At 67.5% G+C, this 54,157-nt stretch carries 58 protein-coding genes and 1 tRNA gene (1 of these 59 running past the window's edge); 17 read left to right on the forward strand and 42 right to left on the reverse strand.

Annotated features, from left to right (window positions below):
• Positions 1-102 precede the first annotated feature (102 nt).
• The 6 genes from recJ to AC07NI_RS07950 all read right to left on the reverse strand — a co-directional run bounded on the left by recJ (position 103) and on the right by AC07NI_RS07950 (position 7,149).
• Positions 103-1,920, reverse strand: a complete 1,818-nt coding sequence (gene recJ, locus AC07NI_RS07925; protein ID WP_494618312.1) for a single-stranded-DNA-specific exonuclease RecJ — start codon at positions 1,918-1,920, stop codon at positions 103-105.
• Between the two features lie 67 nt (positions 1,921-1,987).
• Positions 1,988-2,965, reverse strand: a complete 978-nt coding sequence (locus AC07NI_RS07930; RefSeq protein WP_494617663.1) for a class 1 fructose-bisphosphatase — start codon at positions 2,963-2,965, stop codon at positions 1,988-1,990.
• 63 nt (positions 2,966-3,028) lie between these two features.
• Positions 3,029-3,982 carry a class II fructose-bisphosphatase gene (glpX, locus tag AC07NI_RS07935; protein WP_494617664.1) on the reverse strand — a complete coding sequence of 318 codons (954 nt, stop codon included), beginning with the start codon at positions 3,980-3,982 and terminating at the stop codon, positions 3,029-3,031.
• Positions 3,983-4,058: 76 nt separating this feature from the next.
• Positions 4,059-5,348, reverse strand: coding sequence for a homoserine dehydrogenase (locus tag AC07NI_RS07940; RefSeq protein ID WP_494617665.1), 1,290 nt, complete (start codon positions 5,346-5,348; stop codon positions 4,059-4,061).
• Between the two features lie 27 nt (positions 5,349-5,375).
• Positions 5,376-6,599 carry an LL-diaminopimelate aminotransferase gene (locus tag AC07NI_RS07945; RefSeq protein ID WP_494617666.1) on the reverse strand — a complete coding sequence of 408 codons (1,224 nt, stop codon included), beginning with the start codon at positions 6,597-6,599 and terminating at the stop codon, positions 5,376-5,378.
• A gap of 109 nt (positions 6,600-6,708) precedes the next feature.
• Entirely contained in the window at positions 6,709-7,149 is a 441-nt protein-coding gene (locus AC07NI_RS07950) for a hypothetical protein (protein ID WP_494617667.1), read from the reverse strand.
• Positions 7,150-7,231: 82 nt separating this feature from the next.
• Between AC07NI_RS07950 and AC07NI_RS07955 the strand changes: the two genes are divergently transcribed.
• A complete protein-coding gene (locus AC07NI_RS07955; protein WP_494617668.1) occupies positions 7,232-9,211 on the forward strand; it encodes a class I poly(R)-hydroxyalkanoic acid synthase in 1,980 nt (659 codons plus the stop codon).
• Here AC07NI_RS07955 and AC07NI_RS07960 read toward each other — a convergent pair.
• Complete coding sequence (locus AC07NI_RS07960; RefSeq protein WP_494617669.1) at positions 9,208-9,558, reverse strand: hypothetical protein; 351 nt, start codon at positions 9,556-9,558, stop codon at positions 9,208-9,210. The genes AC07NI_RS07955 and AC07NI_RS07960 overlap by 4 nt on opposite strands.
• A gap of 47 nt (positions 9,559-9,605) precedes the next feature.
• On the opposite strand from AC07NI_RS07960, the gene soxR reads away from it, so the two are divergent.
• Positions 9,606-10,076 (forward strand): redox-sensitive transcriptional activator SoxR, encoded by a 471-nt coding sequence (soxR, locus tag AC07NI_RS07965; RefSeq protein WP_494617670.1) that lies wholly within the window; start codon positions 9,606-9,608, stop codon positions 10,074-10,076.
• Positions 10,077-10,134: 58 nt separating this feature from the next.
• Positions 10,135-10,767 (forward strand): DUF1287 domain-containing protein, encoded by a 633-nt coding sequence (locus AC07NI_RS07970; protein ID WP_494617671.1) that lies wholly within the window; start codon positions 10,135-10,137, stop codon positions 10,765-10,767.
• Between the two features lie 7 nt (positions 10,768-10,774).
• Here the strand turns inward: AC07NI_RS07970 and argC are convergent, their stop codons facing one another.
• The 5 genes from argC to AC07NI_RS07995 all read right to left on the reverse strand — a co-directional run bounded on the left by argC (position 10,775) and on the right by AC07NI_RS07995 (position 16,346).
• A complete protein-coding gene (argC, locus tag AC07NI_RS07975; RefSeq protein ID WP_494617672.1) occupies positions 10,775-11,728 on the reverse strand; it encodes an N-acetyl-gamma-glutamyl-phosphate reductase in 954 nt (317 codons plus the stop codon).
• Positions 11,729-11,846: 118 nt separating this feature from the next.
• Complete coding sequence (rpsI, locus tag AC07NI_RS07980; protein WP_494617673.1) at positions 11,847-12,320, reverse strand: 30S ribosomal protein S9; 474 nt, start codon at positions 12,318-12,320, stop codon at positions 11,847-11,849.
• A 3-nt stretch (positions 12,321-12,323) separates the two neighbouring features.
• Positions 12,324-12,797 carry a 50S ribosomal protein L13 gene (gene rplM, locus AC07NI_RS07985; RefSeq protein ID WP_494617674.1) on the reverse strand — a complete coding sequence of 158 codons (474 nt, stop codon included), beginning with the start codon at positions 12,795-12,797 and terminating at the stop codon, positions 12,324-12,326.
• A gap of 954 nt (positions 12,798-13,751) precedes the next feature.
• Entirely contained in the window at positions 13,752-15,233 is a 1,482-nt protein-coding gene (locus tag AC07NI_RS07990) for an alkaline phosphatase (RefSeq protein ID WP_494617675.1), read from the reverse strand.
• A gap of 81 nt (positions 15,234-15,314) precedes the next feature.
• Positions 15,315-16,346, reverse strand: a complete 1,032-nt coding sequence (locus AC07NI_RS07995; RefSeq protein ID WP_494617676.1) for a COX15/CtaA family protein — start codon at positions 16,344-16,346, stop codon at positions 15,315-15,317.
• Positions 16,347-16,589: 243 nt separating this feature from the next.
• Between AC07NI_RS07995 and AC07NI_RS08000 the strand changes: the two genes are divergently transcribed.
• The gene (locus tag AC07NI_RS08000) at positions 16,590-16,841 is read left to right on the forward strand and encodes a GlsB/YeaQ/YmgE family stress response membrane protein (protein ID WP_494617677.1); all 252 of its coding nucleotides are present in this window, start codon (positions 16,590-16,592) and stop codon (positions 16,839-16,841) included.
• 23 nt (positions 16,842-16,864) lie between these two features.
• Complete coding sequence (locus tag AC07NI_RS08005) at positions 16,865-17,089, forward strand: DUF2842 domain-containing protein (RefSeq protein ID WP_494618313.1); 225 nt, start codon at positions 16,865-16,867, stop codon at positions 17,087-17,089.
• Positions 17,090-17,158: 69 nt separating this feature from the next.
• Here AC07NI_RS08005 and AC07NI_RS08010 read toward each other — a convergent pair.
• The 7 genes from AC07NI_RS08010 to AC07NI_RS08040 form a co-directional block, all read right to left on the reverse strand.
• A tRNA-Pro gene (locus AC07NI_RS08010) sits at positions 17,159-17,235 on the reverse strand.
• Between the two features lie 62 nt (positions 17,236-17,297).
• Positions 17,298-17,726 (reverse strand): MerR family transcriptional regulator, encoded by a 429-nt coding sequence (locus AC07NI_RS08015; RefSeq protein WP_494617678.1) that lies wholly within the window; start codon positions 17,724-17,726, stop codon positions 17,298-17,300.
• A gap of 11 nt (positions 17,727-17,737) precedes the next feature.
• Positions 17,738-18,040 carry an integration host factor subunit alpha gene (locus AC07NI_RS08020; RefSeq protein ID WP_099578878.1) on the reverse strand — a complete coding sequence of 101 codons (303 nt, stop codon included), beginning with the start codon at positions 18,038-18,040 and terminating at the stop codon, positions 17,738-17,740.
• 200 nt (positions 18,041-18,240) lie between these two features.
• Entirely contained in the window at positions 18,241-19,218 is a 978-nt protein-coding gene (locus tag AC07NI_RS08025; RefSeq protein ID WP_494617679.1) for a beta-ketoacyl-ACP synthase III, read from the reverse strand.
• On the reverse strand, positions 19,215-20,279 hold the full coding sequence (plsX, locus tag AC07NI_RS08030; RefSeq protein WP_494617680.1) for a phosphate acyltransferase PlsX: 1,065 nt from the start codon (positions 20,277-20,279) through the stop codon (positions 19,215-19,217). Before plsX ends, AC07NI_RS08025 begins: the two co-directional genes overlap by 4 nt.
• Before the next feature lie 95 nt (positions 20,280-20,374).
• Entirely contained in the window at positions 20,375-20,917 is a 543-nt protein-coding gene (locus tag AC07NI_RS08035; RefSeq protein ID WP_494617681.1) for a YceD family protein, read from the reverse strand.
• Positions 20,902-21,432, reverse strand: coding sequence for a ubiquinol-cytochrome C chaperone family protein (locus tag AC07NI_RS08040; RefSeq protein ID WP_494617682.1), 531 nt, complete (start codon positions 21,430-21,432; stop codon positions 20,902-20,904). Before AC07NI_RS08040 ends, AC07NI_RS08035 begins: the two co-directional genes overlap by 16 nt.
• A gap of 120 nt (positions 21,433-21,552) precedes the next feature.
• Here AC07NI_RS08040 and AC07NI_RS08045 point away from each other — a divergent pair, with 120 nt between their 5' ends.
• Positions 21,553-22,035 carry an outer membrane protein assembly factor BamE gene (locus tag AC07NI_RS08045; RefSeq protein ID WP_494617683.1) on the forward strand — a complete coding sequence of 161 codons (483 nt, stop codon included), beginning with the start codon at positions 21,553-21,555 and terminating at the stop codon, positions 22,033-22,035.
• Between the two features lie 282 nt (positions 22,036-22,317).
• The gene (locus tag AC07NI_RS08050) at positions 22,318-22,860 is read left to right on the forward strand and encodes a response regulator (protein WP_494617684.1); all 543 of its coding nucleotides are present in this window, start codon (positions 22,318-22,320) and stop codon (positions 22,858-22,860) included.
• 92 nt (positions 22,861-22,952) lie between these two features.
• On the opposite strand, the gene AC07NI_RS08055 is transcribed toward AC07NI_RS08050, so the two are convergent.
• From AC07NI_RS08055 to glyA, 8 genes are all read right to left on the reverse strand, one after another.
• Positions 22,953-25,103, reverse strand: a complete 2,151-nt coding sequence (locus AC07NI_RS08055) for a sodium-translocating pyrophosphatase (protein ID WP_494617685.1) — start codon at positions 25,101-25,103, stop codon at positions 22,953-22,955.
• Positions 25,104-25,362: 259 nt separating this feature from the next.
• Positions 25,363-25,851: a flagellar basal body-associated FliL family protein gene (locus AC07NI_RS08060; RefSeq protein WP_494617686.1), complete on the reverse strand. Its 489-nt coding sequence runs from the start codon at positions 25,849-25,851 to the stop codon at positions 25,363-25,365.
• 40 nt (positions 25,852-25,891) lie between these two features.
• Positions 25,892-26,956, reverse strand: a complete 1,065-nt coding sequence (thiL, locus tag AC07NI_RS08065; RefSeq protein WP_494617687.1) for a thiamine-phosphate kinase — start codon at positions 26,954-26,956, stop codon at positions 25,892-25,894.
• Complete coding sequence (gene nusB, locus AC07NI_RS08070) at positions 26,916-27,365, reverse strand: transcription antitermination factor NusB (protein ID WP_494617688.1); 450 nt, start codon at positions 27,363-27,365, stop codon at positions 26,916-26,918. The genes thiL and nusB overlap by 41 nt, the downstream gene beginning before the upstream one ends.
• The gene (locus tag AC07NI_RS08075) at positions 27,362-27,826 is read right to left on the reverse strand and encodes a 6,7-dimethyl-8-ribityllumazine synthase (RefSeq protein WP_494617689.1); all 465 of its coding nucleotides are present in this window, start codon (positions 27,824-27,826) and stop codon (positions 27,362-27,364) included. Before AC07NI_RS08075 ends, nusB begins: the two co-directional genes overlap by 4 nt.
• A gap of 65 nt (positions 27,827-27,891) precedes the next feature.
• Positions 27,892-28,365: a transcriptional regulator NrdR gene (gene nrdR / locus AC07NI_RS08080; RefSeq protein ID WP_494617690.1), complete on the reverse strand. Its 474-nt coding sequence runs from the start codon at positions 28,363-28,365 to the stop codon at positions 27,892-27,894.
• Positions 28,366-28,419: 54 nt separating this feature from the next.
• Entirely contained in the window at positions 28,420-28,581 is a 162-nt protein-coding gene (locus AC07NI_RS08085; protein ID WP_494617691.1) for a hypothetical protein, read from the reverse strand.
• 71 nt (positions 28,582-28,652) lie between these two features.
• The gene (gene glyA, locus AC07NI_RS08090) at positions 28,653-29,939 is read right to left on the reverse strand and encodes a serine hydroxymethyltransferase (protein WP_494617692.1); all 1,287 of its coding nucleotides are present in this window, start codon (positions 29,937-29,939) and stop codon (positions 28,653-28,655) included.
• 164 nt (positions 29,940-30,103) lie between these two features.
• On the opposite strand from glyA, the gene AC07NI_RS08095 reads away from it, so the two are divergent.
• The gene (locus AC07NI_RS08095) at positions 30,104-30,547 is read left to right on the forward strand and encodes a Ros/MucR family transcriptional regulator (protein WP_494617693.1); all 444 of its coding nucleotides are present in this window, start codon (positions 30,104-30,106) and stop codon (positions 30,545-30,547) included.
• 101 nt (positions 30,548-30,648) lie between these two features.
• On the opposite strand, the gene hemA is transcribed toward AC07NI_RS08095, so the two are convergent.
• The 6 genes from hemA to AC07NI_RS08125 all read right to left on the reverse strand — a co-directional run bounded on the left by hemA (position 30,649) and on the right by AC07NI_RS08125 (position 36,778).
• The gene (gene hemA / locus AC07NI_RS08100; RefSeq protein WP_494617694.1) at positions 30,649-31,875 is read right to left on the reverse strand and encodes a 5-aminolevulinate synthase; all 1,227 of its coding nucleotides are present in this window, start codon (positions 31,873-31,875) and stop codon (positions 30,649-30,651) included.
• Positions 31,876-32,052: 177 nt separating this feature from the next.
• Positions 32,053-32,949: a 3-hydroxyisobutyrate dehydrogenase gene (gene mmsB, locus AC07NI_RS08105; RefSeq protein ID WP_494617695.1), complete on the reverse strand. Its 897-nt coding sequence runs from the start codon at positions 32,947-32,949 to the stop codon at positions 32,053-32,055.
• Between the two features lie 76 nt (positions 32,950-33,025).
• Positions 33,026-33,829, reverse strand: coding sequence for a class I SAM-dependent methyltransferase (locus tag AC07NI_RS08110; protein ID WP_494617696.1), 804 nt, complete (start codon positions 33,827-33,829; stop codon positions 33,026-33,028).
• A 145-nt stretch (positions 33,830-33,974) separates the two neighbouring features.
• The gene (locus tag AC07NI_RS08115; RefSeq protein WP_494617697.1) at positions 33,975-35,027 is read right to left on the reverse strand and encodes an enoyl-CoA hydratase/isomerase family protein; all 1,053 of its coding nucleotides are present in this window, start codon (positions 35,025-35,027) and stop codon (positions 33,975-33,977) included.
• Between the two features lie 9 nt (positions 35,028-35,036).
• Entirely contained in the window at positions 35,037-35,636 is a 600-nt protein-coding gene (locus tag AC07NI_RS08120; protein ID WP_494617698.1) for a histidine phosphatase family protein, read from the reverse strand.
• Positions 35,633-36,778, reverse strand: a complete 1,146-nt coding sequence (locus AC07NI_RS08125; RefSeq protein ID WP_494617699.1) for an isobutyryl-CoA dehydrogenase — start codon at positions 36,776-36,778, stop codon at positions 35,633-35,635. Before AC07NI_RS08125 ends, AC07NI_RS08120 begins: the two co-directional genes overlap by 4 nt.
• Positions 36,779-37,007: 229 nt before the next feature.
• On the opposite strand from AC07NI_RS08125, the gene AC07NI_RS08130 reads away from it, so the two are divergent.
• From AC07NI_RS08130 to AC07NI_RS08150, 5 genes are read left to right on the forward strand one after another with little or no spacing between them, the layout of a single operon-like run.
• Positions 37,008-37,469, forward strand: a complete 462-nt coding sequence (locus tag AC07NI_RS08130) for a DUF2147 domain-containing protein (RefSeq protein ID WP_494617700.1) — start codon at positions 37,008-37,010, stop codon at positions 37,467-37,469.
• Positions 37,470-37,529: 60 nt separating this feature from the next.
• Positions 37,530-38,531 (forward strand): porphobilinogen synthase, encoded by a 1,002-nt coding sequence (hemB, locus tag AC07NI_RS08135; protein ID WP_494617701.1) that lies wholly within the window; start codon positions 37,530-37,532, stop codon positions 38,529-38,531.
• Position 38,532: 1 nt separating this feature from the next.
• Positions 38,533-39,396: a helix-turn-helix transcriptional regulator gene (locus tag AC07NI_RS08140; protein ID WP_494617702.1), complete on the forward strand. Its 864-nt coding sequence runs from the start codon at positions 38,533-38,535 to the stop codon at positions 39,394-39,396.
• Between the two features lie 30 nt (positions 39,397-39,426).
• The gene (locus AC07NI_RS08145) at positions 39,427-40,500 is read left to right on the forward strand and encodes a serine hydrolase domain-containing protein (RefSeq protein ID WP_494617703.1); all 1,074 of its coding nucleotides are present in this window, start codon (positions 39,427-39,429) and stop codon (positions 40,498-40,500) included.
• A 21-nt stretch (positions 40,501-40,521) separates the two neighbouring features.
• Complete coding sequence (locus AC07NI_RS08150; RefSeq protein ID WP_494617704.1) at positions 40,522-40,917, forward strand: NUDIX hydrolase; 396 nt, start codon at positions 40,522-40,524, stop codon at positions 40,915-40,917.
• Here AC07NI_RS08150 and AC07NI_RS08155 read toward each other — a convergent pair.
• Positions 40,914-41,516 carry a TetR/AcrR family transcriptional regulator gene (locus tag AC07NI_RS08155; RefSeq protein WP_494617705.1) on the reverse strand — a complete coding sequence of 201 codons (603 nt, stop codon included), beginning with the start codon at positions 41,514-41,516 and terminating at the stop codon, positions 40,914-40,916. The two genes, AC07NI_RS08150 and AC07NI_RS08155, sit on opposite strands and share 4 nt — an antisense overlap.
• A 73-nt stretch (positions 41,517-41,589) precedes the next feature.
• Here AC07NI_RS08155 and AC07NI_RS08160 point away from each other — a divergent pair, with 73 nt between their 5' ends.
• Positions 41,590-42,432, forward strand: coding sequence for a metal-dependent hydrolase (locus tag AC07NI_RS08160; RefSeq protein ID WP_494617706.1), 843 nt, complete (start codon positions 41,590-41,592; stop codon positions 42,430-42,432).
• A gap of 144 nt (positions 42,433-42,576) precedes the next feature.
• On the opposite strand, the gene glyS is transcribed toward AC07NI_RS08160, so the two are convergent.
• The 4 genes from glyS to AC07NI_RS08180 form a co-directional block, all read right to left on the reverse strand.
• A complete protein-coding gene (gene glyS / locus AC07NI_RS08165) occupies positions 42,577-44,571 on the reverse strand; it encodes a glycine--tRNA ligase subunit beta (protein ID WP_494617707.1) in 1,995 nt (664 codons plus the stop codon).
• A 5-nt stretch (positions 44,572-44,576) separates the two neighbouring features.
• Positions 44,577-45,476, reverse strand: coding sequence for a glycine--tRNA ligase subunit alpha (locus AC07NI_RS08170; protein ID WP_494617708.1), 900 nt, complete (start codon positions 45,474-45,476; stop codon positions 44,577-44,579).
• A gap of 85 nt (positions 45,477-45,561) precedes the next feature.
• A complete protein-coding gene (locus tag AC07NI_RS08175) occupies positions 45,562-46,470 on the reverse strand; it encodes a fasciclin domain-containing protein (protein WP_494617709.1) in 909 nt (302 codons plus the stop codon).
• An 85-nt stretch (positions 46,471-46,555) separates the two neighbouring features.
• Positions 46,556-46,906, reverse strand: coding sequence for a DMT family protein (locus AC07NI_RS08180; RefSeq protein WP_494617710.1), 351 nt, complete (start codon positions 46,904-46,906; stop codon positions 46,556-46,558).
• A gap of 322 nt (positions 46,907-47,228) precedes the next feature.
• On the opposite strand from AC07NI_RS08180, the gene AC07NI_RS08185 reads away from it, so the two are divergent.
• From AC07NI_RS08185 to AC07NI_RS08195, 3 genes are all read left to right on the forward strand, one after another.
• Positions 47,229-47,567, forward strand: coding sequence for a P-II family nitrogen regulator (locus tag AC07NI_RS08185; protein WP_004623580.1), 339 nt, complete (start codon positions 47,229-47,231; stop codon positions 47,565-47,567).
• Positions 47,568-47,593: 26 nt separating this feature from the next.
• Positions 47,594-49,123 carry an ammonium transporter gene (locus tag AC07NI_RS08190; RefSeq protein ID WP_494617711.1) on the forward strand — a complete coding sequence of 510 codons (1,530 nt, stop codon included), beginning with the start codon at positions 47,594-47,596 and terminating at the stop codon, positions 49,121-49,123.
• A 100-nt stretch (positions 49,124-49,223) separates the two neighbouring features.
• Positions 49,224-49,688, forward strand: a complete 465-nt coding sequence (locus AC07NI_RS08195) for an NUDIX domain-containing protein (protein ID WP_494617712.1) — start codon at positions 49,224-49,226, stop codon at positions 49,686-49,688.
• Here the strand turns inward: AC07NI_RS08195 and AC07NI_RS08200 are convergent.
• From AC07NI_RS08200 to AC07NI_RS08215, 4 genes are all read right to left on the reverse strand, one after another.
• Positions 49,669-50,304, reverse strand: coding sequence for a peptidylprolyl isomerase (locus AC07NI_RS08200; protein ID WP_494617713.1), 636 nt, complete (start codon positions 50,302-50,304; stop codon positions 49,669-49,671). The genes AC07NI_RS08195 and AC07NI_RS08200 overlap by 20 nt on opposite strands.
• 24 nt (positions 50,305-50,328) lie before the next feature.
• Complete coding sequence (locus AC07NI_RS08205) at positions 50,329-51,201, reverse strand: 4-(cytidine 5'-diphospho)-2-C-methyl-D-erythritol kinase (RefSeq protein WP_494617714.1); 873 nt, start codon at positions 51,199-51,201, stop codon at positions 50,329-50,331.
• Positions 51,202-51,241: 40 nt separating this feature from the next.
• Positions 51,242-52,972 (reverse strand): tetratricopeptide repeat protein, encoded by a 1,731-nt coding sequence (locus AC07NI_RS08210; RefSeq protein ID WP_494617715.1) that lies wholly within the window; start codon positions 52,970-52,972, stop codon positions 51,242-51,244.
• Between the two features lie 74 nt (positions 52,973-53,046).
• Positions 53,047-54,157 carry the 3' portion of an electron transfer flavoprotein-ubiquinone oxidoreductase gene (locus AC07NI_RS08215; protein WP_494617716.1) on the reverse strand. 563 nt of this gene lie beyond the right edge of the window, so 1,111 of the gene's 1,674 nt are visible here — the last part of the coding sequence; the start codon falls outside the window, past its right edge; its stop codon occupies positions 53,047-53,049.

The following is a 54,157-nucleotide window of genomic DNA, read 5'->3' on the forward strand; positions in this document are numbered from 1 at the left end:
CACGGCCCCGCGAGGAAGCGGGTGTATAGCCGCGACCTTTGGGGTGCGCAAGCGGGCGAAAGTCATTTTTTCAGTCCGCCCACATCCCCTGCGACAAAGGGCTTAGTCGGCGTAGCGGGCCCGGGGATCGTGAGCGTCCTCGATCTCCAGCTGGACGCCGTTGCGGCCCATGTAATCGTCCGGCTTCAGCTTGCCCACGACGTCCAGCGCGCCGCCGCCGGCCAGCAGGCGCTGGCCCAGCGGCGTTTCGGCGCTGCGCCAGCTGATGGCCTTGATACGGTCGCCCGTGGGGCCGACCAGGTCCATGCGCACGTGGCCGCCCTTCAGGGCCGAGACACGGTCGGGCCGCACGCCGGCCAGGGCGAACATCGGCTCGGGATTGCCCGGACCGAAAGGAGCCAGCCGCTGGAAGTCGTCGAGCAACGCCCGATTCGCCGCGCGCGGCTGCACCAGGGCATCGATCTCGACCGACTCGATTCCCACCGCCTCCATCTCCCCGGCCAACTGGTCTTCCAGGAAGGCGCGAAACTCGGGAATCATCTCGGGGCGGATGGAGAGGCCCGCCGCCATGGCGTGACCGCCGCCGGCCATCAGCAGGCCCGCCTCGAAGGCGGCCTGGATGGCCCGGCCCAGGTTGACGCCGGGCTGCGAGCGGCCCGAGCCCTTGCCGACATTGGCCGCGCGGTCGACGCCGATCACCACCACCGGCTTGCGATAGCGCTCGCGCAGGCGGCCCGCGACGATGCCGATCACGCCGGGGTGCCAGTCCTCGCCGGAGACCACGATGACCGGGGCGTCGGTGTTGAAGTTGCCGCGCTCCAGCACGGCGGCGGCTTCTTCGACCACGGCGGCCTCGACGGCCTTGCGCTCGGTGTTGAGGCCGTCCAGCTCCTCGGCCAGGGCGGCGGCCTCCAGCGGATCGTCGGTCGACAGCAACATGGCGCCGAGGTCGGAGCGGCCGATGCGGCCGCCGGCGTTGATGCGTGGGCCGAGAATAAAGCCGGCGTGGAAGACGGACGGCTCGCCCGAGCCCTTGCCGACTTCGAACAGGGCCTTCAGCCCCGGATTGGCCCAGGCGCCCATGGTCTTGAGGCCCAGCGCCGTCAGGGCGCGGTTGAAGCCGACCAGCTGGGTGACGTCGCAGACCTCGCCCAGGGCCACCAGGTCCAGCCACTGGCGCAGGTCCGGCTGCGGGCGTTCCTCGGTGAACAGGCCGCGCTGGCGGGCCTCGCGGTTCAGGGCGGCCAGCAGCACGAAGGTGACGCCGGCGGCGGCCAGGACCCCCTGCCCGCTCTGGCAACCCGGACGGTTGGGATTGACCACGGCGGCGGCGGCCGGCGGGTCCTCGCGCATCAGGTGGTGGTCGATGACCACGACTTCGAGGCCGATCTCGCCGGCGCTGGCGATGGCGTCGTAGGCGGCCGCCCCGCAGTCGAGGGTCACGACCAGCTCGGCCCCGCCGTCGCGGATGGTCTTGAAGGCCGCGGGACTGGGGCCATAGCCCTCGGTCAGACGGTCGGGAATGTAGATGGGCAACTCGACGCCCATATAGCGGAACCAGCGGACCAACTGGGCGGCGCTGGTGGCCCCGTCGACGTCGTAGTCGGCGAAAACCATGGTCGGCCGGCCGCTGACCAGGGCGTCGATCAGGATCTCGGCGGCCCGGTCCATGTCGGTGAAGCTGGACGGATCGGGGAACAGCGCCTTCAGGGTCGGGCGCAGATAGTGCTCGGCCTGTTCCAGCGAGACGCCGCGCGAGGCCAGAGCCCGGGCCAAGGGCTCCGTCAGGCCGTGGCGCTGCTGAATGTCGCGCACCACGGCCATGTCGGCCGGACGCTCGCGCCAGGCGCGGCCGCTCAGCGAGCGTTCGACGCCGAGAAAGGCGCTGGCGGGAATTTCGGTGACACCATCGGCAGGCATCGCTGGAGAGTAGCTGGTCACGTGGATTCGGACCATGCGGCGCCGAAACGACAGTCCCGGACGTGGGTTAGCCGGCCTGCATCTCGGCCCGAACGGCTTCGACCTCGTTGGCCGAGCCCAGCACCACCGGCACACGCTGGTGCAGCTTGGTCGGCTGGATGTCGAGGATGTCGGCCAGCCCCTCGGTCGACTTGCCCCCGGCCCGCTCGACCAGCAGGCTCATCGGGTTGGCTTCGTACATCAGGCGCAGCTTGCCCGGCTTGGTCGGCTCGCGGGCGTCCCACGGGTACATGAAGACGCCGCCACGCATCAGGATGCGGTGGACGTCGGCGACCATCGAGGCCACCCAGCGCATGTTGAAGTTCTTGCCCCGAGGGCCGTCCTTGCCGGCCAAGCAGCCGTCGATATAGCGGCGCACGGGCGGCGCCCAATGGCGCTGGTTGGACATGTTGATCGCGAACTCGGCCGTGTCGGCCTTGATCGAGAGGTTCGGGTGGGTCAGCAGCCACTGGCCGTCGGCGCTCAAGGTAAAGCCGTCGACGCCGCCCGACAGGGTCAGGACCAGCATGGTCTGCGGGCCGTAGACCGCATAGCCAGCGGCGACTTGGCTGCGGCCCGACTGCATGAAGTCGGCTTCGCTCGGCGCATGGTCGGCCGGCGCGGGCAGCACCGAGAAGATCGTCCCGACCGAGACGTTGACGTCGATGTTGCTGGAGCCGTCCAGCGGATCGAAGGTCACCAGGTAACCGCCGACGCGGCCGGTGGGCTCGACCTCTTCCAGCTCTTCAGAGGCCAGGCCGGCGACGGCGGCGCAGCCCTTCAGGGCGTCGCTCAGCATGTCGTTGGTGATGACGTCGAGCTTCTTCTGCTCCTCGTCTTGCACATTCGTACTGCCGGCCGCGCCCAGGCTGCCCGACAGGGCGCCGCTGGCGACGACGCGACTGATCCGCGCGCACGTGGCGGCGATCGTCTGGACGACGTCCTTGAGGGCGGCGTCAGCCGGCTCGGCCGCGAGCCGGGCGGCCAGGTCGACAAAGGCAGTCATCTAGAATCCTCGAAACCGAAAGCAGAACGGCCGCCTTTACAGGGCGGCCGTGACAGGAAGGTCTCAGACCTTCCGCTTCATGCGGACCTCGCGGACCGTGCCCGTCGAGGAGTTCATCACCAGGGTGTGGGTGTGCACGCAGCCATCGCGGAAGATGACGCCGTCCAGCAGCCCGCCGCGCGTCACGCCGGTGGCGGCGAAGATCGCCTCGTCCCGGACGATCTCGTGCAGGTCGTACTTCTTGTCGAGCTCGGTGATGCCCCACTTGGAGGCGCGCGCCCGCTCGTCGTTGTTGCGGAATAAGAGGCGGCCCTGGAACTGGCCGCCGACGCACTTCAGCGCCGCGCAGGCCAGGACGCCTTCCGGCGCGCCGCCCGAGCCGAGATACAGGTCGATGCCGGTCGAAGGATCGGTGGTGTTGATCACCCCGGCCACATCGCCATCCGTGATCAGATGGATGCGGGCGCCGGCGGCGCGGACCTTGGCGATGATGTCGGCGTGACGCGGACGATCCAGCACGCAGACCGTGATTTCGGTGGCCGCCACGCCCTTGGCGTCGGCGATGGCCTGGATGTTCTCGGCCGGCGACTTGTCCAGGTCGATCACCCCGGCGGGCAGGCCCGGACCGCAGGCGATCTTGTCCATGTAGGTGTCGGGCGCGTTCAGCAGCGTGCCCTTGGGAGCCCAGGCCATCACCGTCAGGGCGTTGGGCTGGGACTTGGCCGCCAGGGTCGTGCCCTCCAGCGGATCCAGGGCGATGTCGATCTTGGGGCCCTTCCCCGTGCCGACCTTCTCGCCGATGTAGAGCATCGGCGCTTCGTCGCGCTCGCCTTCGCCGATGACGATCTCGCCCTCGATATCCAGCTCGTTCAGGGCATTGCGCATCGCGTCGACGGCGGCCTGGTCGGCGGCCATCTCGTCGCCCCGCCCCAGCATCGTCCACGACGCGATGGCGGCGGCTTCGGTTACGCGAACGGCGTCCAGGACCAGCGAGCGGTCCAGGGTGTTCGAACTCATCCGTCTCTCCCGACCGCCCTTGAGCCAGGCGGCCTAGTTCCCAATGTCGCCTTCGACGCCGAGTTTTCTCGGTCGTTTAGATACGCGCGACGCGCAGAAGGCGGGGACGCTCTAGCACGGTCTGCAATTTTTCGATGCGGCTAATCGCGTCCAGCAGATTCGATTCCGGCGTCGCATGGGTAACGAGCACGATGGGCACGCCACCTGCGCCTTCGACAGGCTTTTGCAGGAAACTGTCGATCGAGACGCCACATTCGGCCAGCGTTTCGGAGATGGCGGCGATGACGCCCGGCTGGTCCTGGACCATCACCCGCAGATAGGCCTTGCCCACCGCGCGGGCCGGATCGATGGCGATGAACTGGGCCAGATCGCCGGCCGGAGCCTGGAACACCGGACGCACGGCCTTGGTCATGACGTCGGCGATGTCGGCGGCCACGGCGGCGGCGGTCGGACCCGCGCCCGCGCCCGGCCCCTGGATGAAGATCCGGCCGATGCGCTTGCCCTCGATGAAGAGCGCGTTCAGCGCGCCGCCCGCCTGGGCCAGCGGATGGTCCAGCGGAGCCAGCGACGGATGCACCTTCACGGCGACGCCGTCGTCGGTCTTGGCCGCGCTGGCGACCAGCTTGATGCGATAGCCCAGGTCCTTGGCCAGCTTGATGTCGAGCAGCTCGACATCGCTGATGCCCTCGATCTCGGCGGCCTCGAAGTTCGGGGCGCAACCGAAGGCCAGGGCGGCCAGGATGCTGATCTTGTGGCCGGCGTCGAAGCCGCCGACGTCGGTGGTCGGATCGGCCTCGGCATAGCCCAGGCCCTGGGCCTCACGCAGCACGTCGGCGAACGAGCGGCCGGTCTTCTCCATCTCGGTGAGGATGAAGTTGCAGGTGCCGTTGAGGATGCCGGCCACCGAGACCACGTCGTCGCCGACCATGGCTTCGCGCAGCATCTTCACCGCCGGGGTGCCGCCCATGACGGCGGCTTCGAACAGCAGCGGCGCGCCTTGGGCTTCGGCCAGAGCGGCCAGCTCGGCGCCATGCACGGCGATCAGGGCCTTGTTGGCCGTGACCACCGGCTTGCCGGCCTTCAGCGCGGTCTCGACGGCGGCCTTGGCCGGGCCGTCGCTGCCGCCGATCAGCTCGACGAACAGGTCGATGTCCGGCGAGGCGGCCAGAGCCACCGGATCGTCGAACCAGGCAAGGCTGGAGATGTCGACCGGACGCGCGCGCGTCTTGTTGCGGGCCGAGACAGCGGTGATCACGGCGCGATCGCCAGCCGGCGCGAAATCCGGGCGCTCGGCCAGGAACTGCAACAGACCGCCGCCGACGGTGCCCAGGCCCGCGACGCCGATGCGCCAGGTCTTCTTCGTCATCTTCGAATCCTTGGAAAGAACGGAGCCTTACGAGGCCTGTTCCATCTTGTTGTGGGCCTTGGCCAGGATGGAGTCGGCGTTGGCGATGAATTTCTTCACGTTGCGCGCGGCCTGGCGGATGCGGTGCTCGTTCTCGACGAGACCGATGCGGACATAGCCCTCGCCGTACTCGCCAAAGCCGATGCCGGGGGCGACGGCGACGCCGGCCTCCTCGATCAGCAGGCGCGAGAACAGCATCGAGCCGGCTTCGCGATAGGCCTCGGGGATCTTGGCCCAGGCGAACATCGAGGCCGGCGGGTTGGGGATGTCCCAGCCCGCGCCCTTCATCGACTTGATCAGGGTGTCGCGACGGCTCTTGTAGATGCCGCGGATCTCATCGACGCAGTCCTGCGGGCCGTTCAGCGCCGTGGCCGCGGCCACCTGCACCGGGGTGTAGGCGCCGTAGTCCAGATAGGACTTCACGCGGGCCAGGGCCGCGCAGATGCGGGCGTTGCCGACCACCATGCCCACGCGCCAGCCGGCCATGGCGTAGGTCTTCGACAGCGAGTTGACCTCGACGGCGATGTCCTTGGCGCCGTCCACCTGCAGGATCGACGGCGGCGGGTTGTTGTCGAAATAGATCTCGCCATAGGCCACGTCGCTGATCACCAGCAGGTCGTGCTTCTTCGCGAGGGCAACCGCGTCCTTGTAGAAGTCCAGGTCCACCCACTGGGCGGTCGGGTTCGACGGATAGGACAGGATCAGCACGCTGGGCGGCGGCACCGAGTGCTTCACCGCGCGGCTGATGTTGGACAGGTATTCCTCCGGCGACAGGGCCGGCACGTGGCGGATGATGCCGCCGGCCATGATGAAGCCGAAGGCGTGGATCGGATAGGCCGGGTTCGGGCAGATGATGACGTCGCCGGGGCCGGTCAGGGCCTGGGCCAGGTTGGCGAAGCCTTCCTTGGACCCGAGCGTGGCGATCACCTCGGTGTCGGGGTTCAGCTTCACGCCGAAGCGGCGGCCGTAATAGTTGGCCATGGCCTTGCGCAGGCCGGGCACGCCCTTGGAGGCGGAATAGCGGCCCGCCTTGGGGTCGCGCGCCGTCTCGATCAGCTTGTCGACGATGTGCTGGGGCGTGGGCATGTCCGGATTGCCCATGCCGAAGTCGATGATGTCGGTCCCCTCGGCGCGGAGGCGCGCCTTGATCTTGTTGACCTCTTCGAAGACGTACGGCGGCAGGCGGCGGATACGGTGGAAATCGGTGCTCATGAGGGCTCTGTGCGCCGCTTCGGCGCTCTGGGAGCGGAAAGTCGGGCATGGATAGACCCCGCGCGGGGCCAAGCCAAGCCAGTTCAAGGAAGATTATGCCTCCGTCGCCCTATTGGGGCTGGGACGGAGGCGCGCTAGCTCGGCCGCGTGCTGCGCGGGCGAAGGCTTCGGTGTTAGCGCGATCGGCGTCGGTCGGCGCTTCGAAGGCCGGCGGCTTGACGTCCTTGCGGGCCTTGGCGGCGTAGCTTTCGCTGTCCTTCAGTTCCCAGGTGGCGGGCGCGGTGGCTGCGGTCAGGGCGTCGCCGGCGCGCTGCTGCTGGACGACGGCGGCGCGGACCTGGTCGGCGGTCGGTACGTCCGTCGGCATCGCCGGGATGTCCGAGAACTTGCGGCGCACGCCCTTGGCCTTGGCCGCCGCGTCGACGCGGGCGGCGATCGGCGAGCTGGGATCGACCTTGGTGGTCGAGAACGGCGTCGTGCACGCAGCCACGCCAGCCGTCAGGCCGACGATCAGAGCAACGCGTACGATTTTGCGGGTTTCGCCGTTCATTGGTTCTGGTCTTATGCGATGATCGCGGCGAGCGAAAGGCGTTCGACGCCGCTTTTCGCGAACACAATAGGCGGAGGAACTCATGGCCACGGCAAAGGCGGCTCCCAAGGCCCGGAAGAAAGCTTCCCCCAAGGACGAGACCGCCGAACCCAAGGCCAAGGCCGCGCCGAAGACCACCAAACCGAAAGCCGATCCCGAGCCGCCGCCGAAGACCGAATCGGCTGGCGGTCCGCAAGGTGGTCCGAAGCCTCCGCCCTTCCCGCCATTCGAGAGCGTGCTGTCGGCCGACCAGCTGAAGATGGTCGAAACCCTGTCGGCCAATCTCGCCCGCGCCGCCGTCACCGCCCAGGGCGCCATCGCCGAGGCCGCCCTGCGCCAGGCCGACCGCCCGGCCGCCCTCACCCCGGACCCGTTCCACGTCGCCCCGGCCCTGAACGAGGTGATGACGCGTCTCGCCGCCCAGCCGGATCGGCTGATGCGGGCCCAGGCCGATCTCTTCAGCCAATATATGGACCTGTGGCAGTCGACCGCCCGCCGCGCCGCCGGCGAGGAGGTCGCGCCCGTGGTCGCCCCGGCCGCCGGCGACAAGCGCTTCAACGACCCGGACTGGGCGTCGAACCCGATGTTCGACCTGATGAAGCAGTCCTACCTGCTGTCGTCGAACTGGCTGAACGGCCTGATCGCCGAGGTCGAGGGCGTCGATCCGGGCGCCAAGCGCCGGGTCGAGTTCTTCACCAAGATGCTGACCGACGCCTTCTCGCCGTCGAACTTCCTGATCTCCAACCCCGCCGCGCTGCGCGAGGTGGTGCAGACCCAAGGCCAGAGCCTGGTGCGCGGCATGGAGAACTTCGCCGCCGACCTGGAGCGCGGCGGCGGCCAGCTGGCGATCAGCCAGACGGACCTGGCCAAGTTCAAGGTCGGCGAGAACGTCGCCACGGCGCCGGGCAAGGTCGTCTACCAGAACGATATCCTGCAGCTGCTGCAGTTCGATCCGTCCACGGAAACGGTCTGCGAGATCCCGCTGCTGATCTTCCCGCCGTGGATCAACAAGTTCTACATCATGGACCTGCGGGCCGAGAACTCGATGATCCGCTGGCTGACGGGCCAGGGCTTCACGGTGTTCGTCGCCTCGTGGGTCAATCCGGACCAGACGCTCGCGGCCAAGACCTTCGAAGACTACATGTTCGAAGGCATCTACGACGCCACCCAGCAGGTCATGACCCAGTGCGGCGTCGATCGGGTCAACACCGTCGGCTACTGCATCGGCGGCACCTTGCTGTCGGTCGCCCTGGCCCACATGGCCGCGCGCGGCGACAAGCGGATCAATTCCACGACCTTCTTCGCGGCCCAGCAGGACTTCGCCGAGGCCGGCGACCTCCTCCTGTTCACCAACGAGGAATGGCTGCAGTCGATCGAGCAGCAGATGGACCAGGCTGGCGGCTTCCTGCCCAGCCAGTCGATGGCCGACACCTTCAACGCCCTGCGCGGCAACGACCTGATCTGGTCGTTCTTCGTCAGCAACTACCTGATGGGCAAGGAGCCGCGGCCGTTCGACCTGCTGTTCTGGAACGCCGACCAGACGCGGATGCCCAAGTCCCTGCACCTGTTCTATCTGCGCAACTTCTACAAGGATAACGCCCTGACCACGGGCCAACTGACCCTGGGCGGCGAGCACCTGGACCTCTCCAAGGTCAAGACGCCGATTTATGTCCAGTCGTCCAAGGACGATCACATCGCGCCGTTCCGCAGCGTCTATCGCGGGGCCAAGGCGTTCGGCGGACCGGTGACCTTCACCATGGCCGGCTCGGGCCACATCGCCGGGGTGATCAATCACCCGGACGCCAAGAAGTACCAGCACTGGACCAATGACAGCCTGCCCGGCGACGTCGGCGAATGGATCGCCGGGGCGCAGGAGCATCCGGGCTCGTGGTGGCCGCACTGGGCCGCCTGGCTGAAGTCCCGCTCGGGCGACCAGGTCCCGGCCCGCGACCCGATCAAGGGCCCGCTGAAGCCGCTGGAGAACGCGCCGGGCTCGTTCGTGCTGGTCCGGTCGGACGACTAGAGCACGCCGCTGGCGTAGACCTCCTCGAAGACATCGGTCTCGACCCGCTCGACCAGCGGCCGGATGCGCTCCAGGTGGGCCAGCCGGCGCGGGTCGCGGGCGAACTCCAGCACGTCCAGCGGATCGTCGAAGGTGGCGATCACCACGACCACTTCGCCGGCCCGCAGGCAGCGGACGCCGCGCAGACCGGCTACGCGGCCTTCCAGACGACGGTGCTGGACCTCCTGCGCCGTCAGCAGCGCCTGGAGCTTGCCGGGCCGGGGATGGATCACGCTGATCGAGACGGCCGGCGCGGCCGGTCCCAGCACTTCGAGGTCTTGCAGGCGGATGGCGGCGGCTGCGGTCATGCGGGGGCTCCTTGGCGTTCGGGAGCTCATCTCGTAAAACCTCAAGCATGGTTGAGGTCAAGACCCCCAAGGCAAAGCCCCTGCCCCCGACGCTCAGCGTCGGCGAGGTCGCCCAACGCAGCGGCGTGGCGATCTCGACCCTGCATTTCTACGAGACCAAAGGCCTGATCCGCAGCCTGCGGACCGAGGGCAACCAGCGACGCTATCCGCGGGCGGTGCTGCGGCGGGTGGCGCTGATCAAGATCGCCCAGCGCACCGGCATCGGCCTCACCGAAATCCGCCACGCCCTGGACCACCTGCCCCAGGATCGCGCCCCCAGCGCCGAGGACTGGGCCGCCCTGTCGGCGGCCTGGCGCGCCGAGCTTGATTCGCGAATCCGCCACCTGACGGGCCTGCGCGACCAGATCGACAGCTGCATCGGCTGTGGTTGCCTGTCCTTGCAGGCGTGCCCCTTGCGCAATCCCGGTGACGTCATGGGCGAGCGCGGCGCGGGTCCTCGCGTCTTGATCGACGACTAAGATTACAAGACCCACGTTCGCCCAAATGCCGCCGTGATCGTGGCAGAGCTTCCGCGCCATGCTCACGTTGGACCGCCGCACCGTTCTGGGAATGGCCGTCGCCGCGCCTTTCGCGGCGGCCGGCGAGGCCAGTCATGCGCTGATCCCCGACGCCGGACGCAAGCTGGCCGTCGCCGCCCGACAGCAGGTCGGGGTCACGGTCGATTACGATCCCAGCTACCGCAACATCGGCTATCCGAACGGCGACGTGCTGCGCACCAGCGGCGTCTGCTCCGACGTCCTGATCCGCGCCGCCCGCGACGCCTGGGACATCGACCTGCAGAAGCAGGTGCACGAGGACATGCTCAAGGCGTTCGCGGCCTATCCGTCACGCCGCGAGTGGGGGCTGACCAAGCCGGACGCCAATATCGACCACCGGCGGGTGCTGAACCTGGAGACCTTCCTGGCGCGGCAACGCGCCAGTCTCCCCCTGCCCGCCCACCGGCCGTTCGGCGGCGACGGGTTCGAGGCTCCGCAGCCCGGCGACGTGCTGACCTGGCGACTGACCGGCGGCCGGCCGCACCTGGGCGTGGTGGTCGATGGCCCGCAGCACGTGCGGGTGGCGCACAACATCGGCGAGGGTGTCCGCGAGGAGCCCTTGTGGATGTTCAAGCTGCACAAGCCCGCCGGCCACTACCGCTGGCGGGTGTGACGCGAGCTTAGAGGCCCGCGTCTTCCTTGAGGCCCAGGGCGATATTCATGTTCTGGACGGCCGCGCCCGAGGCGCCCTTGCCCAGGTTGTCGAGCAGCGCCACCAGACGCGCCTGGCCGCTGGTGTCCGAGCCGAACACGTAGAGCTTCAGGCGATTGGTGCCGTTCAGGCCTTCCGGGTCCAGGGTCGTCAGGCCCTTGGCTTCGTCCAGCGAGGCGACCTCGATGAATTTCTCGCCCTTGTAGTGCTTGCACAGCGCGGCGTGGATATCGCCCAGCGACGGCGCGCCGTTCAGGGTCGAGAAGTGCAGCGGCATCTCGACGATCATGCCCTGCAGGTAGCGGCCCACGGCCGGCATGAAGATCGGACGGCTCAGCAGGCCGCCGTGCATCTGCATTTCCGGCACGTGCTTGTGGCCCATCGACAGGCCGTAGATCCGGTACGGGACCTTGGTGAAGTTGGCGGCGCTCTCGTCCTCGAACTCGGCGATCATCGCCTTGCCGCCGCCGCTGTAGCCCGAGACGGCGTTGTACGAGACCGGCAGTTCCGGTGGCAGGATGCCGGCGCTGACCAACGGCCGGGTCAGGGCGATGGCGCCGGTCGGATAGCAGCCCGGATTGGAGATGCGCTTGGACTTGGCGATCTTGCCGCGCTGTTCCTTGTCCAGCTCGGCGAAGCCATAGGCCCAGCCCTCGGCGGTGCGATAGGCGGTCGAGGCGTCGATGATCACCGTGTTCGGATTGCTCACCAACGCTACCGCTTCCTTGGCCGCGTCGTCGGGCAGGCACAGGATCACGGCGTCGGCGCCGTTCAGCATCTCGGCGCGGGCGTCGGCGTCCTTGCGCTTGTCGGGATCGATCGAGACCAGCTGCAGGTCGGTGCGGCCGACCAGGCGCTCGCGGATCTGCAGGCCGGTGGTGCCGGCTTCGCCGTCGATGAAGACCTTGGGGGCGCTGGTCATGAGGACTCCGATCCTGGCTCGAGCCAGATCCAGAAGAAGCAGAAAACAGAGACAGAAATGAAAAGGGGCGCTTCGGCCTGACCGAAGCGCCCCTTCCCGTAAAACGTAATCGTCGCGATTAGCGCTTCGAGAACTGGAAGCTGCGGCGGGCCTTGGCCTTGCCGTACTTCTTACGCTCGACGACGCGGCTGTCGCGGGTCAGGAAGCCGTGCGGCTTCAGGACCGGGCGCAGGCGGGGTTCGTAATAGGTCAGGGCCTTGGACAGGCCGTGACGGATGGCGCCGGCTTGACCCGACAGACCCGAACCTTCGACGGTCACGATGACGTCGAATTGGCCCAGACGGTCGGTCACTTCCAGCGGCTGAGCGATCATCATGCGCAGCACCGGACGCGCGAAGTAAACTTCCTGGTCGCGGCCGTTGATGGTGATGGAGCCCTTGCCCGGCTTGATCCAGACGCGAGCGATCGCGTTCTTGCGCTTGCCGGTCGCGTACGAGCGGCCTTGGGCGTCGATCTTGGGCTCGGCCGGAGCGGCCGTTTCCGGGTTGCTGGACAGCGAGGCCAGCGCTTCAAAGCCTTGTGCGTCGGTCATGACTTAGAGGCTCCGGGTGTTCTTGGTGTTGCGCGAAGCGAAGTCGATGACTTCCGGGCTTTGCGCTTGGTGCGGATGCTCACCGTTGTTGTAGATGAGCAGGTGGGTCAGCTGCTTGCGAGCCAGCGGGCTCTCCTTGGGCAGCATGCGCTCGACGGCCTTCTCCAGGACGCGTTCCGGGAACTTGCCGCCCAGCACCTTGCGCGGGGTGGTTTCCTTGACGCCGCCCGGGTGACCGGTGTGACGGTAGTAGACCTTGTCGTCGAGCTTCTTGCCGGTGAACTTCACCTTGTCGGCGTTGATGACGACGACGAAGTCGCCGCAATCGACGTGCGGGGTGTAGTCAGGACGATGCTTGCCGCGAAGACGCATGGCGATGAACGTCGCCAGACGACCGACAACGGCGTTCTCGGCGTCGACCACGATCCACTTCTTCTCGACCTCGGCTGGCTTCAAGGAAGCCGTGATCTTCTGCATGGGATTGATCCGTAATTTCTGGGCGTTCGAACCCGAGAAACCCGGTTTCGTCCGTATGAGGCGCGGCATGTACGGGAGGGTTCGGGGGCTGTCAACAACAGTGAGCGTAGAAACTTACAAAATCCATACAATACAATGGGATAGATATTACGGTACCATAATACCGCATCCTATCGGGATCGTGCGCCGTCGCCTTCACGCGGCCAGCCGCTGAAGATGTTGGGGAGGCGACGGAGCGGCCGGGCGAACCCGGAGACCGTGAGGGTTTGTTGTGTTTCGGCTCGCTTTACCGCTCCGCCAGGCTGTTCTTGCCCGTGAGGATGGGAGGCGTGAGCGTATTTCAGCTCGGGTCCCCACTAGCCCCCGGACGGGCGCGGACCAAGTCGATCGGCTACATCCGTCTCGACCCCGACGATCCACGATAGGCGGCTTATACGATCACCGCCCTGTCGCTCCGCTGAAGGCTTTGGTCCCGGACGACCCGTCATTCGCGTGCGCTCCTAAAGAGTAAGCGACGCGACCTGCCAGAACCGCCGGGAACCGCCAGCGGCCCCGCTCAACCTACCCCCGCCGCCGTTTTGGGCCGGATCCAAACGCCCTCCCCCGCGACGGGGATGGCTATGATTGTGCAGTGGGATTCAACGCGGATCATTCGGCAAGGCGTAAAATCGACAAGCGGTTGATTTCGCTGCGTTCGATCTCGCCAACGCCGAGGATAGAAGCCGTCTAATCCCCATAGAAGCTCCCTCTCCCATAGGGAGAGGGTTGGGGTGAGGGGTTACGAGGTTCGACGGCGTGCCGGCACTGACTCCGCAACGGCGCCAAGATCGTCCACGGGCTTCGCCTAACCTCTCACCCTCCCACGCCTGCGGCGCGGGCCCCTCCCTCTCTCAAAGAGAGAGGGGTTCTTGTGGGCGACTTCGCTCGGCGCAGCGCGCCTTAGAACGGTCAGCGCTACTTCTTCGCGTCAAACCCAAACGCATGCCGCATGACCTGGAAGATGTAGCTCTCTTCCACCACGCCGCGCAGCAGGAAGGCTTGCGGGCCGTCGGCGAACACGCCCACGTCCTCGCCAGCGTGGGCGGCGCTGGCTAGGTTCACCGTGGCTTCCTGGTGGTAGTCGACGTCGTCGGTGTCTTCCTTGGCCGGGTCCTTGCGCAGGTCGTTGCCTTCCGGACCGCCCGGCCCCGTGGCGAACATCAGGGTCGTATAGGCCTTGCCGTCGCCGGCCAGGATCGGCTCGCCCTCGTTGCCGGCCAGGCCCAGGATCGGCGAATTGCGGGCGGCGTAGCCCGAGATCACCAGACCGTGGCTGTGGTCGGCGGTGACGACGACCAGGGTGTCCTTCAGGTCGACCTTGGCCAGCACGGCGGCGATGGCCTTGGAGAACTCGACCGTCTCGCTGAGCGTGCGCTTGGCGTTGCCCAGGTGGCTGCCCATGTCGATCTTGCCGCCCTCGACCAGCAGGAAGTAGCCGTTCGGGTTCTTGGACAGCACGTCGACGGCCGAGGTGGCCATCTCGGCCAGGGTCGGGACGCCCTGCCCCAGCACCGGACGCTCGACCTCGTACGGCAGGTGCTCGGCGGCGAACAGGCCCAGCACGTGCTTGGTGTCGGCCGGAATGGCCTTCAGCTGATCGACGGTGGTGACGTAGGTCGCCCCCTGCCCTTCGGCCTTCACCCACTCGGCGGTCAGGTCGCGGCCGTCGGCGCGCTTGCCCACGTCCTTGCCGTCGGGAAGGAAGCGCGAGCGGCCGCCGCCCATGACCACGTCCAGACGCAGCTTGTCGGGGGCTTCGATCAGCTGGCGGGCGATGTCCTTGCAGCCGGCGGCCAGGGCCTCGGCCGGCATGTCGGCGTCGCCTTCCCAGTCGCGATAGGCGGTGTGGGCGTAGGCGCCGGCCGGGGTGGCGTGGGTGACGCGGGTGGTGGTGACGACGCCGGCGGCGCGACCGTTGGCCTTGGCCAGTTCGGCCAGGGTGTCGACGGCGTTGCCCTTCTCGGTCTCGCACTTCTCGCCCAGCGCAGCCCCGGTCAGGCCGATGATCTTGTTGCGGGTTTTGACGCCGGTCATGATCGCCGTGATGCCGGCGGCGCTGTCGGTGACCTGGGTGTCGTGGCTGTAGGTCTTGGAGAGCGCCGAATAGGACAGCTTCTCGAACGACAGCGAGTTCGACTCGCCGTCGACGCCCTTCTGCTGGCCGTCATAGATACGGCCGGCCGTGACCGTCGAGATGCCCATGCCGTCGCCCAGGAACAGGATGACGTTCTTGGCCTTGCCGGTGTTCGGGACCACGGCCATCTGCCTGGCCAGGGCGGCCTGGCCGGCCTTGTAGTAGGCGTCGGCGGCGCTCACGGCGGCGTTGGGCGTCTGGGCGAAGGCGATAGCCGGGACGGCGGCAGACGCCACGAGGGCGAGAACAAACGAGCGGATCAAGGCCAAGCTCCATGAGGAATCGGCCCGATTTGCGCTCGGCGTGTGACAGTAGTTCCGGGGCTTTGTTGCAGCCCCGGAAATTCAGGGCCGGCGAACGCGCCAGGCGAAGACCGTCGCCGTCGCCAGCAGCAAAGCCGCTCCGGCCTGGTGCAGCACGCCCAGTGCGATCGGCACGCTGGCCATCAGCGTCCAGATGCCCAGGCCCGCCTGCAGCGTCACGACGCCGGCCACCGCCAGGGCCATGGCCTTGCTCCCCGCCGACAACGGACGATCGCGCTGCGCCAGGAAAGCGATCGCCAGGCCCGCCGCGAACAGGGCGTAGGCCGTCAGCCGGTGGTGCAGCTGCACCGCGCCCTGGCTGTGGGCCAACGTGCCCCAGAGGGTCTTGCCGGCGTACTCGGCCGGGAAGAAGCCGCCGTTCATCAGCGGCCAGTCGTTATAGACCAGACCCGCGTCGTTGCCGGCGACCAGCGCGCCCAGCAGGCTCTGGAAGAACACCGCGCCCAGGAAGGCCAGGGCCCAGCCACGCCAGGCCGAGCGTTCCTCGACTCGCGGCGAGCCGCTCCAGGCGTCCAGCGCCGTCCAGATCAGGACGACGAACAGCGCCAGCGCCAGGCCCAGGTGGATCATCAGGCGCTCAGGGGCGACCGAGACGCGTTCCGAGAGACCGCTCGACACCATCCACCAGCCGACCAGGCCCTGCAGGCCGCCCAGGCCCAGCATGATGGCGCAGCGGGCGATCAGGCGGCGCGGGATGTCGCGGCGGATCAGGAAGACGGCGAACGGGATGGCGAACGCCACGCCGACGGTGCGGCCCAGCAGGCGGTGCGCCCACTCCCACCAGAAGATGCCCTTGTATCCCTCGACGGTCATGTCGGGGTTCACCAGCTGGAACTGGGGGATCTTCTTGTAGAGCTCGAAGCTCTCGCGCCAGGCCTGCTCGGACATCGGCGGCAGCGCGCCCATGATCGGCTTCCACTGGGTGATCGAGAGGCCCGAGTCGGTCAGGCGGGTCGCGCCGCCGACGACGACCATGCCGAACACCATGGCGGCGACGATGAAAAGCCAGATCGCGACAGGGCGCGAACGGTCGGAACGCAGGAAAGACGTCATAGGACCTGAAAAGCGTCACTACTGGGCCGAAATGCGGCGAGACTTCCCTACGCCCGACGCTTGCGCGCAGCAACGGTTCTGTGGCTCAGCATGACGCCGCCGCGACTTCGTGCGAGAAACAAGGCTCGCGGAGCCTGTCCGGTTCGTTCGAACCGGACAAACAGGCTCCGTCTTTTTTGAAGCGCGTTCCGACCGCCGAACCGCATACACTTCGGCGGAACGCGCTTTGGGGCGGAGAAGACGATGAGCGGCATGGGCGTATTCGCGGCGGCGGTGATCGGCATCCTGGCCGGCTGGATCGCCGACATCGTGCTGGCCCGCCGCCACTCGCTATTCATCAAGCTCTTGATCGGCGTGATCGGCTCGTTCATCGGAGCGTTCATCGCCTCGCGCATCGACCTGCACCTGGCCGGCTTCGTCGGCGAGCTGGTCGTCTCCAGCGTCGGCGCGATCCTGTTCCTGGCCGTGCTCGGCCTTTTCCGGAGAACCGCGTGAGCGCTCCCCAGATTCCTGCCCGCATGATCCCGGCCCGCCTGCGCAAGCTGATCGGCTCGTTCGCCGTGATGGCGGTCCTCATCGCCTGGATCTGGGCCTTCACCAGCCTCTACGACCACCTGCCGCAGAACCGGTTCATCCACCTGATCTACTTCGTGGCCCTGGGCATGGGCTGGGTGCTGCCGGTGATTCCGCTGATCAGCTGGATGGGCAAGGCGGACAAGCCGCTGGACGTCGGCCAGCGCTAACCAGTTCGGAAATGAAAAAGGCCGCCCCGAAGGGCGGCCTTTCGTCTTCCGTTTATTCCCCGAAGGAAATGGTCGGAGCGACAGGATTCGAACCTGCGACCCCTTGACCCCCAGTCAAGTGCGCTACCAGGCTGCGCCACGCTCCGACGGAAGAGGCGCTCTTATAGGCGCCGCTCCCCCGTTGGGCAACAGCGATTTCGGACGAAATTCAGCCTCTCACCAACAGACCGTCGAGACGCGATTTGATGGCCGTCAGGTCGTCCAGCGCAAAGGCCAGCCGATCGCGCGCGCCGGTGTCCAGGCGCTTGGCCGGGACCTCGGGGACGTCGTAGTCGAAATTGGGATCCAGGCTGGCCGAACCATTCGAGCCAATGCCCGCGGCGACCACCTGGGCCAGGCCATGGTCGCGGTGCAGCTTCTGCACGCCCTTGATGGTCAGGCCTTCGCTATGCAGCAGGGTGCGGACGCCGTTCAGCACCGCCACGTCCTGCGGGCGATAGAAGCGCCGGCCGCCGGCCCGTTTCATCGGGCGGATGAAGGAGAACTTGGTTTCCCAGAAACGCAGGACGTGCTGCGGCACGCCCAGCTCGTCGGCGGCTTCGGAAATCGTGCGGAAGGCGTTGGGCCCCTTCGCCACCGCATCGACTCCTAGTCGCCGAGGGCGCGATCGATTCGCGCCTTCATGACTTGAGAGGCGCGGAAGCCGATCACCCGACGGGGCTCGATCTCCGCCGGCTCGCCGGTCTTGGGGTTACGCCCCATGCGGGCGCGCTTGGCGCGAACCTGGAAGACGCCGAATCCGGAAAGCTTGACCGTCTCGCCCTCTTCGAGCGCCTCGGCCACGAGATCCAGAGTGCGCTCGACCAGGCCGGCGCAGTCCTGACGGGTCAGTCCGACCTCTTCGTGGACCGCCTCGCACAGGTCGGCCCGGGTCAAAGTAGCGCCCTTCATGCAACCCCCTTCACGCGTATCTTGGCGGTCGAACAGACCACCTCCGATGGAGCACTCGCGGCGAACCTGGGTCTGCCGCGACCGCCCTCAACGGACCGCGCCCAAATTCACCGACGACCTCATGCCGTGATTACCGCATGAAGTCAAAGGCTCAACGTCAGGAGTTCAAGCCCTGACGCAGGGATTGCGCAGCTCTGCCTTTACAGGCGCAGCAGGCAGGCGCCCCAGGTCAGGCCGCCGCCCATGGCTTCCAGCAGCAGCAGGTCGCCCTTCTTGATTCGACCGTCCTTCACGCCGTGCGCGAAGGCCAGCGGGATCGAGGCGGCCGAGGTGTTGGCGTGGATGGCGACCGTGGAGATCACCTTCTCCTCGTCGATGCCGCAACGGTGGGCCACGCCGGCCAGGATGCGCTGGTTGGCCTGGTGCGGGATGAACCAGTCGACATCGGGCACGGTGACGCCGGCCTTGGCGGCGGCGGCGTGGATCGCCTCGGAGATGTTGACCACGGCGTGCTTGAAGACCTGGTTGCCCAGCATCCGCAGCTTGCCGACCGTGCCGGTGGTGGACGGGCCGCCGTCGACGAACAGCAGGTCCTGCTTGGTGCCGTCAGCGCGCAGGGCGAAGCTCAGCATGCCCTGATCGGCCGTGGTCCCCTCGCCTTCCTTCGGCTCCAGCACGACCGCGCCGGCGCCGTCGCCGAACAGCACGCAGGTGCCGCGGTCGCTCCAGTCCATCAGGCGGGTCATGGTCTCGGCGCCGATCACCAGCGCGCACTTGGCGTGGCCGCGCGCGACGAAGCCGTCGGCGACCGAAAGGGCGTAGACGAAGCCCGAGCAGACGGCCTGGACGTCGAAGGCGATGCCGATCGGCGCGCCCAGCTTGCGCTGGACGATGGTGGCCACGGCCGGGAAGGTCAGGTCGGCCGTGGTGGTGGCCACGATGATCAGGTCGACATCGGCGGCGGTCTTGCCGGCGGCCTCAAGCGCCTCCTTGGCGGCCTCGACGGCCAGGTCCGAGACCGGCTGGTCGTCGGCGGCCTGGTGGCGCTGGCGGATGCCCGTGCGCTCGACGATCCATGCGTCGCTGGTGTCGACGAACTTGGCCAGGTCGTCATTGGTCACGACCTTCGGCGGCAGGTACGCGCCGACGCCGGTCACTGCACTGCGAACTACGCTCACTCGGCCGCTCCCTGCCCCTGATCCGGGACTTCGCTCTTGGCCGCCACAGCGGTCAGACGCTTCAGATTTCTGTCGATCTCGGCGCGGAAGTCGCTGCGCGCGAGGTTGGTGGCGACCCGGATGGCCGAGTCGAAGCCGTTGGCGTCGGCGCCGCCGTGGCTTTTCACCACGATGCCGTTCAGGCCCAGCAGCGGCGCGCCGTTCACCCGGCTCGGGTCCAGCCGCTTGCGCATCTTGGAGAGCGCGCCCGAGGCGATCACCGCGCCCAGCATGGCCAGCGGACCCGAGGTCAGGGTCGACTTGATCTCGTTGGTGAAGAACCGCGCCAGGCCCTCGGCCGTCTTCAGGGCGACATTGCCGGTGAAGCCGTCGGTGACGACCACGTCCACGGTGCCGTAGGCGATGTCGTTGCCCTCGACGAAGCCGTGATAGTCGAAGTCCAGCGTGGTCTCGCGCAGGATGGCGTGGGCTTCACGCACCTCCTCGTGGCCCTTCTGGTCCTCGGAGCCGACGTTCAGCAGGCCCACCGTCGGACGCTTGGCCCCGTGCACGGCGTGGTGGTAGGCCGCGCCCATGATGGCGAACTCGACCAACTGGGCCGCGTCGCTCTCGACATTGGCACCGACGTCCAGGACCGTGGTCACGCCCTTCATGTTGGGCCAGTTGGCGACAATGGCCGGACGCTCCAGGTCCGCGCCCATGCGCAGGATCAGCTTGGAGATGGCCATCAGGGCGCCGGTGTTGCCGGCCGAGACGCAGGCCTGGGCCTCGTTCTCGCGCAGGGCCTCGATGGCGTTCCACATCGACGAGCCCTTGCCCCGGCGCATGGCCTGGGCGGGCTTTTCGTCCATGCCGATGGCCTTGTCGGTGTGGCGGACCTCGCTGACAGCCTTGGCCGCCGGGTGCTTGGCCAGCTCGGCCTCGATCTTCGCGCCGTCGCCATGCAGCAGGAACCGCACTCCAGGAAGGCTCTTGGCCGCCTGAGCGACGCCGGGCACGACGATGGAGGGGCCGTGGTCGCCGCCCATGGCGTCGACGGAGATGACTACGGATTGGGACACTTGGCGCTGAGAGCTCCGGCAGGCGGCCCGACCGCCCTCAAGGCGGCGGACGATACATCCGCGTGAATATCACGCAAGCGGTCGAGTCGGGCGGTTTAGCCCTCGTCGTCCTTCGTTTTCAGGCCCTTCAGCGCCGCGAACGGGGAAAGTTCGACCGGCTCGGGCGGCTGCACGAACACCGCGCCCGGCTTGCGGGGGAACGGGTCCAGCTCCAGGGCCAGATGCTCGATCACATAGCCCGAGACGTCGATCTTCTCGCCTTCCAGCACATCCGGCGGATCGTCGGCGTCCGGATCGACGCCTAGGTCGCCGCTCTCCTCGCCCTGCGGCGCGTTCTTGCTGTCGGCCGGCAGCACCCGCAGGTCGAAGCGCGCGTCGATCGGCGTCTCGAAATCGTCGGCGGTGGCGCTGCAGGTCTGGACCACGCGGGCGCGCAGCACGCCGGAGACCTCGGCGCCGTCCAGCCACGAGGTCAGGAACACCTCGGCGCTGAGTTCTTCCAGGCTGACCAGGTCCAACTGCTTGGCGATGGCCTTGCGCTGCTCGGCGGTCGGCTCCAGGCGCAGCTTGACGGCGCCACGGTCGACCTGGGCCAGCGGGATTTCACACGGCCAGGGGGCGGTCACGGGTTCGGCCACGTCACGTCTCCTTGCAGCAGGGCCTCCAGCGACTGTTCCGCCAGGGCCTCGCGCGTCTTGATCACATAGGCGGCCAGAGCGGCCACATCACCCTCGCCGCGCTCCTCGAACGCGGTGCGGGCCAGGAACTCGGTCACGCCGGCCGTTTCCGGCAGGGTCGCGACGGCTTCGTCATAGGCCTTCAGGCGGCCGTAGAAGGCGCCCGCCAGCTTCTTCATCTTCTTGCCGACCGCGGTGTCGGACACGCCGATCTCGCGGAAAGCGTCGTCCAGGCCCTTCACATACGAGTCGAAAACGGCCTGCGAGGTCTCGGCCGCCGCATCGCCCTGCCCCTTCAGTCGCTCGATCAGGAGGATCACGTGCAGGCTGAACAGCTCGAAGCGACCTTCCAGCGAGTCGCGGACGCCGAAGTCGCGATAAAAGGCCGCGGAACGGGCCTGGGCCACCGCGCCAGCATACAGCTTGGCCCCCGCCGCCTTGGCGGGCCTGGGCTTGAGCCACCTGTCCAGAAACATGAAACGCCTCGATTTCGCCGCGACATCCCGCTAGACGCGGGGTCCGCTTTCACGCGGGCATTGAACTAAGCTCCCGCGGGCGATAGGTCAAAGTCTGCATTTTTCCGGTTCGGAGCCTTGATGTCTCGCCCCGCCGTTTTCGCCGCCGCCATTCTGGGCCTGGCGATCGCCACGTCCGCCTGCACGCCGCTGACCAGCTACTCCGGCTTTCAGGCGATCGAGGCCAAGCCCGCCGACATGAAGGTGGGCGACGACAGCAAGTCCACCCTGATGGAAAAGCTGGGTTCGCCGTCGGCGGTTTCGACCTTCGACAACAACACCTGGTACTACATCTCGCAGACGACCGACCGCGTGGCCTTCTACATGCCGCGCGTGATCAAGCGCGATGTCGTGGCCATCAAGTTCAACCCGGCCGACGAAAAGGTCGCCTCGGTGAACACCTACACGCTGAAGGACGGCAAGGTCATCGCCTACAACGGCCGTGAGACCCCGACCCGCGGCCGCGAGATGACCATCCTCGAGCAGTTGCTCGGCAACGTTGGCCGTGGCGGCATGCTCCCGCAGGACGACGAGGCTCCGGGCCAGCGTCCGGGCGGTCGCTAGACCCAAAGCGGCCTTCGGGCCAAAGTCGACAACTCGACAGATTAGAAAAGCCGTCCACCGCGAGGTGGGCGGCTTTTTCGCGCGCGGGTTACGCCAGGGAACACAGCACCACTCTGGCGCGGCGAGTAAATCTTGTCGATTTACTCTGAATGCGAAATTCACCGTCTTAAATGCGGCGGTATACCATCCGCTAAACACTTCATAAACCCGAATTGGGTCACGTTCGACTCAAGCGATCCAAGTTATGTCGCGACGAATTCACGCAGCGGGGGAGACGCTAACGTGGAGGGCATGGACCTTCGTGACGTATCGGTGCTGCTGGTCGACGACAACGCCAACATGCGCAAGGTCGTCAGCCATATTCTGAAAGCGGCGGGTGTCCGTAAGGTCCGCGAGGCCGGCGACGGCCTGGACGCGCTCAAGATCTTTCAGTCGCAGGAAATCGACATCGTCTTCACCGACCTGATGATGTCGCCCGTCGACGGCCTGGCGTTCATCCGCTGGATCCGGACCTCGACCGCCAGCCCCAATCCCTATGTGCCGGTAATCATGATGACCGGCCACGCCACCCAGCGCACGCTGAACGACGCGCGCATGGCGGGCGTCACCGAGTTCCTGGCCAAGCCGCTGACGGCGCGCGGGGTCATGCACCGGATCAATGAGATCGTGAACAACCCCCGCCCCTTCGTGCGGGCCAGCGAGTATTTCGGCCCCTGCCGTCGCCGGCGGATCGATCACGAGTTCTCCGGCGTCGAACGCCGCGGCGCCCAGCCGACCCTGGTCATGGACGCCCTGGCCGAGATGGACCACGAGGACGTGTACTGAGCGCGCCTCAGTCCCCGAAAACAAACGTCCTCAAAGCAGAACGCCCCGGAGTTTCCTCCGGGGCGTTCCCGTTTCAGGCTTATCCCGAAGGATCAGCCGTGGGCCAGCACCGCCAACAGCAGCAGGGCCACGATGTTGGTGATCTTGATCATCGGGTTCACGGCCGGACCCGAGGTGTCCTTGTAGGGGTCGCCGACAGTGTCGCCGGTGACGGCGGCCTTATGGGTGTCGCCGCCCTTGGTGTGCAGGACGCCGTTCTTGTCGGTGAAGCCCTCTTCAATGACCTTCTTGGCGTTGTCCCAGGCGCCGCCGCCGCTGGTCATCGAGATGGCGACGAACAGACCGGTGACGATCACGCCCATCAGCATAGCGCCCAGCGAGGCGAACGCGTCGACCTTGCCGGCGATGGCCTTGATCACGAAGAACAGCACCACCGGGGAGACGACCGGCAGCAGGCTGGGCACGATCATCTCGCGGATGGCGGCCTTGGTCAGGATGTCCACGGCTTTGCCGTACTCGGGCTTGACCTCGCCGGTCATGATGCCCGGGTTCTCGCGGAACTGACGACGCACCTCGGCGACGACCGACTCGGCTGCGCGGCCGACGGCGGTCATGGACAGGCCGCCGAACAGGAACGGCAGCAGGCCGCCGAACAGCAGGCCGACCACGACATAGGGGTTCGACAGGTCGAAGGTCACCGGCCCCATGCCGTCGAAGAAGCTGCCCGCCTCGGCGTGAGCCGAGAAGAACTTCAGGTCCTCGGTATAGGCGGCGAACAGCACCAGGGCGCCCAGGCCGGCCGAACCGATGGCGTAGCCCTTGGTGACGGCCTTGGTGGTGTTGCCCACGGCGTCCAGGGCGTCGGTGGTGACGCGGACTTCCGGCGGCAGGCCCGCCATCTCGGCGATGCCGCCAGCGTTGTCGGTGACCGGGCCGAAGGCGTCCAGGGCGACGATGAAGCCGGCCAGCGACAGCATGGTCGTGGTGGCGATAGCGATGCCGAACAGGCCCGCCAGATTATAGGTCACCACGATGCCGACGATGATGGTCAGGGCCGGCAGGGCCGTGGATTCCAGCGACATGGCCAGGCCCTGGATCACGTTCGTGCCGTGACCCGAGACCGACGCCTGAGCCACCGACTTCACCGGACGGTAGTTGGTGCCGGTGTAGTACTCGGTGATCACCACGATCGCGGCGGTCACGGCCAGGCCGACCAGACCGCAATAGAACAGGCTGTCGGCGTCGAAGGTCTTTTCGGTGGGCGTGCCCAGGCCGACGGTGACGGCGGCCGGCACCAGTTGGTGGATCACGTACCAGACGACCGGGATCGACAGCACGCCGGTGACGATCAGGCCCTGATAGAGGGCGCCCATGATGTTCTGGCTCTTGCCCAGACGCACGGCGAACGAGCCGATGATCGAGGTCACGATACAGACCGCGCAGATGGCCAGCGGCAGCAGCATCATCGACGACACCGCTTCGGAGCCGCGGAAGAAGATCGCCGCCAGGACCATGGTGGCGACCGTGGTCACCGCGTAGGTCTCGAACAGGTCGGCGGCCATGCCGGCGCAGTCGCCGACATTGTCGCCGACATTGTCGGCGATGGTGGCCGCGTTGCGGGGGTCATCTTCCGGGATGCCGGCTTCCACCTTGCCCACCAGGTCGCCGCCAACGTCGGCGCCCTTGGTGAAGATGCCGCCGCCCAGACGGGCGAAGATCGAGATCAGCGAGGCGCCGAAGCCCAGGGCCACCAGCGAGTCCACGACCACGCGGTCGGTGCCGCCGTGGCCGCTCGACAGCAGCAGGGCGTAGTAGCCCGCCACGCCGATCAGGGCGAAGCCGGCCACCAGCATGCCGGTGACGGCGCCGGAGGTGAAGGCCATCGACAGGCCCTTGGCCAGGCTCTCCGACGAGGCCTGGGCCGTGCGGACGTTGGCGCGGACCGAGATCAGCATGCCCGCGAAGCCGGCCGCGCCCGAGAGGATCGCGCCCAGGGCGAAGCCGACCGGCTGCTCCCAGGATTTGAAGAAGAACGCCAGAGCGGCGATCACCACCACGCCGACGATGCCGATCGTCGTGTACTGGCGGTTCAGATAGGCCTGGGCCCCTTCCTGGATCGCCGCGGCGATCTCCTGCATTCGTGCATTGCCGGGCGACGCCCGCATCAGACTTGCCGTCTGCACGGCGCCGTACAGCACCGCCAGCAGCCCGGCCCCGATGGCCAGATAAAGCCAAAGACTCATTAGGTTCTTCGCCCCTTCGCGCTTCCAATCACGAGGGGGATGCCGGTCCGGCGGCTGGAGGCCCAACGAGCGCTAAACAAGACGCACGTCAAACCGCCGCCCGGATCGACGGGCGGGCCTTTGGCCTCGTGCCCCCTCGATGCTCCCAAAATGACAACCGAACGGCGTCATCCCAAAGAGACTGTCAGATGGTCGGGGGGCGCGCAACCCGTGTCGGCGCAAGCCTTTGCCGGGGCAGAGCCTGGCTCGGCGGGTGGAATCAGGGGTGGAGATCGCCCTGGCTGGCAGGCTTGGCGGCGCCCGGCTTGGGCGGCATCAGCTGCTGGCGGGGGATCTGCTTGACGATCTCGACCGAGGCGACCTTGCCCTTGCCCATCAGCACCGCGCACTGGCTCATGACGAAGCTGGTCAGGCGCGGCCCGTCGACTTCCTTCCAGCTATCGGCGCGGGTGAAGGGGGTCTTGTAGGCCGCCCGCACGATGGCGTCGCGCAGCATCGGCTCCTGGTCCTTCAGCGCCGCGGCGTCGGCGCCCTCGGTCAGCTTCAGGGTCATGGCGACGAAGACGTAGTTGACGATCCGGCCGTTGGCGATGATCGGGATGGTCATCGACCCCAGCTTGTAGGTCGGGTCCAGCGCCTGGCCCTCGCCTTCCTTTTTCTTGGGACCGCTGGCCAGGGCGGGACCGGCCACCAGGGTGAAGGCGGCGGCGAGCAGGAGACGGCGCGAGGGCGTGACGAAGCGGGTCATGGGCCTTTCCCATAACCGACAGGCCTTGAGATTAACCTAACTAGCCGTGCAGCCAGCCCAGGCGCGAGGGCGTGACGTCGCGGCCCTTGTAGTAGGCCGAGACCCCCTCGCCTTCCACGAACTCGCCGATCTCGCTGACCTTGACGCCAGCGGCGGCGGCGGCCACCCGGAAGGCCCAGGCCTCGTTCGGATCGACGGCGCAGACGATCTCGTAGTCGTCGCCGCCGGAGGCCAGGGAGATGCGGCCCTCGACCTGCTCGGGCTGCTGGTCCAGCCAGGCCTGGCCGCCGGGCGACAACGGCAGGCGCTCCAGGTCGACCCGCACGCGGCAGCCGCTGGCCTTGGCGATGTGGGCGCTGTCGGCCAGCAGACCGTCGGAGACGTCGGCGGCGGCCTTGGCGTGCAGGCGCATGGCGTCGCGCAGGGTGACGCGCGGCTCGGGCTGGCGATAGCGGCGCAGCATGGCGCCGTCGACGTCCATCACCTCGCCCCACTGGGCCAGCAGGCCCAGCCAGCCATCGCCGATCGTGCCGGAGACCATCAGCCGGTCGCCCGGCTTTGCCCCGCGCCGCAGGACCGCGCCGCCTTCGGGGACCCAGCCCAGCAGGGTCGCCGAGACGACCAGCGGGCCGGAGGTGGTGACCGTGTCCCCGCCCAGCAGCGACATGTCGAACAAGGCTCCATCCTCGGCCAGGCCGCGGGCGAAGATCTCGCGCGAGGTGACGTCGGAGCCCGAGGGCCAGCCGACGGCCAGGAAATAGCCGTAGGGCTCGGCCGCCTTGGCCGCGAGGTCGGAAAGATTGGTGCGCAGCAGCTTGCGGGCGACGACGTCCAGGGCCTCGTCGGCCAGGAAGTGCACGCCGGCGACCATGGCGTCCTTGGTGATCACCAGGTCGTAGCCCGGACGCGAGGGCAGCACGGCCGCGTCGTCCAGCAGGTCCAGCGCGACGGGATCGCCGCGCGTCAGCGGGCGCAGCAGGCGCGCGATGTGGTCGAATTCAGTCGGGGCCGCGTCCGCCGCGGCAGGCGCGGCGGCGTCGTCTTCGGCGAACCAGTCGTCTTCGTCAGTCTCGTGCATCACGGGCGATCGCGTCGAGGGCGCCATTGATGAAGCCTGACTCGGGACCTTCAAAAAAGGATTTAGCGATCTCGACGTACTCGTTGATGACGACTTCGGTCGGAACGTCCGGTCGGAACATCAATTCGTAGGCGCCGGCGCGCAGCACGGCGCGGGCCGTGGCGTCCAGGCGCTCCAGGCGCCAGCCCGAGGCCAGGCGCTTGACGATGCCCTGGTCGACCTTGGCCTGGTTGTCGACGACACCCTTGGCCAGCTCGGCGAAGAACTTCTCGTCGGCGGCGGCCAGGCGCTCGCCCTCGACGTCGCGGTCGAAGCGGTGCTCGCCGAACTCGCGGACCACCGAATCGACGCCCGCGCCCGAGACTTCCATCTGGTACAGGGCCTGGACGGCGGCGAGACGCGCCACCGAGCGCGGTTGGATGCGGTTGCCGCTCATCGGGCCTGTCCCAGCAGTTGACGCTTCAGGGCGATGGTCTCAAGGCACGCCTTGGCGGCCGCGCCGCCACGATCGCCTTCGCTGACCCGCGCGCGGGTGAAGGCCTGGGCCTCGTCGTCGACGGCCAGCACGCCGAAGCCGATCGCCAGGCGCTTGCCGATGCCCAGGTCCTGCAGACCCCGGGCGGTTTCGTTGGCGGTCAGCTCGAAATGATAGGTTTCGCCGCGGATGATCGTGCCCAGCGCGACATAGCCGTCGTAGCGCACGCCCACGGGGCGGTGGCCGGCTTCCTCGGCGATGGCGATGGCGGTCGGGATCTGCAGGGCGCTGGAGACCGTGATCACGTCGTACTCGGCGCCCTGGGCCTCGATGGCCTGGGCGGCTCCGCGCAGCAGTTCGTCGGAGATCCCCGAATGGCTTCGGCTCTCCACGACCAGCAGGCGGATGTTGTCTTCAACCATCTAGCTTCGAATCTCCACGGCCGCGCTTGCCGCGCGCGTACAAACACACATCAGGGATTAACGGACTATAGCTCTTCTTCGACGCCGTCGCTCAGACCTTCTTCGGTCAGGAACTTGGCGAAGTCGCTGGTTTCCTTGAAATCGCGATAGACCGAGGCGTAGCGGACATAGGCCACGTCATCGAGCGATTTCAACGCCTTCATGACCATTTCGCCGACCGCTGAGGACGGCAGCTCGGTCTCGCCCATGCTTTCCAGCTGCCGGACGATGCCGTTGATCATCCGTTCGATCCGCTCGGCCTCGACGGGTCTTTTCTGGGTGGCCAGGGCGATCGACCGCACAAGCTTGTCGCGATCGAACGGCGAACGCCGGCCCGAACGCTTCAGGATGATCAGCTCGCGCAGCTGCACCCGCTCGAACGTGGTGAAGCGGCCGCCGCACTCCGGGCACATGCGGCGACGGCGGATAGCCGCGCCGTCTTCCGACGGGCGGCTATCTTTAACCTGACTTTCGGCATGACCGCAGAACGGACACCTCATGGTCGCATTCCGCTTCCGCCGAACAACTTCACTAGATCAAATGGTATTTCGCTATTAACGCCGAGTCTGCTGATCAATCTGGCGTTGAATATCTTGAGATCGTTGGAACTCGATATCCGCCTGACGCTTACGCTCCGCTTCCTCTCGGCGGCGTTGTTCATAGTCATCGTCGCCTTTACGCTGGCCACCACCAAATAGATCGTCAAGAAAACCCATTGGAGAGCTCCTCTTTTTCACACGTAAAAGGGGAGCATGGACTTGGATTTTCGTCAAGGAACCTATGCTAACTAGTTGTAGATCGGGAAGCGAGCCGTCAAGGCCAGCACTTCCTCGCGGACCTTGGCCTCGACCTCGGCATTGCCGTCCGCGCCATTGGCGGCCAGGCCGTTGACGACCTCGCCGATCAGTTCGCCGACGCGGGTGAACTCGGCTTCCTTGAAACCGCGCGTCGTGCCGGCCGGCGTGCCCAGGCGGATGCCCGAGGTGATCGTGAACGGCGCGGTGTCGAACGGCACGCCGTTCTTGTTGCAGGTCATGTGGGCGCGCTCGAGGCTGTGCTCGGTGTCGCGGCCGGTCACGCCCTTGGGGCGCAGGTCGACCAGCATCAGGTGGCTGTCGGTGCCGCCCGAGACGATGTTGACGCCCGACTTCAGCAGAGCTTCCGACAGCGCCTTGGCGTTGGCGATGATCTGAGCCGCGTAATCCTTGAAGGCCGGCTGCAGCGCTTCACCGAAGGCCACGGCCTTGGCGGCGATGACATGCTCCAGCGGACCGCCTTGCAAGCCCGGGAAGACGGCCGAATTGACCTTCTTGATGATCGCCTCGTCGTTGGTCAGCACCATGCCGCCGCGCGGACCGCGCAGGGTCTTGTGGGTGGTGGTGGTGACGACGTGGGCGTGCGGCACCGGGTTCGGGAACACGCCGCCGGCCACCAGGCCCGCGAAGTGGGCCATGTCGACCATCAGATAGGCCCCGACGCTGTCGGCGATCTGGCGGAAGCGGGCGAAGTCGATCTCGCGGCTATAGGCGCTGCCGCCGGCGATGATCAGCTTGGGCTTCTCGCGCTCGGCCACCTCGGCGACGTTGTCGTAGTCGATCAGCTGGTCCTGCTGGCGCACGGTGTAGGACACCGGCTTGAACCACTTGCCCGACTGGTTGGCGGGCGAGCCGTGGGTCAGGTGACCGCCAGCGGCCAGGTCCATGCCCATGAAGGTGTCGCCCGGCTGCAGCAGCGACATGAACACCGACTGGTTGGCCTGCGAGCCCGAGTGCGGCTGGACGTTGGCGAAGCCGGCGCCGAACAGTTGCTTGGCGCGTTCGATGGCGATGGTCTCGATCTCGTCGACCCATTCGCAGCCGCCGTAGTAGCGCTTGCCCGGATAGCCTTCGGCGTACTTGTTGGTCAGGATCGAGCCCTGGGCCTCCAGCACCGCCTTCGAGACGATGTTCTCCGAGGCGATCAGCTCGATCTGGTTCTGCTGACGGTCCAGCTCGCGACCGATGCGGTCGAAGATGTCCTTGTCCGCGGTGGCGAGGTCCGCGCCGAAGAAGGCGCTCGTGTTGGCTTGGGTCATTTCGCTCTCCGGGCGTTTGGGGGAGTCGGCAGAGGCGCCCTCTTTAACGGGTAAGGCGCGGTGATCAATCTCGGAACCACATGTCGCGTTGTGCGTTGCCGTCCTGCAGGGCGGTGCTCAACCCCTGCGAAGTTCGAACGACAACAACGGGAATGGGGTATCTCATGGCGTCTCACGGCGGCGGCACGGAAACGGCGAATGACAACAACGTCGATATCCTGGGGCTCAGCGCCGAGATCGTGGCGGCCTATGTAGGCCAGAACACAGTCTCCCAGACGGCCATACCGGATCTGATCCGGACGGTTCACCAGGCGCTGTCGGCGCTCGGCAATGGCGGCGAAGCGCCCCAGCCGGTCGAGAAGGCCAAGCCGGCCGTGCCGATCGGCCGTTCGGTGCAACACGATTTCATCGTCTGCCTGGAAGACGGCAAGAAGCTGAAGATGCTCAAGCGCTACCTGCGCTCGCACTACGACATGAGCCCCGAGGAATATCGCCGCAAATGGGGTCTGCCGCCGGACTATCCGATGGTGGCGCCGGCCTATGCGGCCCGCCGCTCGGACTTCGCCAAGAAGATCGGCCTGGGCAAGGGCGTGCGGCGCGGCAGCTGACCCGCCGACGCCTTTCAGGCACGCGAACGCCGCCGGACTCCGGCGGCGTTTTTCGTTTCGACGATGTGCGGTTCGGTCGAAGTTGAAGTTCTGATCGTTCCTTAGGCCGCGTGACCGCCCATGCGGGCGACGTTGCAGTGGGCCCACAGCTTTTCCATCGAGGCGACCAGCTTGCGCATCATGTCGTCCGAGTGGAACGGGGTCGGGGTGAAGCGCAGGCGCTCGGTGCCGCGCGGCACGGTCGGATAGTTGATCGGCTGCACATAGACGCCGTGATCGGCCAGCAGCATGTCGCTGATCATCTTGGTGTGGACGGGGTCGCCGACCAGCACCGGGACGATGTGGCTTTCGTTTTCCATGACCGGCAGGCCGGCGGCCTTGAACATGGCCTTCAGGGTCGCGGCGCGCTCCTGATGGATCTCGCGCACTTCCGGATGCTGCTTCAGCCAGCGGACGCTGGCCAGGGCCCCGGCCACCAGGGCGGGCGGCAGCGACGTGGTGAAGATGAAGCCGGCGGCCATCAGGCGGATGGCGTCGATCACTTCGGCGTCGCCGGTGATGTAGCCGCCCATGACGCCGAACGCCTTGCCCAGCGTGCCCTCGATGATGTCGATCTGGTCCATCAGGCCTTCGCGCTCGGCGACGCCGCCGCCGCGTGGGCCGTACATGCCGACCGCGTGGACCTCGTCCAGATAGGTCATGGCCCCGTACTTCTTTGCCAGGGCGATGGTGCCGGCGATATCGGAGATGTCGCCGTCCATCGAATAGACGCTCTCGAACGCGATCATCTTGGGCGCGTCGGCCGGGGCGGCCGCCAGCAGCTCTTCAAGATGCTCAAGATCGTTGTGACGGAACACCTTGCGCGGACCGCCGCCGTTGCGGATGCCGGCGATCATCGAGGCGTGGTTCAGCTCGTCCGAGAAGATGATCAGGCCGGGCAGGATCTTCTGCACCACCGACAGGCTGGCTTCGTTCGAGACATAGCCCGAGGTGAACAGCAGCGCGCCTTCCTTGCCGTGCAGGTCGGCCAGCTCGGCCTCCAGCAGGACGTGGTCGTGATTGGTGCCCGAGATGTTGCGGGTGCCGCCCGAGCCCGAGCCGTGCTGATCGACGGCGGCCTTCATGGCGTCGAGAACCACCGGGTTCTGGCCCTGGCCGAGATAGTCGTTGCTGCACCAGACCACGACTTCGCCTTCCGAGCCGTCCTGGCGGGTCCAGGTGGCGCGCGGAAACTGCCCACGCTGTCGCTTCAGGTCGGCGAAGACCCGGTAGCGGCCCTCCTGACGGATCTGGTCGACGGCGCTGCGGAACGCGGCTTTGTAGTCCATGTCGGTCTCTAAACCGCCGGCCAGGTGAGCCAGAGGTCCCCTTTATTCACGGCTCGGCTTTTCGCACCAAGCGCCGTTAGTGTCCATCTACGGACGTTTACCTACAAATTGAATTGCGCGATTGGCCGCATCGATTTCGTCAATGAACACCCTCGCGAAGGCGGCGTCTTGGACGATTCAGGTAAGCTGCGCCAGCTTTCCGCGCAGTAACTCGATCACGGCCGAGAAGTCCTTGCTCCCGAAGCCGTTGGCGTCGAACAACGCGTAGAGCGCCTCGGCCTGCGCGCCCATCGGCGTGCTGGCGCCGGCCTTGGCGGCGGCTTCCTGGGCCAGTTTCAGGTCCTTCAGCATCATGGCCGAGGCGAAACCGCCCTCGTATTGGCGGTCGGCCGGCGTCTGCGGACCCACGCCCGGGACCGGGCAATAGCTGGTCACCGACCAGCACTGGCCCGACGACTTGCTGGCGATCTCGAAAAAGCGGTCGGCGCCCAGGCCCAGCTTCTCGGCCAGGGCGAAGGCCTCGCAGGTGCCCAGCATCGACACGCCCAGCAGCATGTTGTTGCAGATCTTGGCCGCCTGCCCCGCCCCGTGGTCGCCGGCGTGGATGGTCACGCGCGACATCGGGGCCAAGGCCGCCTCGATGGCCGGGAAGTCGACCGCCGCGCAGCCGACCATGAAGGCCAGGGTCCCGGCCTCGGCGGCCATGATGCCGCCCGACACCGGCGCGTCGGCGAAGCGGAAGCCCGCCTCGGCCGCCTGCCCGGCCACGGCGCGGGCGCTCTCGACGTCGATGGTCGAGCAGTCGATCAACAGGGCCGTCTTCGGCGCGCTCTTGAGAATCTGCTCGCCATAGACAGACCGGACGTGCGGACCGGCCGGCAGCATGGTGATCACCACCTCGGCGTCGGCCACGGCCTCGGCGACGGAAGCCGCCGCCTGGCAACCCGCCGCCACCGCTCGCTCGACCGCCTGCGCCGACAGGTCGAAGGCGCGGACGGTGTTACCGACCTTGGCCTGGTTCGCGGCCATGCCGCCGCCCATGTTGCCCAGGCCGATGAAGGCGATGCTGGTCATCGTGAAGCTCCCTGCAAATGCGAACCGCGCCTCATGGGCGCGGTCCTTATCGTTGTCGTTCGTGGTCTTTGTGGGTTCAGCGAGCGTTGGCCGGCTTGCGGAACTTGTAGACGAACTGGTCGGTCTTGCCGCGGATCGACGGGTCGAAGACGTTGACCTTGCGGCTGTCGCCCGGGTCCTTCAGCACCCGGCTTTCGCCCTCGAAGATGAAGCCGGCGGCCGTGACCTCGGACTTCACCACCGCCGAGTCGATGCGGTGCAGGGTCTCGGTGTCGCGCAGGCCCGAGCCCGGCTCGGCCGAGTGGTCGATGACCAGGAACACGCCGCCCGGCTTCAGGGACCTGAACACCTGGCGGTTCACGACCGACAGGTCGGCCGGGCCCATGAACTTGTCGTGCATGTCGTGATAGTTCTGGGCCGTGAACACCAGGTCCAGCTTCTCCGGCGCGGAGAAGTTCGGCAGCGTGTTCAGGATCACCTTCACGTTCGAATAGGCCGGGTCGCGGGCGATGGCGTTCACCGCCGGCTCGCGCTTGGCCAGCTTGGTCAGCTCGTCCGGCACATAGGCGTAGACCGTGCCCCGGGGCCCGACCGACTTGGCCAGGATGCGGGTGAAATAGCCACCGCCGGGGATCAGGTCGGCGACCTTGGCGCCCGGACGCACGCCGGCGAAGCTCAGGACCTCGCCCGGATGGCGGTTGGCGTCCCGGACCATGTCGGCGGCCGGACGCGACGGATCGCTGAGCGCGGCGGCGATGTTCGGCGAGATGGCCGCGGCTGCCGGGCCCGAAGGCGGCGGCGGCGGAGGTCCCATCATCGGCTGGGTGGCGCAGGCCGCGAGGCCCAGCACGGCGACGAGACTGAGAAGCGGCTTACGCATGGCAATCCTTCCGAACCAACGTGTTCTTAGTTGAGGCGACGTTAGCCCAGCAGCGTGGCAGCCGAAAGTGTAAGCGGTTTCGGCGCCTGCCACGCCGCCCCTTTTTTGCCGCCGCCTGTCCATGGGACAGGCGGAGGGCAAACGGTTACGTCAGCGGCATCCATTCTTCCCCGGGGGGAAGCGGCGCGAAAATCTCGGCCAACATGGCGTCGGTTACGCTTTCAAGCGTGGCCGGGTTCCATTGGGGCGCATTGTCCTTGTCGATAATCACGGCCCGGACGCCCTCGATGAAGTCGTGCTTCATCACCACGCGCGAGCCGATCCGGTATTCCATGGCCATGTTGTCGGCGAAGTCGGTCATGGCCTCGCCGCGCTTCAGCTGCTCGAAGGCGACTTTCAGGGTCTGGGGCGACTTGGTCTTCAGCACCTCCAGCTGGGCCTTGCCCCAGTCGCTGGAGTCGAGGGTCAGGAACTCGACGATCTCTTCCACGCTCTCGCCGACGAACAGGCGGTTGAGGTCCTGCTCGAAGCCCAGCAGCGCGGCCTTGCCGGCGTCGGCGCGGTACTTCTTGAGGATCTCGTCGATGCGGCGCGGATCGGCGATGATGGCCTTCTTCAGCCCCGCGATGGCGCCGAATTCGACGAAGTGGGTAGCGATGCCAAGACGCATGCAGTCCGCGCCCTTGATCCGCGCGCCGGTCAGGGCCAGCCACAGCCCGGCCTTGCCCGGCAGGCGCGGCAGGTACCAGCCGCCGCCGACATCGGGGAACAGGCCGATGCCGGTCTCGGGCATGGCGAAGGTCGTGCGTTCGGTGGCGATCCGCACGTGGGCCGGCATCGAGATGCCGACGCCGCCGCCCATGACGATGCCGTCCATCACCGCCACCACCGGGGTGTCATAGGTGAACAGCAGGTGGTTCAGCTGGTACTCGGTGTGGAAGAAGGCCCGCGCCTCGACGCCGTCCTTGGCCCCGCTGTCGGCCAGCATGCGGATGTCGCCGCCGGCGCAGAAGCCACGCTCGCCCGAGTGGTCGATCAGGACCATGTAGATCTCGGGGTCCTCCTGCCAGTCCAGCAGCGCGCCGATCATGGTCTCGCACATGCCCTGGGTCAGGGCGTGAAGGGCCTTGGGACGGTTCAGCGTGATGCGGCCGACGTTCTTCTCGACGCTGATCAGGACTTCGGGCTCTTCGGTCATCGATAGGTCCTAGGCGTTTTCGGCGACGGGCGCGCAGTCGAAGCGGTCGATCTGGCCGGCCATCAGGCGATAGACGGCGTCCTGCGGGATGTCCTGGGCCAGGGTCTCGGCTTTCGACAGACCGGCATAGGCGCCGCGCAGCAGCCGGCCGGCGACGCCGTGGCTGACCACGATCAGCCGGCGCTCGGGCTCGGCGGCCTGCTCGGCCAGCCACTCACCAAGGCGGGCCATCATGCCCTCGTAGGTCTCGCCGCCCGGCGCGTGGAAGCCCCAGGCGTCGTCGCCGTGCAGATGCGGATTCTCGCCCCTCACCTCTTCGCGCAAACGGTTGGACCATTCGCCGACATCGATCTCGACCAGGCGCTCGTCGATCGCCACCGGCAAGCCCAGACGCGCGCCGATCGTCTCGGCCGTGTTCAGCGCGCGGCGCAGCGGGCTGGCGACGATGCGCCAATCCGCCGGCGGATCACGATGGACGAGGTCGAACAGCAGGTCGCCCATCGCCGCCGCCTGGGCGCGGCCCAGCGGCGTCAGGTCCGATTCCGAGCGCCCCTGCAGACGCCCCTCGCGATTGTGGAAGGTCTCACCGTGGCGACAGAGATAGATCACTGTCGAAACATCTCGCGGGCGATGATGACGCGCATGATCTCGTTGGTCCCTTCCAGGATCTGGTGCACCCGCAGGTCGCGCACGATGCGCTCCAGCGGATAGTCCTGGAGGTAGCCGTAGCCGCCGTGCAGCTGCAAGGCGTCATTGGCCACCTGGAAGCCGGCGTCGGTCGCGAACCGCTTGGCCATGGCGCACAGCTTGGTCGCCTCGGGGTGGCGGTTGTCCAGCGCGTGGGCGGCCCGGCGCACCATCAGGCGGGCGGCTTCCAGCTCGGTGGCCATGTCGGCGAGCTTGAACTGCAGGGCCTGGAAGTCCTTCAGCGCTTTGCCGAACTGGTTGCGGGTCTCCATGTAGGCCTTGGCGGTGTCGAGGGCGAACTGCGCCCCGCCCAGCGAGCACGAGGCGATGTTCAGGCGCCCACCGTCCAGGCCCATCATGGCGAAGCGGAAGCCCTCGCCTTCCTGGCCGATGCGGTTCTCCACCGGCACCCGGCAGTTGTCGAAGTTCACCTGGGCGGTCGGCTGGGCGTTCCAGCCCATCTTGCGCTCATTGGCCCCGAAGCTGAGGCCCTCCATGCCCTTCTCGACCACGAAGGCCGAGACGCCCTTGGCCCCGTCGCCGCCCGTGCGGGCCATGACGACATAGACGTCCGACACGCCGCCGCCCGAGATGAAGGCCTTGCCGCCGTTCAGGACATAGTGGTCGCCGTCCAGCTTGGCCGTGGTGCGCATGTTGGCCGCGTCCGAGCCCGCGCCCGGTTCGGTCAGGCAGTAGCTGGCGATCAGCTCCATGGTCGTCAGGCGCGGCAGGTAGCGCTTACGCAGGTCGTCGGAGCCGAAACGATCGATCATCCACGAGGCCATGTTGTGGATGGTCAGGTACGCCGCCGTGGGCACGTCGCCGTAGCTGAGCGCCTCGAAGATGATCGAGGCGTCCAGGCGCGACAGGCCGCTGCCGCCGACATCCTCGTTCACATAGATGCCGGCGAAGCCGAGTTCGGCGGCCTGGCGCAGGGTGTCGACGGGGAAATGTTTCTGCTCGTCCCACTGCGCCGAGAACGGGGCAAGCTGTCCCTCGGCGAAAGCGCGAGCCGCATCCTGGATTGCGACTTGATCTTCGTTCAGTGCGAAATCCATGCGCATTTCCTCCCGTTTGGGGCGGAACCGCCCTCACCTTCTTGGCCGCTGACGTGCCGCGCCGAAAGCCTGCTGTCAACGCGTGTCACAGCCGTCTCCTACTGTGACCTGAAATCCTCCGTTACACGGTGTGTAGCGTCTGTGACGCCACACCCCCTTGATAACCATGCCCTTTCCCTCCAAATGCCAGCTTCGAGTCTGGGCGTTCTCAATCATAACAACTGCATCAACGATTATGCGTTTCCTGAAACTTGCACTGGCCGCCCTGACGGTGGCCCTCGGAATGGCTGCGGCCACGGTTCCCGCTCAAGCCGCCGACACCGGCGTCGAGCGGAGCTATGGCGTGTGGCGTAACCCGCGCAACAGCGTGCACCTGGAAATCAAGGACTGCGGTCCCAGCACCTGCGGCGTCGTCGTCTGGGCCAGCGCCAAGGCCGAGGCCGATGCGCGCAAGTCGGGCACCGACACCCTGATCGGCAAGCAGCTGCTGCGCGACTTCGAAAGCCAGCGCGACGGTTCGCTGAAGGGCCGCGTCTGGGTTCCGACCCTGAAGGTCACCCTGGTCGGTTCGGCCGACATCGTCGACCCCAAGACCATGCGCGCCAAGGGCTGCGTGATCGGCAACTTCATCTGCAAGTCGCAGCTGTGGACCCGCATCGAGGGTCCGTCGATGCTGGCCTCGCGAGCGGCTCCCTAAACTCCCACTTAAGGAGGCAGGCGTCTTGCCTCGCGCGGTCGCTCGCGCGAAACCAAGCGCATGACCGTTCCGCCCCTCGCCCCGTATCCCGCCACCCGCCTGCGCCGCGTGCGCCAGGCTGACTGGACCCGCCGCCTCATCCGCGAGACCGAGGTCCGACCGTCCGACCTGATCTGGTCGATGGTGGTGCACGAGGGCGAAGGCGTGATCCCCGTGGCCTCGATGCCCGGCGTCGAGCGCCTCTCCGTCAAGGAAGCCGCCAAGGCCGCGGTCCGCGCCCGTGACCTCGGCATCCCGGCCATCGCCATCTTCCCGCACATCGATGGCAGCCGAAAAGACGCGACCGGCTCGATCGCCGCCGATCCGGACGGCGTCATCCCCCGCGCCGTCAAGGCCATGAAGGACGCCGCTCCCGAGGTCGGCATCATGTGCGACGTGGCGCTGGACCCCTTTACCGACCACGGCCACGACGGCGTGATCGAGGGCGGCAAGATCCTCAACGACCCGACCATCGAGCGCCTGATCGAACAGGGCCTCATGCAGGCCGAAGCCGGAGCCGACATCCTGGCCCCGTCCGACATGATGGACGGCCGCATCGGCGCCCTGCGCGCGGCGCTGGAAAGCGCCAACCACCAGGACGTGATGATCATGTCCTACGCCGCCAAGTACGCCTCGGCCTTCTACGGCCCCTACCGCGACGCTATCGGCTCGGCCAAGCTGGCCGGTGGCCAGGGCGACAAGAAGACCTATCAGATGGACCCGGCCAACACCGAGGAAGCCATCCGCGAGGTCGCGCTCGACATCGCCGAGGGCGCTGACATGGTCATGGTCAAGCCGGGCATGCCGTATCTCGACATCCTGCGCCGCCTGGTCGACGAGTTCCGCATGCCGACCTACGCCTTCCAGGTGTCGGGCGAGTACGCGATGATCATGGCCGCCGCCCAGAACGGCTGGATCGACCGGGACCGCGCCATCCTGGAAAGCCTGACCGCCTTCAAGCGGGCCGGCGCGGCGGGGATCATCACCTATTTCGCCCCCTGGGCCGCCGAGAAGCTGGGCTGACATGGCCGCGCCAAGAACTGCCTTTCGCCCAGGCCAGTTCTACGGCGCGCCCACCGTCGAGCGCCAGCTGCCGGGCGTGCGTCTGGCGCACCTGGAAGCCACCAACCGCGCCGACCACGTCGACGAGCATAGCCACGACGACGCCCACTTCGTGCTGGCCACCCGCGGCCGCTACATCACCACGGCCGCCGGCCCGGAGACCGAAGGGCCCGTGCTGGTCTACAACCCGCCCGGCGTCGTCCATCGGGATCGGTTCGTCGACGGCGGCGGCTGCTTTCTGGCCGTCAGCTTCGGCGCCGCCGACTGGCGCGCCCTGGCGAGCTCCGGACGCGGCGCGGCGATCGACGCCCTGCGGCTGACCGGCCCGGCCGCGCGCCGTGCGGCCCTGCGCCTGACCCGCTCGCTCCTGACTCTCGACACCGAGGCCCTGTCGCTGGAAGGACTCAGCCTGGAGCTGGCCTCGCAGGCGATCACGCCCGTGGCCGGCAGCGACAAGCGCCCCTCGTGGCTGGATCGCGCCGAGACCTACCTGGCCGACACGTTCGACCAGCCGATCAGTGTCTCGGACTTGGCCGAGATCGCTGGCGTGCATCCGGTCTATCTGGCGCGCGGCTATCGACGCTGGCTGGGCACGGCGCCGGGCGATCGCCTGCGCACCCGCCGACTGGAGCGCGCCGCCGACCTGCTGATGCGCGGCCGCGATCCGATCGGCGAGATCGCCCTGGCCTCGGGCTTCTGCGACCAGAGCCACCTCAATCGCCAGTTCCTGAAGGCCTATGGCGTCACGCCGGGCGAGTTCGCGCGGCTGTGCGGACGCCGGCCGCTGGTTTCAAGCGTCCAAGACGAGCAGGCCGGCGCGGCCTAGACGGCAGAGGTTCCTTTTGGAGTTCCCGCCTTGAAAGCCTTCGCGTTCGCCGCCGCCCTCGTCCTGGCCCCGCTCGGGGCGCAAGCCGCCGACTGGACCACCGCTCCTCCCGCCGCCGAGGGCCTCTCGGCCGCCAAGCTCGACGCGATGTCGGCCGCCATCAAGGCCGGCGAGTTCCAGAAGATCACCAGCGTCCTGGTCGCCCGCCACGGCAAGCTGGTGTTCGAGGCCTATTACGACCAGGACGGCGCCGAAGCCCGCCGCAACACCCGCTCGGCCACCAAGACCGTCACCGCCATGCTGACCGGCGCGGCGCTGGCCCGCGGCGCCCTGCCCAGCCTCGACGCGCCGATCAAGGCCTACCTCAAGGGTCGCCCGCCAGCCGCCAATCCCGATCCGCGCAAGGACAAGGTCACGGTCGAGAATCTGCTGACCATGAGCTCGATCGCCGAGTGCGACGACGACAACTCGTTCTCGCGCGGCAACGAGGAGCGGATGTACCTGATCGAGGACTGGGTCGGCTTCTACCTCGACCTACCGGTGCGCGGCTTCCCGGACTGGAACCCCAAGCCCGAGGCCTCGCCCTACGGCCGCAGCTTCAGCTACTGCACCGCCGGCGTCGTGACCCTGGGCCAGGTCGTGCAGAACGCCGTGAAGAAGCCCCTGCCCGCCTTCGCCGACGAGGTGCTGTTCAAGCCGCTCGGCATCGAGAACCCCAAGTGGCAGATGTCGCCCACGGGTCTGGCCATGGGCGGCGGCGGTCTGGGCCTGCGCAGCCGCGACCTGCTGAAGCTGGGCCAGCTCTACGCCAATGGCGGCCAGTGGGACGGCAAGCAGGTGCTGCCCGCCGCGTTCGTGAAAGCCTCGGTCACGCCGCACGCCAATGCGCGCGAGAACACCGACTACGGCTACTTGGTCTGGCTGCAGACCTTCAACGGCCACAAGGCGTGGCTGATGAGCGGTTCGGGCGGCCAGAAGGTGGCGATCGTGCCGGACCTGGACCTGGTGGCGGTGATCACCACCACGAACTTCGGCGTCCGCCAGCCGCACGCCATCTCCGAGAAGCTGCTGGCCGACCACATCCTGGCGGCGGTCGAGAAGTAGCGACTCGGCTACCCTGGCCGCATGAGCCGCGTCCTCGACATCGTCACCGCCGTGATCCGTGATGCGGACGGCCGCATGCTGCTGGTCCGCAAGCGCGGCACGTCCGCCTTCATGAAGCCCGGCGGCAAGCGCGACGGTGGCGAGGACGACCTCACGACCCTGGCCCGCGAACTCGACGAGGAGCTGGGCTGCCGGCTTCTCAGCGCCGAGCTGCTGGGGAACTTCTCGGCTCCCGCCGCCAACGAGGCCGGCTTCACCGTGCAATCGGCGACCTACCTGGCCACGGTCGAGGGCGCGATCGCCGCGCGGGCCGAGATCGAGGAGCTGGCCTGGATCGATCCGGCCGCGCCGGGCGACCTGCGGCTAGCGCCTCTGCTGACCGAGCAAGTCCTGCCCGCGCTGTTGGCCCGCGCCTAGGCTTTACCCATGGCGGTGATCCGCCCCTGGACCAGCTCCTGCGCCAGTTCGCGCGCCCGGTCCGCCGGCCGGCCCAGCAGCTCGCTCAAGGTCGGGCCGAACAGCCCGACCCCGATGGCCAGGACGATGTTCAGCAGGATGAAGTCGATGATCGTCTCGCGCGCGACGCCGACGTCCTGCGCCAGCCGCGTCTGAACCACCTCGTCGACGACCTGGCGCACCAGGGTCATCCGCCGCCCCTCGCCGGTCAGCTCCAGCCAGGCCGCCAGCCGCGCCGCGCCCCGGGTCTCGAAGGCGTCGAACAAAGCCTGGGCCCCGAAGCCGGCCGAGACGCCCTGCTCGTTGAAGCCGACGATGATCTTGTCGGCCAGTTGCCGGATCATCCGCTCCATCAGCGCCGTCTCGACCCCGGCGATCGAGCCGAAGTGGTGGATGACATTGGCGTGGACCACCCCGGCGGCCTTGGCCACGTCGGCCAGCTTGATGGCCTGCGGGCCGTGCTCGACCAGCAGCGCCTCGGCGGCGGCGAGGATGTTCTCGCGCGCGGCTTCGGGCGATCGACGGACACGGGTCTTCGGAGTGGCTGTCTCTATTGACATTTTTGTCAGTATAACTCAGAGTGCGTCACAACACAGGCTGACCAAGCCCTAATCCGGCGGAGCGCACAACGCCATGACCGAGACCAAAACCACCCCCGCAGACCTGGACGTCACCCCGCGCGACATCCGTTTCGACCTCGCCGACGCCCAGAAGGGCCACTGGCTGGGCGGCGATCCCGTCGGCACGGCGGTGTTCAACGCCCTGTCCCTGACCTTCCCGGACGGCGAGCGCCTGTTCATGGACGCGGTGCGCAACTACCGCCACCTGCTGACCGGCAAGCTCCTGGACGACGCCAAGAACTTCATCGCCCAGGAAGCCATCCACTCGCGCGAGCACCATCAGCTGAACAGCTTGATCGACCGTACGCGCTATCCGGTCGCCGAGATCGAGGAGACAGTGAAGGGCCGTGTGAAGATGGCCCGCGAGCGTGGCAAGATGGCCATGCTGCTGTCGACCATCGCCCTGGAGCACTTCACGGCGATGATGGCCGAGATGCACGTGCGCCATCAGGACCTGTTCGACCAGACCCCGGCGGGCGTCGAGCAGCTGTGGCGCTGGCACGCCATGGAGGAGACCGAGCACAAGGCGGTCGCCTATGACGTCTTCATGGTTGCGACAAAGGACTGGTCGGCGCGTCGCCGCTATTTCATGCGCTGCCGGGCGATGTTCTTCGTGACGATCATGTTCACCCGCAACATCTGCCGCTACGCCGCGCGCCTGCTGGAGGCCGACGGCTATTCGCCCAAGGCGGCGCTGAAGGCGGTCAATGCGTTCGTGTGGGGCAAGCCCGGCCTCTTCCGCCGGGGCTGGAAAACCTACTTCGCCTGGTACCGCCCGGGCTTCCATCCGTGGGACCAGGACGACCGCGCCGAGTTCGCGGGGTGGAAGGCCGAGTTCGACGCGGCGGTGGCCTAGCCTGATCCGTTTCCCCGGCGAACGCCGGGGCCCAGATCCATCCTGAACATCAGCCGTGAATGCGAAAGAGCGCCGAGCGAAGCCGCCCGGCGCTCTTGGTTCGTCTGGGCCCCGGCGTTCGCCGGGGAGATCGGATGTGGGGAGTTACCCCGCGATCAGGCCGAAGTCCGCCACCTGGCCCATGGCGTCGCGGACGGCGGCCAGGGTCTTCAGGCGGTTGTCGCGGTGCTCGGGTTCGTTGACGAAGACGCCGTCGAGATAGGCGTCGACCGGACCGCGTAGCTCGGCCAGCTGGGTCATGGCGCCGGTGAAGTCCTCGGCGTCCAGGGCGTCCTTCAGCGGCTTGGCCAGCAGGCGCAGGGCGTTGTAGAGGCCGACCTCGGCGTCGCTGTCGGCGGTCGGCGCTTCCGGAGCCCCGACCGGCAGAGCGCCCTTCTTCTCCTCGGCCTTGAGGATGTTGGACGCGCGCTTGTAGCCGGCCATCAGGCTCTTGCCGTCGTCGGTCTTCAGGAACCCGTCCAGGGCCTCGACCCGCGCGACGATGCGCGCCAGGTCGTCATCGCCCAGGGCGAAGACGGCGTCGACGAGGTCGTGGCGCTTGCCTTGGTCGCGCAGAGTGACCTTCAGGCGATCGGCGAAGAAGGCGATCAGGTCGTCCTTGCCGAACTTGGCCAGCGACAGGCGCAGGTTGTTCTCCAGGATGATCCGGATCACGCCCAGCGCCGCGCGGCGCAGGGCATAGGGGTCCTTTGACCCCGTCGGCTTTTCGTCGATCGCGAAGAAGCCGACCAGCGTGTCCAGCTTATCGGCCAGCGCCACGGCGATGCTGACCGGCGCGGTCGGGACGGCGTCCGAGGGGCCTTGCGGCTTGTAGTGGTCACGCACGGCGTCGGCGATCTCGCCGTCCAGGCCAAACGCGCGGGCGTAGTAGCCGCCCATGACGCCTTGCAGCTCGGGGAACTCGCCGACCATCTGCGAGGCCAGATCGGCCTTGGCCAGGCGCGCGGCCTCCTTGGTCTTCTCGACATCGGCGCCGACCAGCGGGGCGATCTCGCCGGCCAGGGCGACGATGCGTTCGACGCGCTGGGCCATGGTGCCGAGCTTGGCGTGGAAGGTGACGCCGTTCAGCTTCTCGAGCCACGGCTCGAAGCCGACCTTGACGTCCTCGTCCCAGAAGAAGCGGGCGTCGGACAGGCGCGAGGACAGCACCTTGGCGTTGCCGGCCGCGATGACCGCGCCGCCGTCGGCCGCCTGGATGTTGGCGATGGTGATGAAGTGCGGGGCCAGGCCCTCTTCACCGGCCTTGCGGACGGCGAAGTACTTCTGGTGCGTGCGCATCGAGGTGCGGATCACCTCGGGCGGCAGGCTCAGGAAGACCGGATCCATGTCGCCCAGCACCGGCGTCGGCCATTCGGCCAGGCCGGCGACTTCTTCCAGAAGTCCTTGGTCTTCGACCAATTCGAGATGACGGGCGAAGCACAGGGTCTTGCAGCCTTCGAGGATGCGCGCCTTGCGCTCTTCGACGTCGAGCACGACGAAGTGGGCTTCCAGGCCCGCCGCGTACTCGTCGAAGTCCTTGGCCACGAAGGGTTGGGCGTCGCCCATGAAGCGGTGGCCTTCGGTGACGTCGCCGCTCGGGATGCCCTCAATGGCGAACGGCACGACCTCGCGGTCGAGCACGCAGAGGATCCGCTTCAGTGGACGCACCCAGCGCAGCTTCTTGGTTCCCCAGATCATCGATTTGGGCCACGGGAAGCCACGGACGATGGCCTCGACCATCTCGGCGACGATCTCCGGGGTCGGGCGGCCCTTCTTCTCGATGAAGGCCATGTAGACGCCGTCGCGCTCGACCAGCTGGTCTTGCGTCAGGCCGGCCTTGCGCAGGAAGCCTTCCATGGCTTGCGGCGGGGCGCCGACGCGCGGGCCTTTCAGCTCTTCCTTGCGGTCGGCCTGGGCCAGCGGCAGGCCTTCGGCCACCAGGGTCAGGCGACGCGGGCCGGCGAAGGTCTTCAGGGCCTCGGGCAGGAAGCCGGCGGCGGCCAGGTGCTCGCGCGCCATGCGCTCCAGGTCCTTGGCGGCCTGGGCCTGCATGCGGGCGGGGATCTCTTCCGAGAACAGTTCGAGGAGAAGTTGGGGCATCGTACTTACGCGGCTTCCTGCTGATCGACCCAGGCGCTGGCGCACATCTTACAGAGGTCGCGGATGCGGCCGATGTAGCTGGCGCGCTCGGCGACGGCGATCGCGCCGCGGGCGTTCATCAGGTTGAAGAGGTGGCTGGCCTTGAGGACCATGTCGTAGGCGGGCAGGACCAGCGCCTTGTTCTGGTACGAGCGGGCCAGCATCAGCGGGACCTGCTCCTCCATCTGCTCGAACTGTTGCTTGAGCACGGCGACGTCGTAGCCGTGGAAGTTGGCTTCCGACTGCTGGCGCTCGTTCTCCAGGAACACGTCGCCATAGGTCGTCGCGCCCAGCGGCGAGTCCGGGTCGTTGAACGGCAGGTCGTAGACGTTGTCGACGCCGAACACGTACATGGCCAAGCGTTCCAGGCCGTAGGTCAGCTCGCCGGCCACCGGCGAGACGTCCAGGCCGCCGACCTGCTGGAAGTAGGTGTATTGGCTCACTTCCATGCCGTCGCACCAGACTTCCCAACCCAGGCCCCAGGCCCCGACGGTCGGGTTTTCCCAGTCGTCCTCGACGAAGCGGATGTCGTGGGTGCGCAGATCCAAGCCGATCGCTTCCAGCGAACCCAGGTACAGGTCCTGCATGTTCTCGGGGTTCGGCTTCAGGATCACCTGGTACTGGTAATAGTGCTGCAGGCGGTTGGGGTTCTCGCCATAGCGGCCGTCGCCCGGACGGCGCGAGGGCTGCACATAGGCGGCGTTCCAGGGCTTGGGACCCAGGGCGCGCAGCACCGTGGCCGGGTGCAGGGTCCCCGCCCCCACTTCCACGTCATGCGGCTGCAGGATGATACAGCCCTGCCGGCTCCAATAGTCATGGAGCGTCAGGATCAGGCTTTGGAAGGACTTGGGTTTTTCGCGCGACATCAATCGAAGCAGGCCTAGAAAAAAGTCGGCGGACCATAGGGCCCGCCGACTGCTGCTTCAAGCGAAGTCCGGAAGCGGAAAGGCTTTAGTTGCCCTTCGGCACGGTGCGCTTGCCGGCGTTCGACTCCGGCGCGCCGTACTTGGCGCGGTTGGCCTTGGTGTCGGCGACCGGCGGGTTGGAGACGACATTGGCGTCGCCCGCCTTCAGCGTGGCCTGAGCCTCCGGCGATTGCGACGAGACCGCCACGACGCCCGAGGTGTTCACGCCGGCGTCGGGAGCAGCCTGAGCGGGCGCAGCGGCCGGATCGGCGGCCATGTCGGTGGTGGCCGGGGCCGGCGGCGCGGCCTGCGGATCAGCCGGCATGGCCTGGCCGGCCGGGGCCGTCTGCTCGTTGGCGGCCACTTCCATGGTCGCGGCCGCATCGGTCGCCGCGGCGGCGGCCTGCAGGCCCGGGACGTCCTTGGGGATCAGAACCTTGTCGACCACGTGCAGCACGCCGTTGGTGGCCATGACGTCGGTCTGGGTGATAGTGGCCATGTCGACCATCGGCGTCGCGCCCGAGCCGTCCAGCAGCAGCGGCGAGCCCTCGACGCTCTTCACTTCACCCTTGGCGCCCTTGATCTTGGTGGAGTCCACCTTGGCGTTGATCAGGTGATAGGTGAGCACCTTCTGAAGCATCGGCCCATTCTCGGGCAGCATCAGCTTGTCCAGCTCGCCGGCCGGCAGGGCGGCGAAGGCCGCGTCGGTCGGGGCAAACAGGGTCAGGTTCTGGTTGGTCTTCAGGACGCTGGTCAGGTTCACGGCCCCTACGGCCTTCAGGAAGGTGCTGAACTGGCCGGAAGCCTCGGCGGTCTGGATCAGGTCGCCCTTGGCCACGACGGGCGAAGAGGCAGCCGGCGGCGGCGCGGCGGGCGCGGCAGCTTCTTGAGCATGGGCGAAGCCGGTCATCAGGGCGATCGCGGCGGCGGCGGTCAGGAGACGCTGGGTGATCATGGTCGAGTTCCTCTCGGTTCGAGCGGTTTACGCCCGGACCGGGGAGTCGGTTCCGTGATCACGGCCACGTGATCACACTAGAGCTTCACTTGAAGAAGAACACGACCGCCACCCCGGCGATGATCAGACCAAAGCCCGCGACAGTCGACCACTTGATGGCTTCCCCAAGATAGAAGAACGAGAACAGGGTGAAGACCAACAGAGTGATGAACTCCTGCCCGACCTTCAATTGAGCTGTCGAATACACATGGTGCCCGATCCGGTTGGCGGGCACGGCCAGCAGGTATTCGGGCAAGGCGATCAGCCAGCTGGACAGGATCGCGATCGGCAGCGCCATCGGCTTGCCCTTCAGATGACCATACCAGGCGTAGGTCATGAAGACGTTGGACATGACCAGCATCAGCCAGGGGGCGATCTTCATGACCAAGGGCGACATGGGCGGGCTCCAGAGCGGGGCGTTGGGGATTCCGCCAACCTAGGGCAAGCCGGGCTGTCGCCGCCAGAACCTCCCGTCAGGTCAAATCGCCAGTTTCTGACGCAACGGCGGCGCTAGGCGCCGTGATTTTAGGCGCCTTGCCTATTTCCTTTCCAAAACCTTGCCCGCCCCGCCCGTCACGGAACCGTCGCCGATAGCGTGGCCAGGCCGGGGAACGATGCAGCGCGTGATGGCGGCGTCGGCGGTGATCACACCGGGGGCGAAAAGCTTCCGAACAACCAAGCAAAGCAAGCCCGCGGCTCAGCGGGTCGGAGCAAGGCGGATGAAACTGATCATAGCGGTCGTCAAACCCTTCAAGCTGGATGAGGTGCGCGAAGCGCTCGTCGCCGCCGGCGTCGAAGGTCTGACGGTGTCGGAAGTGAAGGGCTACGGCCGCCAGAAGGGCCAGACCGAGATCTACCGGGGCGCCGAGTACCAAGTGAATTTCGTGCCGAAAGTGAAGCTGGAAGCCGTCGTGGACGACGCTTCGGCCGCCAAGGCCGTCGAGGCGGTCAAGGCCGCCGCGGCCACGGGCAAGATCGGCGACGGCAAGATTTTCGTCCTGAACGTCGAGGAAGCCGTCCGCATCCGCACCGGCGAAACCGGCTCGGCCGCTCTGTAACGCATCGGGAAAAGGGGATACCGACGATGAAACTCACCTTCAAACCGCTGGCCGGGCTGCTGCTCGCCGCGACCCTGGCGGGGGCTCCGCTGGGGGCTACCGCCTTCGCCCAGGAGGCCGCGCCCGCGCCGGCCGCCGCCATGACCGCCGCAGCGCCCGCCGAGGCTGCTCCGGCCGCCACGCCGGCTCCCGCCCCGGCCGCCGCGCCCACCATCGTCGACAAGAACGACAAGGGTGACAATGCGTGGATGCTGACGTCGGCCCTGCTGGTCCTGCTGATGATCATCCCCGGCCTGGCCCTGTTCTACGGCGGCCTGGTCCGCTCCAAGAACATGCTGTCGGTCATGATGCAGGTCTCGACCGTCGCCCTGATCGGATTCGTCGCCTGGGTGCTGTGGGGCTACAGCTTCGCCTTCACCGACGGCGGCAGCTGGGACAGCTTCGTCGGCGGTCTCAGCCGCCTGTTCCTCAAGGACGTGACCCCGGCCAGCAACGTCGCGACGTTCTCGACCGGCGTGGTGATCCCCGAGTTCACCTTCATCTCGTTCCAGGCGACCTTCGCGGCCATCACCGCCGCCCTCGTGGTTGGTTCGCTGGTCGAGCGCATGAAGTTCGCCGCCATCGTCGCCTTCGCCGTCCTGTGGCCGCTGCTGTCGTACTATCCGATGGCGCACATGGTCTGGTGGTGGCCGGGTCCTGACGCGATCGCCCTGGCCCCGACCGCTCCGGTCAAGTCGGGCCTGATCTGGGGCTTCGGCGCCCTGGACTTCGCCGGCGGCACCGTCGTCCACATCAACGCCGGTATCGCGGCTCTGGTCGGCGCCCTGGTCCTGGGCAAGCGCCAAGGCTACGGCAAGGAGCCGATGCCCCCGCACTCGCTGACCCTGACCCTCGTGGGCGCTGGTCTGCTGTGGGTGGGCTGGTTCGGCTTCAACGCCGGCTCGAACCTGGAATCGAACGGCTACGCCTCGCTGGCCATGATCAACACCTTCGTCGCCACCGCCGCCGCCGGCCTGTCGTGGATCGTCGTCGAGTGGGTCACCCGCAAGAAGCCGTCGGCCCTGGGCCTGGCCTCGGGCATCGTCGCCGGCCTCGTCGCCGTCACCCCGGCCGCCGGTTTCGCCGGTCCGATGGGTTCGGTGATCCTGGGCCTGATCGTCTCGCCGATCTGCATCTTCTTCTGCTCGGTCGTGAAGAACGCGCTGAAGTATGACGACAGCCTGGACGCCTTCGGCATCCACGGCGTGGGCGGCATCGTCGGCGCCATCGCCACCGGCTTCCTGGTCAACCCCGCCTGGGGCGGCGCCGGCATCGTCGACTACACGAGCTGCGCCAAGGACGGTGACATCTCGACCTGCGACAACGCCGTCTACAACATGGGCACCCAAGTGATCGCCCAGCTGAAGGGCGTCGGCGTCACCATCGTCTGGTCGCTGGTCGCCTCGCTGATCGTCTTCTTCGTGATCAAGCTGGTCATCGGCCTGAAGGCTTCGCCGGAAGCCGAAGAGGAAGGCCTGGACATCTCGGAACACGGCGAACGCGCCTACCACAGCTAAGCTGCGGCAGGCTCCCAGCCGGGAACCAGGAAGGGCGCGGAGGGCAACCTCCGCGCCCTTTCTCTTTGCCTGAACTTGCCCGACCAGGGAGAGCGGCGGCATGGTCGCTGCAATGACCACAACTCCACCCCGCCAACGCCAAGCGGCGCGTGTAATCCTTCTCGACGAGACCGACCGGGTGCTGCTGATCCGCTTCGAGATCACGCGGCAAGGCGGCAACGTCGTGTTCTGGGCGACGCCCGGCGGCGGGCTGGAAGGCGACGAGGAGCCGCTTGCCGGCGCGCGACGCGAGCTGATGGAGGAGCTCGGACTGGAGCTTCCGCTCAGCGGCCCGATCCATGAAGCGACGGCCGTCTTCGAACACGAGGGCGCGCCGCTCGAGAATACCGACGTCTTCTTCCTCGCGCGGTGTCAGGCCTCCGCCCCGCGCCTCGACGGGATCGACGAGGCCGAACGTCAGGCGATGCGGGAAATCCGCTGGTGGAGCGCCGACGAGATCGCGGCCAGCACCGAGGCCATCTTCCCGGCCGGCTTGACCGAGGTGGTCAGAGCCGCCGCGCGGTGACGATCGGCACGACCGGGTCCAGCATCTGGCCTTCCATCACGGGATTGATCGCCTTGCCGGGCGTGGGCAGGTTCAGGATCTTGCGGACCACGTCCATGCCCTTGATCACCTGGCCGAAGGCGGCGAAGCCGAGATTGTCGCCCTCCGCCGCCGGATTGGCGTCCAGGTACGGGGCCTCGCCCGCGCAAATGAAGAAGTCGCTGTCGCCACTGCCCGGCTCGCGGCGCGCCAGGGACAGTGTGCCGTCGACGTGGCGCAGGCCGGTTTGGGTGGTCGGCTCGTGGGCGACGGGTTTCAGCACCTTCTTGGGATCGCTGGCCAATCCGCCTTCGATCAGGCCGTAGGTGGTCGACCCCGGCGCCTTGGCCGAGCGCCAGAAGCTGGACCCGTCATAGAGCTTGGCGTCGACATACTGCAGGAAGTTGGCCACCGTCAGCGGCGCCTGTTTGGCCTTCAGGGCGATGACGATCTGGCCCTGGCCAGTGTCCAGGCTGACCAGGATGTCGCCCGGTCCCGGCACGATCGGCGTCGGACCCAGATTCAGGATTTGGGCGTCGGCCAGGCCCGGCGCGGCGGCGAGACCTCCAAGGGCGGCGAGAACGTCACGGCGCTTCATTCGTGTTCCTCAGCCCACTATTGTCTAAACGAGGCGGCAGCGCCGCACCCACCAGTCCGGCCGTGTCGTCTGCAGACGTTCGACCAAGGTCTCGGCCTCGATGTCGCCGGCGCAGAGGGCGAAGCACGTCGCCCCAGAGCCGGACATCCGGACCAGCAGACTTTCAGGCTCCTCGCGCAGCACGTCCAGCACCTCGCCGATGCGCGGCTCCAGGGCCACGGCGGGCGCTTCCAGGTCGTTGCGGGTGGCGACGGACAGCCAGGCGGCGACTTCCTCGACGCTTTCCAGGTCTTCCGGCATGAACGGCCGCTCGGCCCCGTCCGGATGCACGGCCACGTCATAGGCGCGATAGACCGCCCCGGTCGGCGACGGCACGCCCGGATTGACCAGCACCGCATGCAGCTCGGGCAAGGCCGGCGCGGGAGAAAGCATCTCCCCTCGCCCTTCGGCCATCAGGGCCACGGCCCGCAGGCAGGCCGCGCCGTCCGCGCCCAGGCTGGCGGCCAGCGGCTCCAGGTCGTCATCGGGCAGGTCCGGCGCCAGGGCGTCACGCAGCAGTTTGAAGGCCGCGCCCGCGTCGCTGGAGCCGCCGCCCAGGCCCGCCGCGATCGGCAGGTGCTTTTCGAGGATCAGGCGATAAGGTGGAATCGGCCCGCCCAGCTTGGCATGGAAGGCCCGCGCGGCGCGGACCACCAGGTTGTCGCCATCGACCGGGATGTCGCCCCCGAACGGCCCCGAGGTCTCGAAGGCCGGCGCGTCGCTGGGCTGGATCATCACCTGGTCGCCGACGTCGGCGAACACCATCAGGCTGGCGATCGGATGATAGCCCTCCGCGTCCGGCCCGCCCACGTGCAGGAACAGATTGACCTTGGCCGGGGCGAAGGCGGAAAGCCGCATGATCTCGGACTCAGGCTGAAACGGACGAACGCCCGATAACTCAGTTGCTCGCTGTCGTCGACGACGTCGCCGCCGCGCCGTTCGCCGCCAGGCCGTTCTTCAGCTTGGCTTCGGAATCGGCCTTCTGCTTGTCGTCGGGCTCCAGGCTCAGGACGCGCTGCCACTGGAACTGGGCCTCGGTCTTGCGCCCAATCCGCCAGTAGGCGTCGCCCAGGTGGCCGTTGACGTCCGGATCGCCCGGCTCCATCTCGACGGCCGTTTCCAGTTTCTCGACGGCGTTCTTGTAGTCGCCCAGGCGGTAATAGGCCCAACCCAGGCTGTCGAGCATGGCGCCCGAGGTCGGTCGCGCGGCGACGGCCTTCTGGACCATGCCCATGGCCTCGGCCAGGTGCTCGTTGCGGTCGATCCAGCTGTAGCCGAGGAAGTTCAGCAGCTCCGGCTCGTTGGGATTGATCTTCAGGGCCTGCTGCAGGTCGCGCTCGGCCTCGGGCCAGCGCTTGGCCTGCTCCAGGGCCACGGCGCGCAGATACAGCACGCGCCAGTCGGGATTGCCGCTCTCGCGCTCGACCACCTTGTCCAGCACCGCCACCGACTCGTTCCACTGGCTGCCGGCCCGCAGCAGATCGGCCAGGGCCAGTTGGGCGTCACGGTCGTTGGGCGCGGCCGTGGCGGCGGCGCGGGCCACCTCCAGCGCCTTGGCCTTGTCGCCGATGTCGTTCCAGGCCCAGGCGATCTTGCTCTGCGCCGAGGCGTAGTGCGGCGAACCGGCGGGCACGTGGCCATAGGCCTCGATCGCGCCCTGCGGGTCCTCGCCCTGGTTCAGCAGATCGCCGACCAGCACCCAGGCCTCGTCGCGGCCCGGATCCAGGCGCAGGGCCAGGCGCAGATAGGCCAGGGCGAACTGGGCCTGGCGCTCGCCCGCGAAGGTGGCGGCGCAGGCCACCAGCCCCTCGGCCGCGCCCTGGCGGATCGTCGGCATCGGCGGCGGCGCGCCCTTGGCGGCGGCGCGGGCGCGGGCCCGCAGCAGGCCCGTATCGTTGGGCGCGCTGCGCAGGGCCGTGTCGTAGAGGGCCACGGCATCGTCGTGACGCTTGCGGCGCTCCAGGAACGCGCCGTAGTCGATGGTGAAGATGCTGGCCGTGGCGGCGTTGCCGGTCAGGGCCTTGTAGTCGGTCTCGGCCTCGTCATAGCGCTTGGCCCGCTCATAGAGGCGCGCCTGGCCCTGCTGGCCGAAATACTGCACCAGCTTGTCGGTGCGCAAGGTCGGCTGGACGATCGCGCCCTCGTTGTCGCCGGCCGCGGCGGCGGCCCAAGGGCCCAGCAGCGCGCCGGCCTGCTGGTGCGGGAAGCCCAGTGCATTGGTCTTCAGCAGCGCCTGGGCGTCCTTGCCCTTGTTGGTCGCCAGGGCCTCGACCACGCGGGTCAGCACGCCCATGCGCTGGACGGCCTCGGTGGCGTCCGGGCCGGTCGGAGCAGCGGCGGCGGCGCGGGTGATCTCGCCGGCCAGCAGCAGGGCCGAGAACGAGCGCTCGCCGATCACGCCGGGATCATCGCCCAGCACCGCGGCCGTGCCGAAATAGGTGGCCGCCTCCTTGGACTTGCCGTCGCGCAGGGCCGCCTGGCCCGCCAGGAACTGGCCGTACGAGCTGCGGGTGTCGAACAGCGGCGAGCCCGCCACGGGGCCTCGCAAAGTGACCGTGCTGGGCCCCTGGGCGCAGGCCGCCAGGACCGAAACCGAAACGCAGGCGAGGAGGACTTTGAAACGCGTCATCCCGCCACCCTCGGCGGTTTCGAGGTCGCTCGCAAGAAAAAGCCTCCCGGTCGAGGGCCGGGAGGCTGCTTCGCTTACATGTTCGGATAGTTCGGTCCGCCGCCGCCTTCGGGCGTGGTCCAGACGATGTTCTGCGACGGATCCTTGATGTCGCAGGTTTTGCAGTGGACGCAGTTCTGGGCGTTGATCTGGAAGCGCGGGTCCTGGCCCTGCTCGTTGTAGAGCACCTCGTAGACGCCGGCCGGGCAGTAGAGACGCGCCGGCTCGCCGTATTTGGGCAGGTTCACCGAGATCGGGATCGACGGGTCCTTCAGCTTCAGGTGCGCCGGCTGGTCTTCCTCGTGGTTGGTGGCCGACAGGAACACCGAGCTCAGCTTGTCGAAGCTGATCACGCCGTCGGGCTTGGGATAGACGATCGGCTTGTAGTCCTTGGCCAGACCCGTCGAGGCCGCGTCGGTCTTCTCGTGCTGCATGGTGCCGAAGAACGAGAAGCCGCCCAGCAGGTGCGTGCACCACATGTCGAACATGCTGACCGCGCCGCCCAGGGCGGTGCCGAACTTGCCCAGCATCGGCTTGGCGTTGCGGACGACCTTCAGCTCCTTGGCCACCCACGACTTGTCATAGGCGGTCTGGTAGCCGGTCAGCTCGTCGCTGGCGCGGCCGGCCTGCACGGCCTCATAGGCGGCCTCCGCGGCCAGCATGCCGGTCTTGACGGCGTTGTGGCTGCCCTTGATGCGCGGCACGTTGACGAAGCCGGCCGAGCAGCCGATCAGCACACCGCCCGGGAAGGTCAGCTTCGGCACCGACTGGTAGCCGCCCTCGGTGATGGCCCGCGCGCCGTAGGCGATGCGCTTGCCGCCTTCCAGATAGGGCTTCACGCCGGGGTGCTGCTTGAAACGCTGGAATTCGTCGAACGGCGAGATCCACGGGTTCTTGTAGTTCAGGTGCACGACGTAGCCGATGGCCACGTAGTTGTCCCCGAAGTGGTACATGAAGCTGCCGCCGCCGGTCTGGTTATCCAGCGGCCATCCGGTAGTGTGTTCGGCGAGACCCGGTTGGTGCTTCTCGGGCGGGACCTGCCACAGCTCCTTGATACCCAGGCCGAACTTCTGCGGCGACTTGCCGGCCGAGAGGTCGAACTTGTCGATCAGCTGCTTGGCCAGCGAGCCGCGCACGCCCTCGGCG

It is taken from the genome of Caulobacter sp. GW821-FHT10E02 (genome assembly GCF_059415225.1).

Coding starts and splice junctions, on each gene's coding strand:
- glpX (WP_494617664.1), bottom strand. CDS start 3,982: ATGAGTTCGAACACCCTGGACCGCTCGCTGGTCCTGGACGCCGTTCGC.
- nusB (WP_494617688.1), bottom strand. CDS start 27,365: ATGAGCGGCAACCGCATCCAACCGCGCTCGGTGGCGCGTCTCGCCGCC.
- rpsI (WP_494617673.1), bottom strand. CDS start 12,320: ATGACCGACGCACAAGGCTTTGAAGCGCTGGCCTCGCTGTCCAGCAAC.
- AC07NI_RS08005 (WP_494618313.1), top strand. CDS start 16,865: ATGATCCCGGCCCGCCTGCGCAAGCTGATCGGCTCGTTCGCCGTGATG.
- AC07NI_RS07945 (WP_494617666.1), bottom strand. CDS start 6,599: ATGAGCACCGATTTCCACCGTATCCGCCGCCTGCCGCCGTACGTCTTC.
- AC07NI_RS08175 (WP_494617709.1), bottom strand. CDS start 46,470: ATGATCACCCAGCGTCTCCTGACCGCCGCCGCCGCGATCGCCCTGATG.
- AC07NI_RS08155 (WP_494617705.1), bottom strand. CDS start 41,516: ATGTCAATAGAGACAGCCACTCCGAAGACCCGTGTCCGTCGATCGCCC.
- AC07NI_RS08160 (WP_494617706.1), top strand. CDS start 41,590: ATGACCGAGACCAAAACCACCCCCGCAGACCTGGACGTCACCCCGCGC.
- mmsB (WP_494617695.1), bottom strand. CDS start 32,949: ATGACCAGCATCGCCTTCATCGGCCTGGGCAACATGGGCGGCGGCATG.
- AC07NI_RS08205 (WP_494617714.1), bottom strand. CDS start 51,201: ATGCGGCTTTCCGCCTTCGCCCCGGCCAAGGTCAATCTGTTCCTGCAC.
- AC07NI_RS07950 (WP_494617667.1), bottom strand. CDS start 7,149: ATGAACGGCGAAACCCGCAAAATCGTACGCGTTGCTCTGATCGTCGGC.
- AC07NI_RS08150 (WP_494617704.1), top strand. CDS start 40,522: ATGAGCCGCGTCCTCGACATCGTCACCGCCGTGATCCGTGATGCGGAC.
- AC07NI_RS07970 (WP_494617671.1), top strand. CDS start 10,135: ATGCTCACGTTGGACCGCCGCACCGTTCTGGGAATGGCCGTCGCCGCG.
- hemA (WP_494617694.1), bottom strand. CDS start 31,875: ATGGACTACAAAGCCGCGTTCCGCAGCGCCGTCGACCAGATCCGTCAG.
- recJ (WP_494618312.1), bottom strand. CDS start 1,920: ATGCCTGCCGATGGTGTCACCGAAATTCCCGCCAGCGCCTTTCTCGGC.
- AC07NI_RS08055 (WP_494617685.1), bottom strand. CDS start 25,103: ATGAGTCTTTGGCTTTATCTGGCCATCGGGGCCGGGCTGCTGGCGGTG.
- rplM (WP_494617674.1), bottom strand. CDS start 12,797: ATGCAGAAGATCACGGCTTCCTTGAAGCCAGCCGAGGTCGAGAAGAAG.
- glyS (WP_494617707.1), bottom strand. CDS start 44,571: ATGCCCCAACTTCTCCTCGAACTGTTCTCGGAAGAGATCCCCGCCCGC.
- AC07NI_RS07995 (WP_494617676.1), bottom strand. CDS start 16,346: ATGACGTCTTTCCTGCGTTCCGACCGTTCGCGCCCTGTCGCGATCTGG.
- AC07NI_RS08170 (WP_494617708.1), bottom strand. CDS start 45,476: ATGTCGCGCGAAAAACCCAAGTCCTTCCAAAGCCTGATCCTGACGCTC.
- AC07NI_RS08110 (WP_494617696.1), bottom strand. CDS start 33,829: ATGCGTAAGCCGCTTCTCAGTCTCGTCGCCGTGCTGGGCCTCGCGGCC.
- AC07NI_RS07940 (WP_494617665.1), bottom strand. CDS start 5,348: ATGACGAAGAAGACCTGGCGCATCGGCGTCGCGGGCCTGGGCACCGTC.
- argC (WP_494617672.1), bottom strand. CDS start 11,728: ATGACCAGCGCCCCCAAGGTCTTCATCGACGGCGAAGCCGGCACCACC.
- AC07NI_RS08200 (WP_494617713.1), bottom strand. CDS start 50,304: ATGAAGCGCCGTGACGTTCTCGCCGCCCTTGGAGGTCTCGCCGCCGCG.
- AC07NI_RS08140 (WP_494617702.1), top strand. CDS start 38,533: ATGGCCGCGCCAAGAACTGCCTTTCGCCCAGGCCAGTTCTACGGCGCG.
- AC07NI_RS08185 (WP_004623580.1), top strand. CDS start 47,229: ATGAAACTGATCATAGCGGTCGTCAAACCCTTCAAGCTGGATGAGGTG.
- AC07NI_RS08040 (WP_494617682.1), bottom strand. CDS start 21,432: ATGTTTCTGGACAGGTGGCTCAAGCCCAGGCCCGCCAAGGCGGCGGGG.
- AC07NI_RS08180 (WP_494617710.1), bottom strand. CDS start 46,906: ATGTCGCCCTTGGTCATGAAGATCGCCCCCTGGCTGATGCTGGTCATG.
- glyA (WP_494617692.1), bottom strand. CDS start 29,939: ATGACCCAAGCCAACACGAGCGCCTTCTTCGGCGCGGACCTCGCCACC.
- soxR (WP_494617670.1), top strand. CDS start 9,606: ATGGTTGAGGTCAAGACCCCCAAGGCAAAGCCCCTGCCCCCGACGCTC.
- hemB (WP_494617701.1), top strand. CDS start 37,530: ATGACCGTTCCGCCCCTCGCCCCGTATCCCGCCACCCGCCTGCGCCGC.
- AC07NI_RS08000 (WP_494617677.1), top strand. CDS start 16,590: ATGAGCGGCATGGGCGTATTCGCGGCGGCGGTGATCGGCATCCTGGCC.
- AC07NI_RS08190 (WP_494617711.1), top strand. CDS start 47,594: ATGAAACTCACCTTCAAACCGCTGGCCGGGCTGCTGCTCGCCGCGACC.
- AC07NI_RS08095 (WP_494617693.1), top strand. CDS start 30,104: ATGGCGTCTCACGGCGGCGGCACGGAAACGGCGAATGACAACAACGTC.
- thiL (WP_494617687.1), bottom strand. CDS start 26,956: ATGGCGCCCTCGACGCGATCGCCCGTGATGCACGAGACTGACGAAGAC.
- AC07NI_RS07930 (WP_494617663.1), bottom strand. CDS start 2,965: ATGACTGCCTTTGTCGACCTGGCCGCCCGGCTCGCGGCCGAGCCGGCT.
- AC07NI_RS08060 (WP_494617686.1), bottom strand. CDS start 25,851: ATGACCCGCTTCGTCACGCCCTCGCGCCGTCTCCTGCTCGCCGCCGCC.
- AC07NI_RS08085 (WP_494617691.1), bottom strand. CDS start 28,581: ATGGGTTTTCTTGACGATCTATTTGGTGGTGGCCAGCGTAAAGGCGAC.
- AC07NI_RS08045 (WP_494617683.1), top strand. CDS start 21,553: ATGTCTCGCCCCGCCGTTTTCGCCGCCGCCATTCTGGGCCTGGCGATC.
- AC07NI_RS07955 (WP_494617668.1), top strand. CDS start 7,232: ATGGCCACGGCAAAGGCGGCTCCCAAGGCCCGGAAGAAAGCTTCCCCC.
- nrdR (WP_494617690.1), bottom strand. CDS start 28,365: ATGAGGTGTCCGTTCTGCGGTCATGCCGAAAGTCAGGTTAAAGATAGC.
- AC07NI_RS08210 (WP_494617715.1), bottom strand. CDS start 52,972: ATGACGCGTTTCAAAGTCCTCCTCGCCTGCGTTTCGGTTTCGGTCCTG.
- AC07NI_RS08125 (WP_494617699.1), bottom strand. CDS start 36,778: ATGCGCATGGATTTCGCACTGAACGAAGATCAAGTCGCAATCCAGGAT.
- AC07NI_RS08115 (WP_494617697.1), bottom strand. CDS start 35,027: ATGACCGAAGAGCCCGAAGTCCTGATCAGCGTCGAGAAGAACGTCGGC.
- AC07NI_RS07960 (WP_494617669.1), bottom strand. CDS start 9,558: ATGACCGCAGCCGCCGCCATCCGCCTGCAAGACCTCGAAGTGCTGGGA.
- AC07NI_RS08075 (WP_494617689.1), bottom strand. CDS start 27,826: ATGGTTGAAGACAACATCCGCCTGCTGGTCGTGGAGAGCCGAAGCCAT.
- AC07NI_RS08130 (WP_494617700.1), top strand. CDS start 37,008: ATGCGTTTCCTGAAACTTGCACTGGCCGCCCTGACGGTGGCCCTCGGA.
- AC07NI_RS08020 (WP_099578878.1), bottom strand. CDS start 18,040: ATGAAGGGCGCTACTTTGACCCGGGCCGACCTGTGCGAGGCGGTCCAC.
- AC07NI_RS08195 (WP_494617712.1), top strand. CDS start 49,224: ATGGTCGCTGCAATGACCACAACTCCACCCCGCCAACGCCAAGCGGCG.